Origin of the sequence: Streptomyces sp. NPDC050164 (assembly GCF_044459945.1) — a bacterium.
Lineage (GTDB): Bacteria > Actinomycetota > Actinomycetes > Streptomycetales > Streptomycetaceae > Streptomyces > Streptomyces coeruleorubidus_A.
Genome location: NZ_JBITJK010000057.1, coordinates 1 through 52464, shown reverse-complemented (window position 1 = coordinate 52464; position 52464 = coordinate 1). Strand labels below are relative to the sequence as shown.

The window sequence follows — 52464 nt, the reverse complement described above, 5'->3', positions numbered from 1 at the left end:
CACGGGGTGCACCCGCCGTGTGTCCTCGCGGGAAACACCTCGACGATTCCCATCGCCCACACCGCGGGCTGCACTGTCACGGAGACGAACACCCCTGAGCACCCCAGCGCGCTGGTCCTTCGCGAGCGGAACCCACCGCACTGGGCGCGCGACTGGCCACGTTTCCCAGTGCCGGACACCTACAACCCCGGATGGACCGTCCTCGTGCGTCCATGACGGCCGGCGGTGCGACTCAGGACCGGTAGGGCCATGCGGCTCCCGAGGTCCACTGCGGCGCCGACGACTCCCAAGGTGCCACCGCGTCACCACCGCCCACCACTTCCTCGACGACCAACACTGACAGCCCGGGAAAAACCGTGCTGACAAGGGAGTTGACATCCGTCACGAGATCATGGTCCAGGACGGCTACCCGGTGTCACCACCGATACGGGCCAGAGTCGAACGTCTTACAGCCCCTCTGGTCACGGACAACGGGAGGAGTGACGGTCCATGGCTTCGTGGACCTGCCACCGAGCCCACAGATGGCGGGCACTTCCGGTCCGTCCGTATCCGGCCTGGCCTCGACAGCGCACACGTGGTCGAGCGTCAGGTCGGCCGGTCAGCGCAGGAGTCTGCGGATGATGGTGGTGGCGGCGCTGATGTCGGTGGGCTGCCCGGTGAGGAGCTCGCGGTAATAGAAGGACTCGGCGACCCGGACGACGGCGTAGGCGAGGGTCGGGGCGTCGATGTCGTCGGGTTCGCCGATCTCGGACTGGATGAGCCGGCTGACGGTCTCGACTATGCGGTCCTGGATGACGCCGTCACGCGAGGTCATCACCCGTAGTGCGGTGTCGGGGTGGTCGGCGACGAACCGACGCATGGCCGGCAGTTGTGCGCTGGTGGTCAGCATGGAGTGAACGAGGTCGGCGACCTTGTCGGCGCCTTGCCCGCGGCTCCGGGGGTAGATCTGGGCGAACTCGGTTGTGGCGATCGCCCAGATCGCCTCGCCGATCAGGCGGTCGCGGTCGCCGTAACGCCGATACAGGGTGGCGCGGCCGATGCCGGCCTCGGCAGCCAGCGCCCGTGCGTCGATCCAGCCGTCCCGCAGGAACATCGCGACCGCAGCGCGCAGCACCGGCTCGTCCGGGGGCAGCGGAGGCGGAACCTCTTGCATTTGAGACATCACCGTCCTAGTGTCTCACTCCTATCTGGCGAGACACATGTGTATCAGTGTCTCACTTTTGGAGGGAGTCGCCGTGGCCACAGTGAGGCGGACAATGCCGTTCGCGATCTATGTCGTGATGTTCGCGGCCCTTGCACTTCAGGGCGACCTCACGGGGTTCATGGTCTGCAACCTGCTTGTGCAACTCGCCGTCTTCGTCGTGGGTGCGTGCTTGCCGGCCCACCGCACCGGGTTCATGTCCTACGTGGATGTGGCCTGGCCGTGGGGCCTGGCCCTGATCGGGGTGCAGGTCCTGGCGTTCGGCGGCCTGGACTCGCCTGTGGCTGTCGCCACTGCGGCGATCTACCTGCTGATGGGCATGCGTATGGGCGCCTGGGCGCTGCGATTCATGGTGTTCAAGCGGTTGCCTGGTGAGTTGCCGCGGTACCAGTACCAGCGGCGCCGTTGGGAGCGGGACGGGTTCCGCAACGAGAAGGTGTCGCTCCAGGTCGAGATCATGGTCCAGTGCGGCGCCAACATCGCTGTGCTCGCGGTCCCGGCCGCGCTCGCCACCGTGCGCACGGCCGGCCTCGATGTCGTGAGTGTCGCGGCGATCGCGCTGTGGGCGGTGTTCTGGGTCTTCGAATCGGTGGCGGACCTGCAGAAGGCCCGTTTCGCCGACCGCACCCGACGAGACGGTGTGCGCCGCACCTGCGACATCGGGCTGTGGCGCTACAGCCGTCACCCCAACTACTTCGGTCAGTGGATGCAGTGGAACAGTCTCATCCTGTTGTCGCTGCCCGTGCTGATCGACCGCTGGCCACACCATCACATCGTCTTCGGCCTGCTCACGGCCCTCGCCCTTGCCTGGATCTCCTGGACCACGTACCACATGCTCGTGCACTACACCGGCGCCGTTCCCGCCGAGTATTTCAGCCGGCAACGACGCCCCGACTACATGCGCTATCAGCGCGTCACCAACCGGTTCTTTCCCGGGCCCCGACGGACCACTCATCAGTGATCCCATCCGAGGGCCCCACCGGTGGCGAGGCAGAGCGGCGGGCACGGGTGCCGCCGCCCTCCCGCACCGCTGCCGGCTCGCCTCCATCAATGGCAGCGGCCAACAGCTCAACAACCGCCTCCAGGCCATCGAACGGGACACCGGCGCGGCCTGATCGGCACGGCCCGGAAAACACCCTGCTGGCATGGGAGTTGACGTTCATCACAAGATCACCGGTGTGGTGGAGTGAGGACGCCGCGCGAGAGGGCGACGGTGACGGCTGCGGTGCGGTCGTTGACACCCAGCTTGACGAACGTCCGCAGCAGGTGCGTCTTCACCGTCGCTTCGCCGATGTACAGCTGCCGACCGATCTCGCCGTTGGACAGACCCCGCGCGACGAGGCCGAGTACCTGAACCTCGCGGGGGGTCAGCTGCTCCCTGGCCGGCGCCTGCATGTGCGTCACCAGCCGGGCGGCCACCGGCGGGGCCAGGACGCTCTCACCCCGGGCCGCCGCCCGGATCGCGTCGGTCAGGATACCGATCGGGGTGTCCTTGAGCAGGTAACCGGTGGCGCCGGCCTCGATCGCCGGCAGGATGTCGGCGTCACCTTCGTAGGTGGTCAGCACGAGCACGCGAATGCCGGGGTGCTCCTGGCGGATGCGCGCCGTCGCGGTGGCGCCATCGGTACCCGGCATCCGCAGGTCCATGAGGACGACGTCCGGGCGCGTCGCGGCGGCGAGGACGATCGCCTCGTCGCCGGAGCCGGCCTCGCCGACGACCCGCAGGTCGTCGTAGGTCTCGAGCATGCCGCGGAGGCCGAAGCGTACGACGGGATGGTCATCGACAATCAGGATGTGGACAGTCATCGAGGCGGTTCCGCCCGCTCAGTGGTCGGGTGTGGAGCTGAGATCAAGTACAGGCTGCAGGCTACGCGCCGCCTGCTCGGCCGGGGGCGGCGGCAGTTCGACCCGCACCGTGGTGCCCTGGCCGGGAGCCGATCGCACCGTGCATGTTCCGCCGAGGCTGGAGGCGCGGGTGCGCATGCCGAGTAGGCCGTATCCACCCCGGACGGCGGCCGGGTCGAAGCCCTGGCCGTCATCGGTCACGACCAGCGCCATGAGGCCGGAATCGTGGCGCAACTCCATCCGCACCGCCGTGGCGGCGGCGTGCTTGCCGACGTTGGCCAGGGCCTCCTGCGCGGTGCGCAGCAGGGCGATGTCGGTGCCGGTAGATGTGCCGGACCGCTCGCCGACGATCGAGACCTCGACGCGCGTACCCGTGTCGCGAGTATGCCGGGCGGCGAGCCGGTCCAGCGCATCCGCGAGCCCGCGGCCGGTCAGGTCGACCGGGGCCGATGCGGCGATCAGCGAGCGTGCCTCCGCGAGGTTCTCGCGGGCGGTCTTCTCCAGGATGTCGAGCTGGTCGTCGGCGGCCGTCGGATCACGGAGCAGGGTCGCCCGTGCGACCTGAGCGAGCATGAGGATGCTGGTGAAGCCCTGTGCCAGGGTGTCGTGGATCTCGGCAGCCAGGCGTTCACGTTCGGCATGGACGCCTGCCTCGTGGCCCGCGCGTTCCAGTGCGGCCCGCGTCCGGGTCAGTTCCTCGATCAGCGCGGCCCGCTTGCGGTTCTGCTCGCGGATGCCGGTCAGATAGGCGCCCAGGAGGATCGTCACGGTCATGGGTACCAGAACGGTCACGCCGACCATCGCCAGCGTGTAGCGGCTGACTCCGGCCCGCGCCACCATGGCCCAGGCGAGTTCGGCGTAGAGGATCGACAACAGCGGCAGGCGTACCCGCCACCTCGCGACCATCACGAACAACTGTGGGCAGAGCGCGAACAGCAGTGCGCCACCGATCGGGGCGATGGCGAGCAGAAGCGGGAACACGACCGCCAGGACGGCGAAGTAGGCCGCACCCCAACGCTCGTCGCGGTTCTCCATGGCTCGCGGAGCGACCAGGGCATAGCAGGCGACGATGACAGCGAGCGTACCGAGGGCAAGCAGGCGTTGTCCGAGCGCCACGGTGACGTCGGCCGCTATGGCAATGGCAAGAGGTATCGCGACGGCGCCTACGAGGACGTGCCATCCGACGCGGTAGCGGTACCCGAAGTCGACGGTGCTGCGTACTGCCACGCCCTGTCCACCTTCGCCCGCAGAGATCTGGCCGCCAGTCTACGGGCGGCCACGTCCACGTTTACGGGCGCCCACGTCCACGGTGCCCGACTCGGCGCCGAGGAACGTCCACGCACCGGTGGGGGTGTGCGTACGTCGATCGGTTGACGACGGGGTCCAACCAACCGTTGTCGCCGCCTCGGCCTCAGAACCGTCACGCTCGTTGTCGAGAACTTCGGCTCCCCACCTGGAGATACCCCATGAAGAAGAACTGGTTCGTCCTCGGCCTCGGCGCACTCCTGGCCTTTGTCGGCGTGGGCTGGACCTTGCAGGGACTCGACGTCATGAAGGGCTCGGCGATGAGCGGCGTGACGCTGTGGGCGGTCGTCGGGCCGATCGTGGCGATCGTCGGTCTCGTCGTGCTGGGTGTCGGCTTCGCCCGGCTGCGCCGGGTGAGCCGGTAAGCGCCGATCAGACGTCCGGTATCGACATGGAGACTCAGAAGACAGGTCGGCCGACACCGGGAAGACCGCCCAAGCAGTGGTATGGCGAGCTTGCCGGCGTCGCGGCCACCGCACTCGCCCTGGGCGTCGGTGAGCTGGTGGCAGCCGCGACGGGCGGGCCCTCAGCGCCCCTCGTGGCGGTAGGTGGCGTCGCCGTGGACGCCGCGCCGACTCCGGTCAAGGAGTTCGCCGTCGCGGTGTTCTACACCTACGACAAACTGGCGCTGCAGGCGGGAATCGTGCTGGTGTTGGCGGTGTTCGCCGCGTTCATCGGTGTACTGACCATGCGCCGGCTCTGGTACGGGCTGGTCGGCGTCGCTGTGTTCGGGGTGATCGGCGTACTCGCGTCAGCCACCCGGCCCAGCGCCACGTGGGCGTACCCTCTGCCGACAGTGGCCGGTGCACTGGCCGCTGCCGGCCTTCTGGTGCTGCTGCGTCGCACCCTGCCACGCCGTGCTGCGGTATCGGCGCAGGACCTGGGGGACGGCACCGGCCTGGACACGGACGTGGCGGCGCAGGGAACCCACACCCCCCTGCAGGGTGCCCGTTCGCCGTCGTCGGACACCGGCATCTCGGTGGTGGACGGCGCGGGACAGCCATCGGGCCGACGACGGTTTCTGGCGCTGGCGGTCGGGGCGATCGGCGCGGCCGCGGTGGCCGTACCGGGCGGACGCCGGCTCTGGGCACAACGTGTGGCCGCGGCCCGGGCCGCGGTGGTTCTTCCGTCCCCGTCAAGTCCGGCACCGCCACTGCCTGCCAAGGTCTCCGTCGGCGTGCCCGGAGTGGAGCCGTTCGTGACCAGGACCGCGGACTTCTACCGGATCGACACCGCTTTGACGGTGCCACAGATGGAACCGAAGGACTGGCGGCTGAGGATTCATGGCCGGGTGAAACGGCCGCTGACATTGACGTACGAGCAACTGCTGGCACGGCCGATGGTGGAGCGCTACATCACGCTGGCGTGTGTGTCCAATGAGGTCGGTGGCGAGTTGGTCGGTAACGCGCGGTGGTTGGGGGTACCGATCAAGGGTCTGCTGGATGAAGTCGAGCCGGATGACAGGGCGGATCAGGTGGTGAGCCGTTCCGTGGACGGCTACACGGCAGGTACGCCGACGGCAGCGTTGCGTGACGGGCGGGACGCGTTGCTGGCGGTCGGGATGAACGGGGAGCCACTGCCGGTCGAACACGGATTTCCGGTCCGGATGGTGGTGCCCGGGCTGTACGGATACGTATCGGCGACGAAGTGGTTGACGGAGCTGGAGCTGAGTCGTTTCTCGGACTTCAGCGCCTATTGGGTACGGCGGGATTACGCGGCGCTGGCTCCGGTGAAGACACAGTCGCGGATCGACACACCGGCCGCGGGCAAGCATCTGAAGCAAGGTCTGGTGATGGTGGCCGGGGTGGCGTGGGCGCAGCATCGTGGGGTGTCCGCGGTGGAGGTCCGCGTGGATGACGGACCATGGCAGCAGGCACAGCTCGCGGCGGTGCCGTCGGTGGACACATGGCGGCAGTGGAGCTGGCCGTGGCAGGCGACGCCCGGCGAGCATCGGCTGCACGTACGCGCCATCGACAACACCGGCCAGGTGCAGACAGGACAGGTGCACAAGCCGTTGCCCGACGGGGCGACCGGGCGGCACACGATCAAGGTCACGGTTGCCTGAGCATTTCCCGCCGGGCGGGGATTCCCGCCTGAAGACATCTTCAAAGGGCTGCGGCCCAGGCCCTCAGGCCACCTGGTCGGGCAGCGGCCCGGGCTCTGCGGCACTGGCCTGTCGCCGGGCCACCAGCAGCCCGGCAGCGACGATCGCTGAAGCCAGCCCCAGAACCCCCACGGCTCCGGCCAGCGTGCCGACCGCCGATTCCAGGGCAAGGAGCACCAGCGGGCACACGAACGAGCCGCCGAAGAAGGCAGATGTCCACAGCCCCGTGCCCCGGCCGCGATCCTCGTACTGCAACCGGGACATGGCACTGGTGAGCAACGACGGCAACAGCATGCCGGTGCCCAGGCAGTTGATCACCGCACCGACGATCATCAGCGGGACGCTGCCGGCGAGGAACATCACCCCGAAACCGGCCGCGCAGACCGTGAAGACGGCGGGCAGCATCGGCCCCGGGGAGCGCTTCAGGCGGGCGAAGGCGATCGCTCCGGCCACGGTGCCGGCGCTCGCGACCGCGGTGGCCAGACCGATCATGCCCGTGTTGGCCACTCCGAGGTCGTCGAGCAGGTACGCCATCTCCACGGGGACGGTGTAGAAGACAATCGCCGCGAAGAGGGTCAGGGCGCAGATTCCCGCCATCTGCCGCCAGAGGAACGGGCGACGTGCAGTCGGGACAACCTCCGTGCGTGGGCGCACCACCGGCCTGGGCAGGGTGAAGGCCATCACCGGGACGAGCAGCAGGCTCACCGCGTAGACCCAGAACGGCACCCGCCAGCCCGCCGCGCCGGCGGTACCGCCGAGCACGAAGAACGCCGTGGCTGACGCGGAGGTGCACATGGTCTGCAGGGCGAGGTACTTCATCCGCCGTTGGCCGGTGTAGTAGTCCCCGATCAGGGTGGTGCAGCAGGTCATGATCGCCGCCTCGGTGATGCCGACCAGGGCGCGGCTCGCGATGATCGCGCCCAGTGAGTCCAGCCAGAGCGGCGCTGTGCCAAACAGCGCGTACAAGACGGTCGCCACCAGCAGCAGACGCTTGCGGCCCAGGCGGTCCAGGATTACTCCGGCGACCGGAGCCAGCAGCGCCAGTGCCAGCGCCGGAACGGTCAGAGCCAGCGGGACAAGTGCCTTGGCACCGGGGGTCGAGGCGAAGTGTTCCTGCATCCTGGGGAGCACCGGAGCGATCAGCACCGCCCCCAGGACGGGCAGACAGCTGCCCGCCATCAGCGCGGTCACCCGCAGCCGGTGCGCCGGGCCCGACACGCTCACGGGCGGCGGGGCGGACTCATCGATCGTGGTGGAGGGCAGGGGCGAGGAAGCAGGCATGGCGACTCCGTGGACTCGGGGGAGCGGGCATGCCGCACAGGCGCCGACGGCGCTCGGCATGCTGAGGATGACCTCACGCCGACGGCGAATCCGGACAGCGGCGTGTGGGTGGGACGACTATGCGGCCTTCATGGCCCGCCGCCCACCCTCCGCGCCATCCGAATCCCGTATCCGCCCATCCACGCGCTGGATGGGGCGTCGCGGTCTCCGCAGGGCGGGCTACGGTTGCTGTCGATCGTGGTTCGGGGCTCGGGCTGCTATCGCCTTGGTGACCGCTCAGTCCCCCAGGGACCCACGTCATAGCAGTTCAGAGTCAATGCTGGGCGGACTCGGACGGGCGCTGGCGCGGTGGCGGGCTGAATGCAGGATCACTGCTGGATCGTGGCCCGAAACCGGCTCTTTCGCAGGTCATAGCGTTGCCATCGATGTTTCGGTCAACGTTTAGTGGGCGACTAAGCATTGGTGTAGCGATCTGGCAAATAGGCACGCATGAGGGCTGGGGCTGTCAAGGCGCACGATGCTTCGCCCCGGCGGTTGCTGAAGTAGGGCGCCGGGTTGCGCATCGTGGACGGGAAGTCCCGGCCGTGGTCCACCGAGCCGTGGTCAGGCGGGGTTGGCCCCATCCGGGGTCGCCCCCGTCGCTGTACCCGCTGCTGGATCCGTGCTGAATATCCTGGAGTTCACGGGCCGCTACGGGGCAACTGGAGCCCACGGCGGGCAAGTTGGTGCCGTTTCCTTGGAATGTCATCCCGGCGAGTGTTACGGCTCGTCGCGGCGGGTGGCGGGTGGCGGGTGGCGGGTGGCGGGCGGCTGGCGGCCGGGAAACCGGGCACCGGCTCATGGCGGGTGTTGGCCGCGGTTCGAGTCCTGGGCGGGAGCCACAAAACATGGCTGGTCATGTCAACGGCGCTGACCTGCGTATTTACGCCACCGTGGCGGTTGAGGGGCGGGCATGGCTGGTGCCGGTCCCACCAGGGGCGGGTTCGACGGCTGCCGAGTCCGCGAGCGCGGCGAGTAGATCCACTCCCTCGGGTTGATGTCTTCCATGACGTCAGCGGTGGATCGCGCTCTGATCAGAGCGCGACGTCGAGCCGAGCCGGGCGGCGGACCATGACCAGGCCCGGAGCGGGCTCACGGCGATAGCCGGGAGCGAGCCGCAGGTCGGGGAAGCGCTCCAGCAGCTGTTCCAGGACGACGCGGGACTCCAACCGGGCCAGTGGTGCGCCGAGGCAGGTGTGGATGCCGTAGCCGAAGGTCATCGGAGTGGCCTGTCCCGCCGGGCGGTCGAGAGAGTAGTCCGCGGCGTCGGCGCCCCAGGCCCGGTCGTCCCAGTTGGCCGACTGGAGGCTGACGGCCAGGCGGTCGCCGGGTTTGACGGGGCAGCCGGAGATCTCCCGCTCCTGCGTCACGGTGCGCAGAACGTACTGCAGGGGCGCATCGTGGCGCAGGGACTCCTCGATCGCCGTGGGGATGAGGGACCGGTCGGCGAGCAGCCGTTCCCAGTGGCTGCGGTCTGCCAGTAGTTCGTGGAGGAGGTTGGTGATCAGGCTGGCAGTGGTGTCCGTGGCGGCCAGGATCAGCTGGAGGGTGTGCATGACGGCCTCGGCCGGAGTGAGCGGTGGCTCGCCGTCAGCGGGGTGCGCGAGACCGTCCAGGACGCCCTTCCCGGTGGCCGGGGCGGCAGCCCGGGCGGCGAACTGCTCTCCGAGATAGCGGGTGAGTGCCACGAACTCCGGCATGTCGACCGGCACCTGCGGGAGGACGTCGTCGATCGCGTCGGCCCACCGGTGCAGGCGGTCCCAGTCTTCCTCCGGCAGACCGAGGAAGGCATACACCACCCGGGTCGGTACCCGACGGGCCAGGTCGTGGTAGATCTCGGCCTTCTGGCCGGGCTGCCACGCGTCGAGGATGTCGGTCACGATGTCGCGGACACGTGGTTCCTGCTTGCGGAGCACGGCGGGAGCGAACCAGCGCCTGAGACGAGCCCGCAGTGCCGTGTGGTCGGGCGGGTCCAACATGGTGATTATTGCCGCTGGCAGGTCGGCTGTCGTGCCACCGCTTTCCAGGGCGAAGTTGTCGACGGACGAGTACGCCTCATGGGCGGTGAGGACGTCCCGTACGTCGTCGTGGCGGGCGAGAAAGTGCACGCCGGGGCGCGGCTGGGACACCGGGCAGCGGTCGCGGGCCTCGGCGAGCCGGGCCGCGGGATCGGCGTTGTGGGCGGGGTCGAGCGGATCGTAGGGGGCGAGGTGCGGGAGAGTCATGGGCACGTCCTCATGTAGGGGTTGTCGTACAGGCAGGGGCAGGGGCAGGGGCAGGGGCAGGGGCTGGGGTCGGCGCTCCGGCTCCGAGCCGCTTGAGTTTTATGACGGGAAGTCGGTGATTGACGGCCACGGCGGTTGCCGTACCCCCGTCGTGGCGCCATCTCAGCAGCGCTCTGCGGTCGTCCACCGATCCGGCGAGGACTTCGGGGGCTCCGGTGAGGGGGAGTTCGCCGCTGATCTTGATATCGAGTCCGCACTGCTCGGTCCAGAAATAGGGGTCGGGCCGGTAGGGTCGCGCAGACTCCCCGTGCAGCAGGCTCGCCGCGGCCGCCCTTCCCTGCTCGACCGCGCTGGTCCAGTGGGGAGTCCGGCGCCCCTGGCGTGATACGACGTCTCCGGCGGCGACGATGCCCGGAGCGACGCGGCAGCAGGCGTCGGCGACGAGGCCGCCGCCCGCGTCCAGGGCCAGGCCGGAGTCCCTGAGCCATTCGGTGTTGGGTACGTCGCCCGCCGCGCAGACGATCACGTCGGCCTCCAGGACCGACTCCCCGCAGCGCACGCGGTGTTCGTCCAGTACGTCGACGCCGTCCGGCGCGACCCGGACCCGGATGCCGAGGTCACGGGCGGCCGCGACAGCGAGATCGGCCAGCCACGGCCCGAGCAGCCTGAGCAGCGGCGGTACGAGGTCGACGACGGTGACCTCCAGGCCGAGGGCGCGGCAGGTGCTGGCGACCTCCATGCCGAGGAAGCCGCCGCCCAGCACGATCGTGCTGCGGGCCGTGGTCAGCCTGGCGGTGAGGGTCGAGGCGTCATCCAGCGTGCGCAACACCAGGTCGCTGTCGCTGTTGAGGCGGCGTGCCCGGGCGCCGGTGGCGATCACCAGCCCGTCGTACGGTATGCCGGTGCCGTCGGCCGTTGTCACCAGACGGCCGTGCATGTCGAGCCGCGCGGCCCGTGCTCCGGTGTGGAACTCGATGTCCCCGCTCGGCGGCGGCAGTTGGGCCGACTCCGCCGACTCCCGGCCTGCCAGCACGCCTTTCGAGAGTGGAACGCGCGAGTAGGGCGGATGCGGCTCCTCGGAGAGCACGGTCACCTGGCCGTCGTAGCCCTCGGTACGCAGGCTCTGCGCCGCCGTGACCGCGGCGATGGACCCACCGACCACGACGATCCGTTTCACGGCTGCACCTTCAACGCCGCGACGGGGCATACCCGAACGGCGGCCGCGACGACAGTCTCGTGCTCCGCGTCCACCTCCTCACGCGTCAGGTGCAACTCGCCCTCGTCGTCGAGCCGGAACACGTCGGGCGCGGTCTGTTCGCACAGCCCGTGGCCCTCGCAGCGGTCGAAGTCGACCACGATCCGGGTCATCTCACTGTCCTTCCATGTATACGGTGACGGAAAGCGAAGTCGCGGCGGTCGCACCGCCGGTCTGGTTCCAGGCCTGCCGGCTTCCGCTGAGCCCGTTGACCGAGCCGTCCATCACGTCGCCGTCGCGCAGCAGTCGGCCCGAGTGGATGCCGTTGCCGGCCGGGCTGCCGGTGAGGATCAGGTCGCCGGGAAGCAGTTGGGCGTTCTATATGTCCTCCCGAATGCGGTGCCACTAATTTGGCCCGTAACTTATGATCTGGGAAATCGATTCCCTGGATATCTGAATCCAAGTGAGAAATACCCGCACGCTTCCGCCCCGGCACTGGGACGCTTCGTGAATCTGGCAAGCCTCGACCTCAACCTCGTCGTCGCCCTGCGCGCCACGAGGCCGTGGTCGGCCAGGCGGCGCAACGTCCGGTAGGCGGTGGCCCGGGACACCGACGCCGAGCCGACGAGCTCGGCGATGCTCTGGGCAGGCCGGGCGTGCAGCGCGCCGATGATCATGAGGGCAGAGCTGCCGAGGCCGTGGTGGGCGAAGGCGTCGTGGCCCATCAAACGGCCGATGACGGTGGAGTCGATGTCGGCCGCCACGCCTGTCTCAGGGGTGGGCCACTCCTCAAGTGCCGGGTCGGGGGGGGGACTGAGTGGTCCGGAAACGAGACAACGGAACAGGGACGCCATGGCGGTGGGCGCTGCCGTCGCCGAGGTACCAGGTCGAGCCCTCCCGGCCATGGCCGACCCGCAGGCGGCGCAGCCAACCTTGCGGCTTGAGGACCGTCTCGTAGACCACCCGCAGCGTCGTCCGGGAGACCCCGGCCTCCTCTGCGGTCTGCCGCTCACTGGCGTGGTGCAGGGGCCCGCCCGCGACCTCGGCGAAGTTCAGATGCGCCCGCAGCACCCGCAGCGCGGTCCGCCCCCGCTCCCCGCGCCATGGCGTCGTCTCGATCCGGTCCCGCAGCGCGGCGAGAACCTCGTACGCCTGCTGGCGCGACTCCACGACCCGCGTGCCGGCGACCGCGGCCGAGGCGCTGGCCCACACCCGGCGGATGTAGTCCAGGGCACGCGCCTGCCCAGAGCGCAGAGCGATGTGCCGGGCATGCCGACCACCCTCATGGTCGGGATGAAGCAGCAGCCGGGCCAGCTCGTCGACGGTTCCGCCGGCGCGGGCGACGTGGCAGGCGATGGCCGCCGTGACCCGGTGACCGTGCTCGGCCGCGCCCTGACGGTCATCGCGCAGGACCACGGACCGGCCGTCGGAGCCTAGCCTGCTGTAGCTTCCCGCCGCGTAGCGTCCGGTGAGGTCTCCGAGCAGGACAAGGTCAGCCGCAGCCGGAGACAGCCGGTGAAGGCCCAGTCGCTCGCTCGGGTGAATTGGACGTCGGGGTGAGTCCGTCTGCTGGGTGTGGTGTGGCACTGTGGGGTCGTCTCGCAAGGACGTGGACGCCACCCAGGCCCGCTAAAACCACGGGTGGTGTCCGGAACCGACCTCCAATCGGTGCCAGGCGAAGCCTCCAGGATGGCCGTCCTGGAGGCCTTCGTATGCCTGGCTCCTCAGCGGAGGCAGACGTCCCCATCGCGGCTCGACCGAGATCGATTCCGAGCGCCGCCAGAGGAGTCCTGACCCGCTCGACACCGCCTCGACCTCGGCCGACTCGGAGCCAAACAGAGGGCGATTGCCTCTGACTGGCTCCGAGCAGCTCGGGTCGAATCGGGGTCGAATCAGAGCGGTTTCCTCTGACTGCCTCCGATCGCCTCTGCAACCCGTCCTAGCAGGTCACAGCCGGTCCGATCCCGGAAAGCCGCAGGTCAGAAAGGTGCTCCAGGAATACCCGGCGTACAGCCCGACTCGTCTGCCGCTCCCACGCCACGCCGTACCGGTTCCGCCGACAACGTGCGCAAACCCCCGCGACGGACCCACCCCCCTCCCCCGTAGAGCAGACGACAGGCAGCTCACAGGGAGGGGAGCAGGACGTGGCGGGGCACAGGGGTAAACGCGTCACAGGTACGGCGGCCGCAGTGGCGGCGATGGTGGCGCTCACCGCGTCACAGGCGCCGGGGGCGTTCCCGGCGCGGGCCTCCGCGCCGGCGCCCAGGCAGGCACCCGCCGAGGACGGGCCGAGCGTGTCCGGCGACGCGCCGTACCGCACCGAGCTTCCGCCGCTGCGGACCGGGAAGCGCGCGGGCGGCGGGGCGGGGCACCAGGTGCTGGGCGGCGCGCTGCCGGCGAGTGTGTTCGCCGCCTATCGGCGGGCCGAGGACCGGCTCGCGCGTGAGGCGCCCGGCTGCCGGCTGCGCTGGCAGCTGCTGGCGGCGATCGGGCAGGTGGAGTCGGGACAGGCGCGGGGCGGCAGGGTGACGTCGGACGGTACGACCGCGGCGCCGATCCTCGGGCCGCGGCTGGACGGCGTGGCCTTCGCGCTGATCCGGGACACCGACGGCGGCGCCCACGACGGGGACACGGCGTACGACCGCGCGGTCGGGCCGATGCAGTTCATCCCGTCGACCTGGGCCCGCTGGGGCGCGGACGGCAACGGTGACGGGCGTACGGATCCGAACAACATCTTCGACGCGGCACTCGCCGCCGGACGGTATCTGTGTGCCGGCGGCCGGGACCTGTCCGTCCCCGCCGAGCTGGACCGGGCGATCCTCGGCTACAACCACTCGACGGCTTATCTGCGCACGGTCCGGGCCTGGTACGCGTACTTCCTGGAAGGGCACCGGGTGGTGCCGGACGGCTCCGCCGGGTCCTCCTCCGCGCGCCCGGAGCCGTCGCGGTCCCCTGCGAAGCCGAAGGAGGCCTCGCCGGTCCCCTCCGCCCGGCCTAGTGCCCCGCCGTCTCGCCTCCCGGCGACTCCCGCCTCCCCGTCCCCGGCCGGCACCCGCCCGGCCACCGAACCCGAGAAGCCGGACGAGCCACGACTTCCCGCCCCCGACCCGGACTTGGAGCTCCCCGCCCCCGACCTGCTGCCCAGCGGCGCCCCACTCACCAGTAACAGCGCGGACTCGATGACCGCCTCCCCCTCCACAACCGCCGATACTGGGCGGTAATGTCGCCCCACCGCCGGACAGCACGAGACCGGTGGTGAGCGCGAAGGGGTCCTCATGGCGACGGACATGCCTGCGGACATGCCCGCAGAGGCAGAGACACCTGCGGAGATGCACGCGGCCGACGAGCGGTGGCGGCGCATGTGGAGCCACCGCGAGCACTTGCTCAAGGTGGCCCGGCGCAGGTCGATGAGTGCGGAGGACGCCGAGGACGCGGTGCACGAGGCGATGCTGCGCGCCGCCGAGCGGCCCGACCTGGACGAGGAGCGGCTCGCGGCCTGGCTGACTACGGTGACGATGCGGCTGTGCGTCGACCGCTACCGGCAGGTGAACCGCGAGGCCGAGGTGCGTACCAGCCCGACGCTCATCGCCCCCGGCCCGGTGCCCGTCGAGGAGGCGGTGTGCGACCGGGCCGAGGCGAAGTGGCTGGCCGTTCGCAGTGGTGAGCTGCCCGCGCGGCAGGCCGAGGCGCTGCGGCTGAAGTCGGAGGACCTCGACGTCGGGCAGGTCGCCGTCCGGATGGGGCTGAGCTACCGGACCGTCGAATCGCTGCTGGCCCGGGCCCGGCGGACGCTGCGGCAGTCGCTGGCGGCCACCTTCGGGGTCGCGCTGTTCCTGATCGGATGGGGACGGCCGCGCGGAGTCGGCAGGGCGCAGTCCGTGGCCGTCGCCTCGACGGCGGCGTCCCTGGCGGTGGCGGGGCTCGTGCTGCCGTACGCCCTCGACGGCAGCGGTGGCGGGGGCGGTACGGCGCCTCGGCCCGCCGTCGTCTCGCCGGGCGCGGAGACGTTGCGGCCGGACGGCGGGGGCGGGGACCGTACGCCTCGGGGGAGTGAGCCCACGGCTGCGGCAGCCGAGCGCACACCGGCCGAGTCCCCCGCCGGCGAATCGTTCCTCCCTCTGTCCGTGCCGTCGCTGCCGGAGATCCCGGATGTTCCGGACGTCCCGGTGTCGCCGCTGCCCTTGCTGCCCGCGCCGGAAGTCCCGCAGGTGCCCGATGTCCCGCAGCCCGATGTTCCCGACCTGCCGGTGGAGCCCTCCGCCGTGCCGACGGACACAGCGGTCCCGGCGGTCCCGGAAGCTCCTCAGGCTCCGGTGGATCCCGCCGCACCGTCCGCCTCGCTCCCCGGGGCCACGGCGCGCCCGCTTCCGTAGCGCCCGGAAACCCGCTCGAAAAAAATCCGACACTCGAGCGACGGACGCCCCTCCCCTCCCCGTAGAGCAGATGTCAGAGCTGCTCCATGGGCTGAAGGGTGGACCGGATGGGTGTCGAGATCTGTGTGGAAGGGCTGACCAAGTCCTTCGGTCACCAGGTCATCTGGCAGGACGTCTCGCTGACGCTGCCCGCCGGGGAGGTATCGGTCATGCTCGGGCCCTCGGGCACAGGCAAGTCGGTGTTCCTCAAGACGCTCGTCGGCCTGCTGAAGCCGGAGCGCGGCTCGATCACGATCCAGGGCCGGGACATCACGAAGCTGCGCGAGCACGACCTGTACGAGGTGCGCAAGCTCTTCGGCGTGCTGTTCCAGGACGGCGCGCTGTTCGGCTCGATGAACCTGTACGACAACATCGCCTTCCCGCTGCGCGAGCACACCCGTAAGTCCGAGAGCGACATCCGGCGCATCGTGCTGGAGAAGATGGACATGGTCGGGCTGATCGGCGCAGAAGGGAAGCTGCCCGGCGAGATCTCCGGCGGGATGCGCAAGCGCGCCGGGCTGGCCCGGGCCCTGGTGCTGGATCCCGAGATCATCCTCTTCGACGAACCCGACTCCGGCCTCGACCCGGTCCGCGTGGCCTACCTCAACCAGCTGATCGTCGACCTGAACGCCCAGATCGACGCGACCTTCCTGATCGTCACGCACGACATCGCCTCGGCCCGCCAGGTGCCGGACAACATCGGGCTGCTGTTCCGCCGCGAGCTGGTGATGTTCGGCCCGCGGGAGGAGCTGCTGACCAGCGACGAGCCGGTCGTGCGGCAGTTCCTGAACGGCCGTATGCAGGGCCCGATCGGGATGGCGGAGGAGAAGGACGCGGCACAGGTCGAGCAGGAGCTGGCGCAGATCGACGACACCGCGCGCGTTCAGGAGCTGACTCCCCGCCTGCTGCCGGGGCCGGGCATCTCCCGGCCACCCCGCTGGGAGGCGATCGCCCGGCGCGAGGCCGCGCTGCGCCAGAAGGCGGTGGCCGGCGCATGAGCCTGTCACCCATCGGAGGGCTGCGGCACTCGGGCAGCCTCTTCGCGATGGCGCTGGACGTCGTCCGGACGATCCCCCGACGGCCGTTCCAGGCACGGGAGTTCATCCAGCAGACGTGGTTCGTCGCGAGTGTGACGATCCTGCCGACGGCCCTGGTCTCCATTCCCTTCGGGGCGGTCATCGCGCTGCAGATCGGCAGCCTGACCCGGCAGCTGGGCGCCCAGTCCTTCTCGGGTGCCGCCTCCGTGCTCGCCGTCCTGCGCGAGGCGTCGCCGATCGTCACCGCGCTGCTGATCGCGGGCGCCGGCGGCACGGCGATCTGCGCCGACCTCGGGGCGCGGAAGATCCGCGACGAGATCGACGCGATGCAGGTGCTGGGCATCGACCCCATCCACCGGCTGGTCGTCCCGCGCGTGCTGGCGTCGATGCTGGTGGCGGTGCTGCTCAACGGCCTGGTGTCGGTGGTCGGCGTGGCGGGCGGCTACTTCTTCAACGTCGTTCTCCAAAACGGCACTCCGGGCGCCTATCTCGCCTCCTTCACCACGCTCGCCCAGCTGTCCGACCTGTGGGCGGCCGAGGTCAAGGCGCTGGTGTTCGGCGCGATCGCCGGGATCGTCGCCTCGTACAAGGGACTGACCGCGAAAGGCGGGCCGAAGGGTGTGGGCGACGCGGTGAACCAGTCGGTGGTGATCACCTTCATGTTGCTGTTCGTGACCAACTTCGTGATGACCGCCGTGTACTTCCAAGTCGTTCCGCAGAGGGGTTAGCCGATGAGACTCGTCGACCGCCCGCTGAAGTCCCTGGAGTCACTGGGCGCCCAACTCTCCTTCTACGGCCGCTCGCTGGCGTGGACGGGACGCACCCTGCGCCGCTACAAGAAGGAGATCCTGCGGCTGCTCGCCGAGGTGAGCTTCGGCCGCGGCGCGCTCGCCGTCGTGGGCGGCACGGTCGGCGTGATCGCCTTCCTGTCGTTCTTCACCGGCACGGAGGTCGGCCTGCAGGGCTACGCGGCCCTGAACCAGCTCGGCACCTCCAACTTCGTCGCCTTCCTCTCGGCGTACTTCAACACCCGCGAGATCGCCCCGCTGGTGGCCGGGCTCGCGCTCTCCGCGACCGTCGGCGCCGGGTTCACCGCCCAGCTCGGCGCGATGCGGATCAGCGAGGAGACCGACGCCCTGGAGGTCATGGGCGTGCCCTCACTGCCGTTCCTGGTGACGACGCGGATGATCGCCGGGTTCGTGGCCGTCATCCCGCTGTACGTGATCGGCCTGCTGTCCTCCTACCTCGCCGCCCGCACCATCACCACCGCCTACTACGGCCAGTCGGCGGGCACCTACGACCACTACTTCCACCAGTACCTGCCCCCGGTCGACGTGCTGTGGTCCTTCGGCAAGGTGCTCGTCTTCGCCGTCCTGATCATCCTGGTGCACTGCTTCTACGGCTACTACGCCAGCGGCGGCCCGGCGGGCGTCGGCGTGGCCGTGGGCCGTGCGGTGCGGACCTCGATCGTGGCCATCAACGTCCTGGACTTCTTCCTGTCGCTGGCGATCTGGGGCGCCAGCACGACCGTACGGATAGCGGGGTGAGCCGCCCTATGAGGGTATTGAGACTGCGGTTGTACGGCGTCGTCTTCATCGCCGTTCTGGCACTGCTGCTGTCCCTGTCCGTCGCCGTCTACCGGCAGGTGTTCACGCCGGTCGTACGGATCACCCTGGAGGCCGACAGCCTCGGCAACCAGCTCGATCCGCGCGCCGACGTCAAGCTGCGCGGGCTGCTGGTCGGCGAGGTGCGCGAGGTCCGGGCCGACGGGACGAAGGCGACGCTCGACATCGCGCTCAAGCCGGAGCACGTCGCCCACATCCCGTCCGACGTGCACGCCCGCCTGCTGCCCAAGACGCTGTTCGGCGAGAAGTACGTCGACCTGGTCGCGCCGCGCGGCTCGTCGGGCCGGCCCATCCGCGCCGGTGACGTCATCACCCAGGACCGCACCCGCGTCGGCATCGAACTCCAGCAGCTGATGAACGACCTGCTGCCCCTGCTGCGGACGGTCCAGCCCGGCAAGCTCAACGCCACGCTCTCCGCGTTCGCCACCGCCCTGGAGGGACGCGGCGACCGGATCGGCGACAACCTCACGCGCCTGGAGGCCTATCTGCGCCGCCTCAACCCGCACCTGCCGTCCCTGAAAGAGGACATCGCACGCTTCGCCGACGTCGCCGAGGTCTACGGCGACGCGGCGCCCGACCTGATGGAGATCCTGCGCAACACCGTCACCACCAGCCGCACGATCGTCGAGCAGAAGGACCAGCTGGCGGCGGCGCTGAAGACCACGGCCACCGTCGCGGGCACGGCGGACGACTTCCTCGACGCCAACGGCGACCGGCTGATCACCCTCGGCCAGGTCTCCCGCCCCACGCTGGAGCTGTTCGCCCGTTACTCGCCTCAGTACCCCTGCCTGCTGGCCGGCCTGGTCCGGCAGGAGAAGGTGTCCGAGGAGGCCTTCCGGGGCGGCAAGATGCACATCACGCTGGAGGTCGTACGGCCGCAGGGGGCGTACGAACCGGGTGAGGAACCGCGCTACGGCGAGCGGTCGGGCCCCAACTGCCGTGACCTGCCGCACCCTCCGGTCCCGGCGCCCGGCGCCCACCTCGACGACGGTTCCAAGAAGGGGAGTTCGACCTCGGGCGGCCCGCTCGGCGTCTCCGCCACCCGGGCCGAGCAGCGGGCCGTCGGCTCGCTCGTGGCGCCGGTGCTGGACGTGCCCGCGGACGAGGTGCCGCCGGTCGCCACGCTGCTGTTCGGACCGATGGCGCGCGGGACGGCGGTGAGCGTCGCATGAGCACCACAGGAGCCCGGCAGACCGCCGCCCCGCTGATCAAGTTCAGCCTCTTCGCGCTGGTGACGGTCCTGGCGACGGCCCTGCTCGCCGCCACCATCGTGAACATCTCCTTCACCCCCGAGCACGAGTACCGCGCGGTCTTCAGCGACGTCACCGGCCTGGAGGAGGGCGACGACATCCGGGTGGCCGGAGTGCGGGTCGGCGAGGTCGAGGGCATCCGGATCAAGGACCGGACGCTGGCCGAGGTCACCTTCACGGTCAGCCAGGACCGGCCGCTGCTCACCGGCACGGGCGCCGTCATCCGCTACCGCAACCTGGTCGGGCAGCGGTACGTCGCGCTGACCGAGGGCGCCGGCGACGGCACCCGGCTGCGCCCCGGCGGCACGATCCCGCTCGCGCGCACCCAGCCCGCCCTCGACCTGAACGCGCTGCTGAACGGCTTCAAGCCGCTGTTCGCCGCGCTCAGCCCGAAGGACGTCAACCAGCTCGCCACCGAGATCATCAAGACCCTCCAGGGCGAGGGCGGCACCGTCAACAGCCTGCTGACGCACACGGCGTCGCTCACCACGACGCTGGCCGGCCGCGACAAGCTGATCGGCTCGGTGATCGACAACCTCAACACCGTGCTGGAGACGCTCGACAAGCGCGGCGCCCGCTTCTCCGGACTGCTCAAGCAGCTGCGCCGGGTCATCTCGGGCCTGTCCGCCGACCGCAAGCCCATCGGGCAGTCGCTCGTGAGCATCGGCGATCTGACGGGGGCCACCTCGGGACTGCTGAAGGACGCGCGTCCGCCGCTCAAGGACGACATCGCGGAACTGACCGAACTCACCGGGACGCTGAACGACAACGAGAAGACCGTGGAGGGCGTGCTGAAGCGGCTGCCGAACAAGCTGAACGAGCTGACGGGGACGGCGTCCTACGGCTCGTGGTTCAACTTCTACCTGTGCGACTTCGACGGCCGGATCGTGCTGCCGAAGACGAAGCAGGTGCTCACACCCGAGATGCACGTGGCGAGGGCGAGGTGTGGGGCATGAGCCGCAGGAAGCGTCCGGAGCCGCTGTTCAAGGTGCGGGTGGAGCCGCCGAAGCTGCCTCGCGTGCGACTGCCGAAGGTACGGCTCCTGCCGCGCCGCACGCCGCGTCCGCAGCCGATGTTCAAGGTCCGTGTCGACCCGCCGAAGCTGCCGAGGATACGGCTCCGCCGCCCGCACCTCGGCCCCTTCCGCGAGCGCAACCCCATCGTCATCGGCGCGGTCGGACTCACCGTCCTCGCGCTGCTGACCGTGGCCGCGTTCAACGCCGACCGCCTGCCGGTCATCGGCGACGGCGAGACGTACAGCGCGGCCTTCGCGGAGGCGGGCGGTCTCAAGCCGGGCGACGAGGTGCGGATCGCCGGGGTCAAGGTCGGCAAGGTCGAGGAGGTCGACCTGGACGGCGACCACGTCAAGGTCACCTTCAAGATCAAGGGCGAGCCGGGGTTCGGCACCGAGACCGGCGCGTCGATCCGGGTCAAGACGATCCTCGGCGCGAAGTACCTCGCCCTGCACCCCAAGGGGCGGGGGCGGCTGGAACCCGGCAGTGAGATCCCGCTGAAGCGGACCGTCCCCGCGTACGACGTCGTGCAGGCGTTCAGCGATCTCACCACCACGACGGAGAAGGTCGACACCGACCAGCTGGCGAAGGCGCTGGACACCATCTCGACGACCTTCGAGGACTCACCGGAAGAGGTACGGGCGTCCATCAAGGGCCTGTCGAAGATCTCCCGGACGGTGGCCTCGCGCGACAAGGCCCTCAAGGAACTCCTCGACCACGCGAACGGTGTCACGGGCGTACTCGCCGACCGGTCGGGCGACTTCACCGCCCTGGTCAAGGACGGCGACAAGCTGTTCAAGGAGATCAGTAAGCGGCGTGCGGCGATCCACAAGCTGCTGAAGACCTCCGCCGCGCTCGGCATCCAGCTCTCCGGCCTGGTCCAGGACAACGAAAAGGAGATCGGGCCCGCGCTCAAGGGCCTCAACCGCGTGGTGGAGATGCTCGAACGGAACCAATCCAACCTGGACCGGAGCATCAAGCTCCTGGCCCCCTACGTGCGGGTCTTCACCAACACCCTCGGCAACGGCCGCTGGTTCGACTCCTACGTCCAGAACCTGGTCGCCGCCCCGGTGGTACCGCGAACGGGAGGCACGCAGTGAGCAACCGCCCGAAGAAGCACCTGGCCGTACTGACCGCCCTGACCCTGGTCGCCGCGCTCACCTACGTCCTGTGGCCGCGCCCCGAGCCGGTCCGTGTCACGGCGTACTTCCCGCGCACGGTCGGCATCTACCCCGGCTCGGACGTCCGTGTGCTCGGCGTCCGGATCGGCGAGGTCAGGAAGATCACGCCGGAGGGCGGTCGGGTGCGGGTCGAGCTGGAGTACGACGCGGACCGCAAGGTCCCGGCTCACGCGCAGGCCGCGATCATCAACTCCTCGGTGGTCAGCGACCGTTACCTGCAGCTGCTGCCGGTGTACCGCAGCGGTCCGGTGCTGCGGGACGGGGACGAGATCCCCGAGTCGCGCACAGCCGTACCGGTCGAGTTGGACCGCGTCTTCGACAGCCTGCACACCACGGCCGAGGCGTTCGGCCCCAAGGGCGCCAACAAGGACGGCTCCCTGTCGCGGCTGCTCGGGGTGAGCGCCGACAACCTCGACGGCCAGGGCAAGAACCTCCACCAGACGGTCGAGGACCTCTCCCAGGCGGTGACGACTCTCTCCGACGGCCGTACGGACCTGTTCGGCACGGTCCGCAACCTCCAGGTGTTCACGGCGGCGCTGGCGGCCGACGACAAGAGCGTGCGGTCGTTCAACAGCAGCCTCGCCAAGGTCGCCGAGCAACTCGCGGGCGAGCGGGGGGACCTGGCGGCGGCGCTGAAACACCTCGGGACGGCGCTCGGTGACGTGTCCGCCTTCGTGAAGAAGAACAAGAAGTCGCTGACGTCGAACGTGGAGGGCCTGAGCAAGGTGACCAAGGTGCTAGTCACCCAACGGGCGGCACTGGAGGAGCTGCTGGAGGTCGCGCCGACCGGCATGTCGAACCTGAACAACGCCTACAACCCCTCCGCGGGCACCCTCGACACCCGCAACAACCCCGACCACCCGCAGGATCCGGCCTCACTGCTGTGCTCGATCCTGAAGACAACAGGGGAGAAGACCGACTGCAAGGACCTGAGGGACCTCTTCGACTCCCTACCCGAAGTGCCCCAGGGCACCGCGGTCACCGGCACGGTCGACCGCAGCCTCGGCGGAATCCTGGGGGCGAGCGCATGAGGCCACTGCGCAAGGCCGGGGCCGTCGCCTGGGCGGCCGTCGGGACGCTGCTGATGTCCGGCTGCCAGTTCAACGGCTGGTACGACGTCCAGCTCCCCGGCGGAGCCGCCGCCGACGGCCACGCCTACCACGTCACCGTCGAGTTCCGGGACGTCCTCGACCTGGTTCCGCAGTCGGCCGTCAAGGTCAACAACGTCACTGTGGGCGCGGTGGAGAAGGTGGAGCTGGAGGGCTGGCACGCGCGGGTCCGCCTCCGGGTCGCCGACTCCGTGAAGCTGCCCGCCAACGCCATCGCCGAGCTGCGGCAGACCAGCATGCTCGGCGAGAAGTACGTGGCTCTGTCCAGGCCGGCGGAAAGCACGCCGGTCGGCCGGCTCCGCGACGGTGATGTGATCCCCCTGTCCCGCAGCGGCCGCAACCCGGAGATCGAGGAGGTGCTGTCCGCGCTGTCCGCCCTGCTCAACGGCGGTGGCGTGGCCCAGCTCAAGACGATCACCACGGAGCTGAACAAGGCCCTGGAGGGCCGGGAGAACCGGGTCAAGTCCCTGCTCAAGGAACTCGACACCTTCATCGGCGGCCTGGACGACCAGCGCCAGGACATCGTCCGCGCGCTGAAGGCCGTCGACCGGCTGGCCGAACGGCTGGGCAAGGAGAAGACGACGATCGCCGAGGCCGTCGACGCGATGCCGCCCGCCCTGAAGATCCTGGCCGACCAGCGCCGCGACCTGACGAGGATGCTCACCGCCCTGTCCAAGCTGGGCAAGACCGGCACCAAGGTGGTCAACGCCTCGCACGAGGACACGGTCGCCAACCTCAGGCAACTGCGGCCGATCCTGCAACAGCTCAACAAGGCGGGCAGCGACCTGCCCAACTCCCTGGAGCTGCTGACGACGTACCCGTTCCCGCGCAACGTGGTGGACGCCATCAAGGGCGACTACGTCAACCTGCACGTCACGGCGGACCTCGACCTGGCCGGCATCTACGGCAACCTGAAGGACGAGCCGGGCGGCGGGAACGGCGGGGACACTCCCGGGCTTCCCGAGACCCCGGACCTGCCCGACGTACCGGATCTCCCGGACGCGCCGGATCTGCCGGATGCGCCGGACGTGCCGACGCCCACCGCGCTGCCGAGCGGTCCGAGCGTGCCGTCGTCCCCGTCGGACCGCTCGGGCGGCGACGATCCGCTGTGCCCGCCGGTGTGCACCGCCGGCTACGGCTCCAGCGGCCACCGCGCCGGGGGCGACTGGCCCGAGGGGATCAACCTCGAACTCGCCGAGCTGATGCTGAAGGGGGTCCAGCCGTGATCACCCGTACGGTCAAGGCACAACTGATCGCCTTCGCCACCCTCACCGCCGTGGGTGTGTCGTACGTCGGCGCCGAGTACACGGGCCTGGTGGACGAGGTCCTGGACCGCGGCTACACCGTGCGGGCCGACTTCGCCGACTCCGGGGGCGTCTTCCCCGGCGCCGAGGTCACCTATCGCGGGGTGCCGGTGGGCAAGGTCGGCGCACTGCGCCTGACCGGCCAGGACGGGGTCTCGGTCGCGCTCGACATCGAGGACGGGGCGCCGCGCATCCCGGCGGACACGCTGGCAGTGGTGGCGAACCGTTCGGCGGTGGGCGAGCAGTACGTCGACCTCCAGCCCCGCACCTCGAACGGCCCGTACCTGCTGAACGGCAGCACGATCCCGCGCGAGAGCACGCGGGTGCCGCTGCCGGCGACGGACATGGTCCTCAGCCTGGACCGCCTGGTGAACTCGGTCGGCAAGGACGACCTGCGGGTCACGGTCGACGAGTTGGGCGAGGCCTTCGCCGGCACCGGCCCGAACCTGAGCCGCCTGGTGGACTCGGGCAACGCCCTGGTCGGGTCGGCGTCCGAGGCGCTGCCGGAGACGATCGCCCTGATCGAGGACTCACGGAAGGTCCTGAAGACGCAGGCCGACCAGGGCTCGTCGATCAAGTCGTTCGCGCGCGATCTGGCGGCGCTCTCGGCCCAGTTGAAGGCCAGCGACGGGGACCTGCGCAAGCTGATCGGCAACGCGCGGCCGGCGGCGCAGGAGCTGAACTCGCTGCTGAAGTCCACCGGGCCGCAGCTGTCGGTCCTGCTGGCCAACCTGATCAGCGGCGGCCAGGTCACGCTGGCCCGCCTGCCCGGCGTGGAGCAGGCCCTGGTCACCTTCCCGCTGATGGTCGCGGGCAGCTACACGGTCGTCCCGGGCGACGGCACCACCCACTTCGGCCTCGTGCTGAACGCCGACGACCCGCCGGCCTGCACCAAGGGGTACGGCACGGCACGCCGCGACCCCGCGGACACCCGCACACGCGAGGCGAACACCGACGCCCGCTGCACGCTCCCGCGCGGCAGCGAGTCGTCGGTACGGGGCGCGCAGAACGCCCCGGGCGCGTCGACCGCAGACGGCGGCGCGAACCAAGCGACGTACGTCACCCCGTACGACCCGGAGACCGGCACCACCACCGGCCCGGACGGAAGGAACGTCGAGATCGGCTCGACGGGCGGCCAGCAGGCCGCGTTCGGAAAGGAGTCGTGGCAATGGCTGCTCGTCGGCCCCATGGCATGAGGCCGGTGCGACCCGGAGCGCTGACGGCGGGACTCGTCGCGGCGACCGTCATCACCACCGCACTGGCACTCTGGCTGGCCTTCGGCCTCTACGCACAGCGCGAGGCGGACCAACGACGCCAGGGCATCCTGGCCGCGGCCCGTCAGTCGGCACTGAACTTCACCTCCCTGGACTACCGCCACTACGGCCGTGACAGCGCGAACGTACTGGCGGGCGCGACCGGCGAGTTCAAGAAGCAGTTCACCGCACAGACGGACCAGTTGACGAAGCTGGTGGCCCAGAACAAGTCCGTGTCGCAGGGCCAGGTCCTGGAGGCGGGCATCGTCCGCTCGGACGAGAACTCGGCCCGTGTGCTGGTGGTCGCCGACAGCAAGGTGACCAACACCGCCGTGCCCGAGGGGGAGGCGCGCACGTACCGGCTCCAGCTCGACCTCGTGCACAAGGACGGCCGCTGGCTGACGTCCGACGTCGAGTTCGTCGGCTGATCCACGGGCCGATTCGCCGACCGACAAGCACCGACGAGGAGTACCACCATGCCGAAGACGACCACAGGCCGCGCCCCCGGTCCCGGCACCCGCCGCACCATGACGGCGGCCGCCCGCGCGGCGGCGAAGCGCGCCGAGCGCGGCCACCCCGGAGCGGGCGCGGAGACGGCCGGCGACGAGGAGTCCCCGCGCCGGGCCGAGCTGCCGCCCGCCGGACGCACCGTCCTCATCGAGGCCCCGAAGGACGGCTGGGACGACCCGCCGGAGCCGTCGCCGGAGTCGTTCGAGGAGGACGGGCCGCAAAAGCGCAGCGAGCCCGGCCCCGGCGGCCGTCGAAGGCTGCTCACCCTGGTCCTGGCCGTTCTGCTCGTCGTCGGCCTGGCCGCGCTCGCCGCCCTGGGATGGCAGTACCGCGACGGCCGCCTGACGGAGACCGCCCGGACCGAGGCGCTCGCGGCCGCGCGGAAAGCGGCGCCGATCGTCCTGTCGTACGACTACCGCCGCCTGGACAAGGACTTCTCCCGGGCCCGCGCCCACCTGACCGGCGACTTCCGCGACGAGTACGGCAAGACCACGAAGACCGTGGTCGCCCCGACGGCCAGGAAGTACCACGGCGTGGTGAAGGCGACGGTCGCCGCCCCCGGCTCCGGCGCCGCCCCGGCCGCCTCCGTCGTCTCGGCCTCCCCCGACAAGGTCGTGGTCCTGCTCTTCGTCAACCAGGTCACCGAGAGCACCCAGGTCTCGGGGTCCCGCGTGGACCTGAACCGGGTGCGGATGACGATGGACCGCACGGGCGACGGGTGGAAGGTGAGCGCGGTGGACGCGCTGTGACGAGCGGTTTCCCTCAGCCGCCAGCCACCGCGGACCTCAGTGCCTCGGTGAAGGACCCGGCCCACGCCTCGACCGTCTCGTGGGTGAACAGGTCCGTCGAGTACTCGAACGTGACCGTGATCGAGTCGGTCTCGGGTGCGATCACGACGTAGAGCTCGTTGCGGGCCACGCCCTGGGCGGGGAGGGCGCGGATGGTGGTGGAGACCTCCTGGAGGTTCAGGGCCGGCGGCTCTGTGGTGATCACTGTGAACAGGACCGTGGGGAACAGGGCGTCCTTCAGCTCGGGCGAGACGAGAGACACCACGTCCGTCAGGGGCAGTTCCTGGTGATCGAGGGCCGTGAAGAGGGTGCTGCTCAGTTGGGACACCAGGTCGGGGAAGGTTTCCGCTTCGGACAGCCGGGCCCGCAGGAGTACGGCGTCGCCCAGGATGCCGACGATCTCGGCGCGGTCGTGTTGGACGCGGTTCGCGCTGGAGGCCGCCAGGACGATGTCGCCTCGTTCGCCGCACAGGTCGGCCAGCCACGTGGCGAACGTGGCCGCTAGGACCGTGTAGGCGGTGGTGCCCAGGCGGGTGGCCGTGCTGGTCAGGCGGGCGGGTGTGTCGTCGGTGACGGTCCAGGTGTGCAGGGCGCCGCGGCCGGAGAGCTTGCCCGGGTGCGGGTGGTCGTAGGGGAGGGCCGGGCGTAGGGGGATGTTGTCGAGCTCCGTGCGCCAGAAGTGCTCCAGGACTGTCCTGCGCTTGTCCGGCAGTGCGTGTTCCGATCGGGCGAAGTTCGTGAACTGGGCGACGGTGACCGGAAGTTGGGGTGCCGTACCCGATCGTCGCGCGTTGTACAGCTCCTGCAGGTCGCGTCGGATGATGCTCAGGGACCAGCCGTCGCACACCGCGTGGTGGAAGACCGTCACCATGACCCAGTGGTCCTCGGCGAGACGGGCCAGGCGGAAGCGGAAGAGCGGGGTCTGGTTCAGCGTGAACGGGGTGGCGACCTGCTCTCGGCACCAGCGGTCCATGTACTCCGCGTCCCCGGCGTGGGCGCGGAGGTCGGTGATCGGCAGCGTCACGGGGACATGGGCCAGGATTTCGACCTCGTACCGTCCGTCCTCCCGGCGGACCGGCCTGCCGCGCAGCGCGTGGTGGCGTGCCACCAGGTCCATGAGGGCCTGGTGCAGGGCCTCGGGGTCCAAGTCCCCCCTGAGATCCATGCGGTGGGCGATGTTGTAGACGCTCGGGTCGGGGAGTGCGTGGTGGCGGCGCCACAGGCGGCGCAGGGTCGAGGGCATCGGCGCGGTGTCCACGACATGGTTACGTGTCGCGATGCCTCGGATCGTCGGATCCAGGAAGAAGTCGGCCATCGTGAGATCGACGTCCGCCTCCTCCCGCATGCGGTTCAGCAGCCGGATCGCGCTCAGGGAGTGGCCGCCGAGTTCGAAGAACGAGGTAGTGACCGGGATCGGCCGGGTGCCCAGTTCCTCGCCCCACAGGTCGTGCAGCGTTTTCTCCAGGGCCGTCGTCGGCCCGGTCTGCGACGGCTCGGCGGACTCGTCCCCCGGATCCGGCAGGGCCGTGCGGTCCAGCTTGCCGGAGGCGTTCACCGGGAGGCGGTCGAGGGTCACCCAGCGGCGCGGCACCAGATGGTCGGGCAGTGCGGCGGCCAGTGCGGTGCGCGGGTCGGGCCGGGAGGCCCCATCGGCCGGCACCACGTACGCGACCAGCTCCATGTCACCGTGGCGGTCGCGGCGGGGGAGCACCGCCGCGTCCCGGACCCCGCGCAGTGCCGTCAACGCCGACTGCACCTCGCCCGGTTCGACGCGGTAGCCGCGGATCTTGACCTGGTCGTCCGCCCGGCCCCGGTACTCCAGCGTGCCGTCCGTGCGCCGGCGGCCCAGGTCGCCCGTGCGGTACAGCACCCCGCCCGCGCCGTCGTCGAGGAACGCGGCGGCGCTCTCGGCCGGGCGGTCGTGGTAGCCGTGCGCCACCGGCGTGCCGCTCACATGGATCTCGCCGACGGCGCCGACCGGGACCTGCCGGCCCGAGTCGTCCAGCAGCAGGATGCGCGCCCCCGGCACCGGGGTGCCGATCGGGGGCCACTCCTCGCCGGCCGGGTCGACGCGGTGCGACGTGACGATGATCGACGTCTCCGTGGGGCCGTACTGGTTGTAGAGCGCGCAGTGCGGGTGCGTGGCGAGGAAGCGGCGGAAGGCGGGCGTGAGCTGGAGTGCCTCGCCCGCCGAGAACAGCTCGCGCAGGGAAGGCAGGTGAGGGGCGGCCTCCATCAGGTACTTCAGCGGGGTGCAGGGCATGAACATGCGCTGCACCCGGTGATGGCGCACCGCCTGCGCCAACGCCGCCGGGTCGTGCCGTACAGCGTCGTCGACGAGGACGAGCGCGGCTCCCGAGGCCAGCGTCGTGAAGATCTCCTGCACGCTGACGTCGAACGCCGGTGACGTCCACTGGAGGGTGCGCAGCGCGGGGTGGCGGCGCAGATGGCCGTGGACCAGGTTCGCCGGGCCGCGGTGGGGCACGACGACGCCCTTCGGGCGGCCCGTCGAGCCCGAGGTGTGGATGCAGTACGCGGGGTCCTGCGGACCCGCTCCGTCCGTGAGCGGGGTGGACGGCAGTGTGTCGTCCGCCTGTTCCACACGCAGGACGGGCAGCTCCGGCGCGAGGTCCGGGTGCCCGGCGAGCGCGGTGCCGGAGGTGAGCAGGAGTACGGGTGTGCCGTCGTCGAGCAGCAGCGACAGCCGCGGGGTGGGAAGGGACGGGTCGAGAGGGAGGTATGCCGCCCCGCTCTTGAGCACCGCCAGCAGGGCCGTGATCAGCTGCGGGCCTCGTGGCAGGAGTACGGCGACCCGCTCTCCGCGCGCCGCGCCCCTGGTGCGCAACTGCCGGGCGAGGCGGCCCGCCGCCGCGTCCACGTCCGCGTAGGAGAGGTGTTGTTCCCCGCTGATCAGCGCTACGGCGTCCGGGGTGCGGCGGGCCTGCTGCTCCATCAGACCGTGCAGAGTGGCCTGGGGCCCTTCGCCGGGGTGCTCCGCGTGGGACAGGGCCGCGCGGTCCGCGGCCGTGAGTGCGGTCAGGTCCGTGAGCGGCGCGCCCGGTGTGTCCAGGGCGCGGCGCAGGACCTGTTCGACGTAGTCCACGAAGCGGCGCACCGTGGCCTCGTCGAAGAGGGCCGTGTCGTACTCGACCATGAAGCGGACGCCGCCCGCGTGATGGGTGAGGTAGACGCTGAGGTCGAACGGGGCGCGGGCGCTCGGGATGTCGAGCAGGGTGGCCGTCAGGCGGGGCGGGTCGAAGAGGGCCTCGCCCTCGTTCTCGTACTCCACCATCACCTGGAACAGCGGATTGCGGCCCGGGTCACGACGCGGGTTGAGCGCGCCCACCAATTCGTCGAAGGGGACGCCGCGGTGTTCGTACGCCGACGTGCTGCTCTCCCGGACCCGGTGCAGCAGCGTCGGGAAGTCCGGCTCGCCGGTCAGGTCCAGGCGCAGCGGCACGGTGTCGAGGAACAGGCCCACGTGGTCTTCCGCGCCCGCGGGGCGGGCCGCCACCGCGGTGCCGATCACCACGTCCCGTTGCCCGCTGAAACGGCCCAGGACCGCGCCGATCGCGCCGGTCAGTGTCATGAAGAGGGTGGCGCGGTGTCCGGCGGCGAACTTCCGCAGAGAGTCGGTCAGTTGGGCGTCGAGGGCGTGCGTGAGGCTCGCGCCCGCTCCCGTCCTGACCGGCGGGCGGGGGCGGTCGGTGGGCAGGGTCAGCTCCGGTGCGTCGCCGAGGCGCTGCCGCCAGAAGTCCACAGACGCGGGGTCTGCCTCGGGTGCCGCCGGCAGTTCGGGCAGGGGCGGCGGCTCCGAGCCCGCACTGCCGCCCCGCCGGGCGCGGTAGTACGCGGCGAGGTCCCGGGCCAGCACAGCCGTGGAGGAGGAGTCGAAGACGATGTGGTGGGCCAGGAGGAAGAGCAGGTGGCGGTCCGGGGACAGGCGGAGCAGGCGGGCCGCGACCAGAGGACCCGTGGCGAGGTCGAGTCGGTGGTCGTCCGCGAGTGCCGACCGCAGGGCCTCCTCCTCGGTCGAACCCGTGTGGTCCTCCACCGGGCAGTCGAGCGGCATACGGTCGCTTATCTCCTGGTAGGGGATCCCGTCCGTGTCGCCGAACACCGTGCGCAGCGCCGGGTGCCGGTCCGTGACCCGGTCCAGCGCCCAGCGCAGGGCCGGGACGTCCAGCGGGCCTTCCAGCCGGATCGCCTTGGGCTCGTGGTACATGGCGGTACCCGGGTGCAGTTGCTCCAGGAACCAGATACGGCGCTGGGCGGGGGTGAGCGGCGCCCGGCGGGGCGCTGAGGGTGCCGGAGGCTTCGTCCCGGGAGCCGTCCTGCGCAGCCGGTCCAGTACCGGCAGCGCCGCCAGCACCTTCTCCTTCGGTACGCCGAAGTCCACGAAGCAGGCGATCTCGTCCGCACCGGCCTCCCGCAGACGCCGTACGGTCTCCGCGGCCGTGTGCTCGTCGCCGATCAGCGCGCGGGAGTCGCAGTAGCGCTCGTAGGCGCGACCGAGAAGGAACTCCACGTCCTCCTCGGGCGTGTTCTCCAGGTCCACCTGGAAACCGAGACTGTTGGTGACCTGGTCGAAGAGGGAGAGCGAGGAGCGCAGATACGACAGGAAAGGCCGGTACGCCTCGGCCCGCGCCCGCTCCGCGTCGTCCTCCAGGTACGTGTGCACGAGCACCACGACCCGCCCGGCCGCCGGGTCGAGACCGTGCTCGGCACGGCAGCGCCGGTACAGCGCGATGTTCTCGGCCAGTTGCTCCACCGTCTGCGTCATCAGGTTGGTGACCACACCGAGATCCTCGGCGGCCGCCCGTCGGTAGCTGTCCGGGTTGCCCACGACGGCCACGTACATCGGCGGCCGTTCCTGTACGGGGCGGGGGTGCAGGCGGATCTCGACGGGGGTGCCGTCGCCCGCCGTCGTCTGCACCGGCTGTCCCGACCAGAGGTCCCGTACGGTCGCCAGGTGCTCGTACATCACTTCGCGGTGCCGGCCGAAGTGCTGCGGCGCGAGCGCGAAGTCGGTGGCGTGCCAGCCGCTCGCGAAGCACAGGCCCGTCCGGCCGCCGGAGATGTTGTCGACCACCGACCACTCCTCCGCGACCCGGGCGGGATGGTGCAGCGGCAGCACCACGGAACCGGCGTGCAGCCGGATCCGGCTGGTCCGGGCGGCGAGGGCCGCGGCCAGCACGGAGGGGTTGGGGAAGAGCGCGCCGAAGGAGTTGAAGTGCCGCTCGGGGAACCACAGGGCATGGAAGCCGTGCTGGTCGGCGAAGTCCGCGGCGGCCATGATCAGGCCGTATTTGTCGTGGTCGGTGTCCTGGGGGTAGTCGCCGAAGAAGTAGAGGCTGAAGTCGAAGGCAGCTGGGGGCGGGTTGGAGGGGGTGGGAGTGGGCGTGGGCGCGGGCCGGGGGACGAGGGGTGCCGGCGTCCGTGCCGGAGTGGGCGGTGCCGTCGTGGTGCCGGTCGCCGCGAGCACGTCCAGTTGGCGGGAGATCATCTCGCCCACCTGGTCGACGAGCTGCTCCGCCAGCCGTAGCTGCTGACCGAACAGCGCGTGCAGTCCTTCCGGTGATTCCGGCAGCCCTTCCCGTGATTCCGGCGCAGCGGCAGGCGCCGCCGGCTGCTCGACCACCGGTTCCTGGATCACCGGCAGGTCTCCGCGTAACCGCCCGACCCGTTCCGCCAGCCTCCGCGGTGTGTCGGCCGAGTCGAACACCTCCCGGACCGGGACCCGGACGCCGTACCGCTGCTCCAGCTCCGTCGTCATGCTCATCAGGGACAGCGAGTCTGCGCCCAGTTCGAAGAACGAGCTGTCCGGTGTGACGTCGGCGATCGGGCGGCCGAGCTTGTCGGCCGTCAACTGCCGGACGGCGTCGATGACTTCACCGTCCGGTACGGGCAGGTCAGGAGCGGCGGCCGACGTCACGGCCTGGTACGGCACCGTACGCCGTCGCAGCGGATGCCCCGGAAGCCGCACCCGGCCCCCGTCCCCGGTCAGCGCCTCCCAGTCCAGGTCCGCGCCCCTGCCGTACAGCGAGCCGAGCGCCGTCAGGAATCCGTGTGCCTGCTCGGCTGCCCCGTCCCCTTCGCCCTGCCCGCTCAGCCAGCGGCTGTCGGGTACGCAAGTCCGGCCGAGGCCGGTGAGGGTCCGCCCGGCGCCGATCTCCACGAAGTCCAGGCAGCCCTGCTCGACGGCCGTGCCCATGGCGAGGTCGAAGCGGACCGGCTGCCGGGCCTGACGGCAGAGGTACTCCACGTCGGCCGTCCAGCCCGCCCGGCGCAGCTCACCGTCGGCCGTGGTCACCAGCGGGGTGCGCAGCGGGCGGTACGTCACGCCGCGCGCACGGATCCGGAACTCGTCCAGGGCGCTGTCGATCTCCGCGGAGTGGAACGCCCGGTCGACCGGCAGCGCACGCCACCGCAGGCCCTCCTGGTCGAGCAGTGCCGCCGCCTCCTTCAGGGCCTGCGGCGGGCCCGAGAGCACCTGGGCGTGGGGGCCGTTGACCGCGGCGAGCTCCGCACCGGCGGCCAGTGCGATGCGCCGCGCGGTGGCCTGGTCGGTCCGGACGGCGAGCATGCCCCCGGCCGGGCAGCGGGTCTGCATCAGTCGCCCGCGCCAGGCGGTGAGCCGCAGCCCGTCCTCCAGGGTCAGGGCACCGGCCGCGTACAGGGCGGCGTACTCGCCGACGCTGTGCCCGAGCAGGAGGCCGGGGCGTATCCCGGCCGCCCGCCAGGCGTCCGCCAGTGCCGCCTGATGGGCGAACAGGGCGGCCTGCGCGGTTTCGGTGGGCCAGATCTCGTCGTCCGCGGGACGGTCGGCGAGAGCGGGGGCGGGGGCGGTCAGCAGCCGCGCGAGCAGGCTGCCGCCGAACTCCTGGGCGTAGATCTCCTCGCACCGGTCGAGCGTGGCCCGCGCGGCCGGGTGCGCGGCGTACAGGCCGTTCGCCATGCCGCGACGCGCACTGCCCTGGCCCGCGAACGCGAAGGCGACCGGGCCGAGAGGGGAGGACGTGAGGTGGTGCCGTTCCCCCAGCGCGCGGGCGAGTTCGCCTGCCGTGCGGCCGGCCACGGCGGTGCGCGCCGCGCGGTGCGGCCTGCCGAGGGCCAGGGTGGCGGCCACGTCGGCGGCCGGGAGGCCGGGCCGGGCGAGCAGCCGGTCGCGAAGCCCGGCCGTGAGCTCGTCCAGGGCCTCGGGGTCGCGGGCCGACACGGGCACGAGGACGGGCAGTTCGGGGGCGGGGCGAGGGCGTACGGGCGGGGCCTCCTCCAGTACCACGTGGGCGTTGGTGCCGCCGACGCCGAGGGCGCTGACCCCGGCCCGGCGGGGCACGTCGTCCGGCACCTGCCACGGCCGCAGTTCCGTGGCGAGTGTCAACGGGCCGCCGGACAAGGGCAGTTCGGGGTTCGGTCGGGTGAGGTGCGGTGTCGGCACCAGGGTGCGGTTGCGTAGCATCAGGACCGTCTTGATGAGCCCGGCCATTCCGGCGCAGCTGTCGAGATGCCCGATGTTCGGCTTCACGGAGCCGACCACGCAGGAGGCGGGGCGACCCGCGTGCTCGCCGAGGGCCCGTGCCAGCGCCGTGAGTTCCACCGGATCGCCGAGGCGCGTTCCGGTGCCGTGCGCCTCCACGTACGAGATCGTCTCCGCGGGCACCTCCGCCCTGCGCAGCGCCTGGCGTACGACCTCGGCCTGTCCCTCGACACCGGGAGCGCTGAAGCCGACCTTGGCGGCGCCGTCGTTGTTGACGGCGGAGCCCAGGATCACCGCGTGCACGGTGTCGCCGTCGGCCAGTGCCCGGTCGAGGCGCTTGAGCAGGACGGCGGCCACGCCGTTGCCGCCGACGGTGCCGTCGGCCTCCGCGTCGAAGGCGCGGCAGCGTCCGGTGGGGGACAGGATCGACCCGGGGTGGCTGTGGTAGCCGGTCTCCTGCGGCAGATGCACGGCCGCGGCGCCCGCCAGCGCCAGGTCCGTCTCCCCGGTGAGCAGCGCCTGGACCGCGAGGTGCACCGCGACCAGGGACGTGGAACAGGCCGTCTGCACACCGATCGCCGGGCCGGTGAGGCCGAGCCGGTAGGCGACGCGGGTGGCGAGGAAGTCCGGCTCCTGGCCGATGGCCGACTGCATGCCGGCGGCCGGGTCCGACGGGTCGTACGGTGAGCCGGTCGCGGGCTGCTGCTGGTGGTCGTAGAGGTTCATGCCCGACCCGGCGAACACCCCCACCCGGACGCCGGGCGCGGTCGCCGCGTGGCCGCCGTCCTCCAGGGCCTCGTGGCAGCACTCCAGGAACAGCCGGTGCGCGGGATGGGTCAGTCCGGCCTCCTTGGGACTCATCCCGAAGAAGTCCCCGTCGAACTCCTCCACGCCGTCGAGGATCCCGGCGGCGGGCACGAGGCCGGGCGCGCGGCGCTGCTCCGGCGACAGGCCCGCCGCCGCGAGCTCCTGCTCACCGAAGACCCGGACGCTGTCGACGCCGTCCCGCAGATTGGCCCAGAACTCCTCGGCCGAGTTCGCGCCGGGGAAGCGCAGCGACAGTCCGATGACGGCGACGCGGTGTTCGGGGGAGTTGGCGGCGGTGGTGCTCTCGCCGGTGATTTCCTCGGGCTGGATGGCAGGGTCGGGCTGGACGGCGGTGTTGGGCTGGACCGCAGGGTTGGGCTGGGTCCCAGCCTCGGGACCGACCGCGGTGTCGGGCCCGGTTTCTGCCGAGGGGTCGGCCTCCGCCTCGGGCCCGGTCCTCACAGCAACCTCAGGCTCGGCCCCTGGTGCGGGGTGGGTCTTTGCCTTGAGCCTGGGCCCTGCTGCGGGCCCTGCCGCGACCTCGGCCCTGGTCCCTGCCGCGGGTTCGGCCGCGACCTCGGGCCCGATCCCGGGTGCAGGCTCGGCCGCAACCTCAGGCTCGGCCCCTGCCGCGAACCTCGCCCCTGCCGCGGGGCCGACCCGCGCCTCAAGCCCGACCCGCGCCTCACGCCCGGCCTCCGCCCGAGGCCCGGCCTCCGCCTCAGGCCCGACCCCCGCCTCAAACCCGGCCGCAGCCGTCGGCCCGCTCGCCAGGTGTGCCGCGAGGGCCGTGGCCGTCGGGTGCTCGAAGAACGCGGTCTGGGCGATCGGCGTCCCGAGGCGTTCCGCCAGCCGGTTCCGCAGGCGCACCAGCAGTACGGACGTCAGGCCGAGCTCGTAGAACGGCATATCCGCGTCGACCGGACGGCCCAGCACGGCGCTCAGTTCCTCCCGGACGGCCCGGGTCACGGCGTCCGCCTCCGCCCGGGCATCCGGTGCCGCGGTCGGCGCGGCGCCGAACCCACCGGCGACCAGGCGGTTCTGGAGTTCCGCGCGGCGCACCTTGCCCGCCGGCGTCCGCGGGAACTCGCCCGCCGGGACGGGCAGGACGTACGCGGCGGTGAGCCTGAGGCGGGTGTACAGCGCCGCCTTCACCTCCGCGGCGATACGTATGTCCTCGGCGGCGCCGCGGCTGACGAAGAACACGGCGAGGTCCTCCGTGCCCCGCTCCGGGTGCGGGATGCCGCAGGCGGCGACCTCGCCCTGGCGGACGCCCTCGACGGCGGTGGCGGTCTCCTCCACCTCGTGGCAGTACACGTTGTGGCCGTTGAGGATGATCACGTCCTTGCGGCGGCCCGTGATGACGACCTGGCCGTCGTGGAGGAAGGCCAGATCGCCGGTGTCGAGCCAGTCGCGTCCGGCCGGGTAGGCCGCGGCGTCCGCCTCGGGGTTGTTCACGTAGCCGGGGGTGAGCCGCGCGGCCGAGTGGACCTGGAGCCGGCCGATGCGGCCCGGCGGGGCGAGGTCGCCGCGGTCGTCGACGATGCGCAGGGTGACGCCGTGCGCGGGCGAGCCGGAGGCGACGAAGGTGACACGGTCGGCGTCCGGGGTGTCCTCGCCGGCCCGGACCAGGTCGCCGCCGAGGCTGTTCCTGAGCAGGCGGTGCACGGTGCCCGGCCGGTCCAGCCGGCCGTGGGTGACGGCCGTGACCGTCTCGGCCATGCCCCACACCGGGGCGATGTGCTCCTCGCGCACGCCGTACGGGGCCGTCGCGTCGAGGAAGCGGCGCAGCACCGGCAGCACGACCCGCTCGCCCCCGCACACCAGCGACTTGAGGCCGCTCAGGTCCCAGGAGCGGTCGGCCCGCTCGGCGAGCGCGTCCGAGACCAGCCGGTAGGCGAACGTCGGTGCCCAGCCGTGTTGCGCCCGGTGTTCGTGGAGGAGGTCGAGCCAGCGCAGCGGGTCGGCGAGCACGCGTTCGGTGGGTGCGTGGACGTTGGTGCAGCCGGTGAAGACCGCGAGCAGGTGGTAGAGCAGGAAGGCGCCGCTGTGGTCGACGGGCAGCCAGTTCACCATCGTGTCGTCCGGCCGCACGTCCAGGACCCGCCGGCTGCTCGCCGCGAAGTCCGCGAGCCCGGCGTGCGTCAGCCGGGCGGCCTTCGGGACGCCGGTGCTGCCGGAGGACAGCATCAGCAGGGCCGTGTCGGACGGGTCCGGCTCGACGAGGTCGTCCGCGGGCGGCGCCGCGAGACACTCTCGCGCCAGGGCGACCCGCATGGCGGGCGTGGCGTGGGCGAGGGCAGCCGCGCCGGGTGCGTCGGTCAGGACCAGCCGCTGGTCGAGCAACGCGCAGGCCTGCCGCAGGCGTTCGAAGGCCGGGGAGCCCGGCGCGGGGTGCTCGGCGATGGCCACGGGTAAGGCACCGCCGAGCACACAGGCCCAGAAGGCGGGGAAGAACTCGGCCAGTGGCAGCCCGCACAGCACCACCGTGTCGCCGCGCCGCAGTCCGTGCGCCCGCAGGCCGGTGAGCATACGGCGGGCCGCGTCCAGCAGTTCGGGATACGACCGTGAGCTCGTCGTGCCGTCGGCGGCGAGGGTGACGACGGCTGAGCCGGGAGCGGACCGGGAAGCGCCCAGCAGCGCCCGCACGGCGTCGACCGGATCGCCCTCCGTGCGTTCGGGCTCAGGACCCCGGCAACTGGCTTGCCCCCGTGGACGTTCCATGCGCGTCTTCTCCCTTTTCTTCGCTGGCTGGCGAATGATCTGAGCGGTTCTCGCCGACGGGCGAGTGGTTCTCGCCGGCGGACGGGTGGTCGCCACCGGTGGGTAGGCGGTTGTCGCCGGTGGGTGGGTGGTTCTCAGCGGCGGGCGAGTGGGTGTCGCCGCCGGCCGGGCCCGGCCTGCCCGTGCCGCGCCGGCCCGCCGTGAGCAGCAGCAGCGCCAGCGCCCCGCACACCGCCGCCCCATGGAAGACGCCCACGACGGCCAGGGCGGGCAGGACCTCCAGGGCGGCTGCCGCGGCCATCGTGCCCAGGGCGAATCCGGACTGCTCGGCGGTGGCGGACAGGCCGAACAGGCGGCTGCGCTGCCGGTCGGGGGCCGCCTGGAGGCGCGAGGTGTAGACGATCTCGGTCCAGCCGTCCGCGAACCCCGCCGCCACGGCCGCCGCCATCAGGGCCGGGGCGGGCAGCCCGGTGAACGCGGCCACGAAACAGAACGACATCGCGCAGGTGCCCACCGCGAACGCGCGCTCGCCCCAGGACGTGCCGTGCGACCGGCGTTTGAGGACCTGGTGGGCGAGCAGGGTGCCCACGGCCCACGCCGACCAGAACCGGGTCATGAACACCGCCGGACCGGACGGTTCGGCCGCGTGCGCCGCCAGCGGCAGCGCGACGTTGTGCGACGCGGACGCCAGCGCGTCCAGACCCCGCAGCGCGATCATGCCGAGCAACGCTCCGGCGAGGCCCGCCACCCGGAGCCGCAGCCGCCCGCGACGGGCCCCCGAGGAGCCGGTGCCGCCCTGCTCCGGGAGCTCCTCGGGCGGGTCGCCCACCGGGTCGTCGTCCGTGCGCGGCCGGAGCACCAGCACGGCCGCGGCCGACACCGCGAAGCTCGCGGCGTTCACGGCGAACGCGACACCGAAACCGCCGAGGGCGATCACCGGCGCGGCCGACGCGAAACCCAGCACCGTGGCGACGGAACGGGCCGTGACCAGCACGCCGTTCGCCCGGGCGCGGCTGTCCTGCCCGACCATGACCGGCACCGCGCTGCGCAGGGCGACGTTGAAGAACGTGTTGCCCGCGCCCAGCACGACCACCGCCCCGAGCAGCACCCACAGCGGCGTGTCCGACGCCTGGAGCGCGAGCGCGACCATGGCGAGGGTCTGGGCGAGGTCCGTGACCACCATGACGGTCCGGCGCGTGACCCTTGCGGTCAGCGCCCCGGCGGCCAGGCCCGCCGTGACACCGGACAGCAGCCGTACCGCCATCACGATGCCCACGCCCAGGGCGGTGCCCGTGACCTCGTACGAGAACAGGCTGAGCGCGATGAGATTCAGATAGGTCCCGTACGCCGACACGGCATGCGCGACCACCACGGCACGAAACCGCCACTCCACCCCCGTCACCGGACTCCTCAACCTGGTTGGGCCAGGGTCGGCCGCTCGGCGCTTTTCACCGCAGCGTAACCCGACGGGGAAAAGTGAACGGGCTCTTGTGCGTTATTCGATGATCAGAGCGACGGACGCGGCACGTCCGCTTGTGCCGATCGTCCCGAGGACCGTCGCGTCACCCGCTCCAGGTGCTGTGCGAACACCTCACGCGAGTCCGGCGTGAGCGAGCGCAGGGCGACCAGGGCCGTGATGACCACGTCGCACAGCTCCGACTGCACGTCGTCCCAGGTGTGGGTGACGCCCTTGCGCGGGTTCTGGCCGGTCGCGCCGATCACCGCCTCGGCGACCTCCCCGACCTCCTCGGACAGCTTCAGGATGCGCAGCAGCACGCCCTCGCGGCCCTCGATCGGGCGGTGGGAGCCGAGCCACTCCCAGAGAGTCTCGACGGCGGCCCACAGGTCGGGAGAGGGCGGGGCCTGCGGTGTGTGATCGTTCATGGGGCGGCAGCCTGCCACGGGGGTCTGACAGCGAGGCGCCGCCGACGGCTACTCCATGAACTCCTCTTCGAACAGCGGGTCCTGCTCGCCTTCCTTGGCCTTCCGCAGCCGCCGGGCGCGCGCCCCCACCACCAGCGCCGTCCCCGCCGCCGTCGCCGCGAACGCCGCCGGAATCATCCAGCCCCGGTTCACCGCGTGCCCGAGCGCGTGGTCCAGGGAGAGCCTTCCCGGGCCGGTGACGGCCAGGCCGGCGGCCGTGAGGCCCAGCGTCGCCGCGTACTCGTAGCCGCCGCTCTGGTTGAAGAAGCCGTTCGGCGTGTGCACCGCCGCCGCGCCCGCCATCGCACCGGCCGCCGCGGCACCGGCCGCCGGTGTGGCCAGGCCCAGGGCCAGCAGCGCGCCGCCGCCGGTCTCCGCGAGGCCCGCCGCCGTCGCGCTCGCCTTGCCGGGGGCGTAGCCGACGGACTCCATGAACTGGCCGGTCCCCTCGATGCCGTGCCCGCCGAACCAGCCGAACAGCTTCTGTGTGCCGTGCGCGGCCAGCACACCGCCCGTCCCCAGCCGAAGCAGCAGCAGGCCCAGATCACGTCGGTCGTAACGCCTCACGTCGTCTCCCGGAGCAGACAGCAGGAACAGAGGAACACTCCCCGTCGCGTTTCCACCGTCGCACTCCTGACACCCCCGGACCCGCCCGGGACGCCGTTCGGGTGGCACGGGTGGCGTGGCGAGGTGGCCGGTACGAGGCTGACTGGCATGACGATTCAGACCACGCGTCTCAGCGATCCGGCCGTCCGCGCCTTCGTGACCGCCGTGAACAACCACGACCGCGAGGGTTTCATGGCGCTCCTCGCGCCGGGCGCGACCATGGCGGACGACGGCTCCGACCGCGACCTCGCCGACTGGGTCGACCGGGAGATCTTCTCCTCCCACGGCCACCTGGAGGTCGACAACGAGTCCAACGGCGGCCGCGCCCTCCTCGCCCGCTACAGCAACGACACCTGGGGCGAGATGCGCACCCGGTGGAGCTTCACCGTGGACGACGACGGCCGGATCTCCCGCTTCGAGACCGGGCAGGCCTGAAAAACCCACCCCGCCGGGAGGCTTGCGTTCGAGTGCACTCCAACTCCTAGCCTCCCGGACATGGAAACCACACGGCAGCTCGGACGCAGCGGCATCGAGGTGAGCGCCCTCGGCTTCGGCTGCTGGGCGATCGGCGGCGAATGGCAGGACACGGACGGGCAGCCGCTCGGCTGGGGCAAGGTCGACGACGAGGAGTCGGTACGGGCCGTGCGGCGCGCCCTCGACCTGGGCGTCACCTTCTTCGACACCGCCGACACCTACGGCGCCGGACACAGCGAACGCGTGCTCGGCCGGGCCCTCGGCAAGCGCAGGGACGATGTCGTCGTCGCCACCAAGTGGGGCAACGTGTTCGACGAGGACACCCGGACCCGCACCGGCGGCGACGCCTCCCCGGCCTACCTGCGCCGCGCCCTGACCGCGTCCCTGGACCGGCTCGGCACCGACTACGTCGATCTCTACCAGTTCCATCTCTCCGACGCGGACCCCGAGCAGGCCGCCCTGCTCCGGGACGCGTGCGAGGAGCTGGTCCGCGAGGGGCTGATACGGGCCTACGCGTGGAGCACCGACGACCCCGCACGCGCCGCCGTGTTCGCCGAAGGGCCGCACTGCGCCGCCGTCCAGCACACCCTCAACGTCCTCCAGGACGCCCCCGCGATGATCCGGCTGTGCGAGGAGGCGGGCCTCGCGAGCATCAACCGCAGTCCGCTGGCCATGGGGCTGCTCACCGGCAAGCGCCGGGACGGGCAGCCGTTGGAGGCCGGGGACATCCGCAGCAGGCCCCCGGCCTGGCTGCAGGGTTTCGGTGACGGGTCCGGCGCCGACCCGGAGTGGCTCGCCCGCGTCGATGCCCTCAGGGACGTCCTCACCAGCGAGGGCCGAACGCTCGGCCAGGGCGCCCTCGCCTGGTTGTGGGCGCGCAGCTCGCGCACGATTCCCATCCCGGGCTTCCGCTCGGTCGCCCAGGCGGAGGAGAACGCGGCGGCGCTGGAGAAGGGGGCACTGACCGGCGCACAGCTGGCCGAGGTGGACCGGCTGCTCGGGCGGTGACCCTTGCGGGCCGGCCCTTGAACGTATGCGGCAGTCGTTCCACGCGCATCGGTGCGCACCCCGCGGTCCCACGCGGGGTCCACCCCCACCCGGTGCCGTGGAACGACTGCCGCGGCCCCCCTGGAAATGTGGCCGGCGGAAGCTCTCAGATGGAAACTCTGCGCTCCAACTGTGAAGCTTTCGTGTAGGAGATTTGAGCATAAGTGCCCGACCGGCCGCAATGGTGCGGAAGTTCATATTCCGCTTGTGCAGGTTGACGGGTTGACGAGTGCGCGCCCCCGGGGGTCAGCCGCGCCCGACGTACGGCATCGTCGTGGCCAGGACGGTCGCGAACTGCACATTCGCCTCCAACGGGAGCTCCGCCATGTGCCGCACGGTGCGGGCCACGTCGGCGACGTCCATCACCGGTTCCGGGGCGACCTCGCCGTTCGCCTGAAGCGCTCCCGCCCGCATACCGGCCGTCATGTCCGTCGCCGCGTTGCCGATGTCGATCTGCCCGACGGCGATGCGGTACGGCCGCCCGTCCAGCGACAGCGACTTGGTCAGGCCGGTCAGCGCGTGCTTGGTCGCGGTGTAGGCCGCCGAGTGCGGACGCGGTGTGTGCGCGGAGATCGAGCCGTTGTTGATGATCCGCCCGCCCTGCGGGTCCTGCTCCTTCATCTGCCGGTACGCCGCCTGCGCGCACAGGAACGCCCCGTTGAGGTTGGTGTCCACCACGTGCCGCCACGCGTCGTAGGGCAGCTCCTCGACCGGCACGCCGCCGGGCCCGAACGTGCCCGCGTTGTTGAACAGCAGGTCGACCCGCCCGAAGCGCTCGACGGTGACGGCGAACAGGGCGGTCACGTCCTCGGGCCGTGAGACGTCCGTCCGTACGGCGAGAGCCGCGCCCTCGGGCACCAGGGCCGCCGTCTCCTCCAGGGTCCCGGCGCGCCGGCCCGCCAGCGCCACCGACCAGCCGGCGCGGAGGAGTTCCACGGCGACCGCGCGCCCGATACCGGATCCCGCCCCGGTCACCACCGCGATCGCATTTTCCTTGGCATTCATGGGCCCGCAGCGTACGGGAGGGCCCGCCATGCGGAACTCATCCGTCCGTCACGCGAGTGCTGTGTACGTGTCAACCAGGTGTCGTCCCCGGCCACTCCAATGCCCCCTGCAGCCATTCGTCAGGGGAGGACCGGATGACACCCGCAGCACACCCGTCCCAGCACGCCCCCGAACTCCGCGCGGCAGCCCGGCACATCGGCCGCCGCCGCTTCCTGACCGCCACCGGCGCCGCCGCCGCGCTGGCCTTCGCGACCAACCTGCCGTCCCCGGGAGTCGCGGCCGCCGCCGAACTCGACGCCGCGCGGATCACCGAGAACCCCTTCACGCTGGGCGTCGCCTCCGGCGACCCGCTGCCCGGCTCGGTCATCCTGTGGACCCGCCTCGCGCCCGCCCCGTTCCAGGCCGACAGCGGACTGCCCGCCGAACGCGTCACCGTCCACTGGGAGCTGGCCCACGACGAGCGGTTCCGCCGCATCGCCCGGCGCGGCACCGCCACCGCGCACCCCGAGTTCCACCACACCGTCCACGTCGAGGCCAGCCACCTGGACGCCGGCCGCGTCTACTACTACCGCTTCCGCGTGGGCCGTTGGGTCAGCCCGACCGGCCGCACCCGCACCGCCCCGGACCCCGGCAGCCGCGTCCCGGAACTCACCCTCGCCGCCGTCTCCTGCCAGGCCTACCACGACGGCTACTACACGCCGTACGCCCATCTCGCCGCCGACGACGTCGACCTCGTCTTCCACCTCGGCGACTACCTCTACGAGTACGCCGTCAACTCCGCCGGCGGCCAGCGCAACTACACCGACCGCACGCTGCCCGGCCTCTTCAACCGCGAGACGCTGACCCTGGAGGACTACCGCCTGCGGTACGCCCTGTACAAGTCCGACCCCGACCTCGTCGCCGCGCACGCCGCGCACCCCTTCGTCGTCACCTGGGACGACCACGAGACCGAGAACAACTACGCCGACGACATCCCCGAGAACAGCGTCCCGCCGGAGGAGTTCCTGCTGCGCCGCGCCTCCGCCTACCGCGCCTACTGGGAGAACCAGCCGCTGCGGCAGCCGCAGCGCCCCGCCGGACCGGACATGCGGCTCTACCGCCGCCTGCACTGGGGCCGGCTCGCCCAGTTCGACGTCCTGGACACCCGTCAGTACCGCTCCGACCAGGCCTACGGCGACAAGGCGCACGTGCCCGGCCCCGAGTCCGACGACCCGGCGCGCACCATGACCGGCGCGACGCAGGAACGGTGGCTGCTCGACGGCTGGCGCTCCTCACGGGCGCTGTGGAACGTCGTACCGCAGCAGGTCCTGTTCGCCCGGCGGCACATGGACGCCACCACCCCGTCGCGAGTGTCGATGGACGCGTGGGACGGCTACAGCGCCTCACGCCGGCGCGTCCTCGACGGGGCGAAGGCCGCCGGTGTCGAGAACCTGATGGTCCTCAGCGGCGACGTGCACTCGGCGTACGCCTTCGACATCAAGGACGACTTCGACGACCGGTCCTCCGTCACCCTCGGCACCGAGATCGTGGCGACGTCGATCTCCAGCGGCCGGGACGGCGCCGACAAGCCCGCCACCTGGGACACCTACATGGGCGCCAACCCGCACCTGAAGTTCTTCAACGGGCGGCGCGGCTACGTCACCGTCGCCCTGGGACAGCAGTCGGCGCGGGCGGACTTCAAGACCGTGCCGTACGTCACCCGGCAGGGGGCGCCGGTCACGACGGCCGCGTCCTTCGTGACTCAGGTGGGGGAGCAGGGGCTCAAGCCGGCGTGAGCTCGGCCGTGAGGTCCTCGTCCGGGGTCTCGCCCGGGTAGCGGACGCCGACGCGGTCCCGGATCGCGTCGAGCGTCCGCATCACGGCGAGCGTGCCGTCGAGCGGGACGAGCGGGGACTGGGTCTCACCGGCGCGCACGGCGCGCATCACCTCGGCCGCCTCGTGACGGAGGCTGTTGCGGGGCCCGTCCGCCGGGTCGGCCGTGAACTCCTCGGGGTCACGGCCGTCCCGGTGGAGCACGAAGCGGTCCGGGAAGAAGAAGCCGTGCGGGATGTCGATACGGCCCTGCGAGCCGGTGACCGAGGCGGAGGTCGCCGTGCCACCGACGATGGAGCAGTGCACCGAGGCGAGAGCGCCGCTCTCCCAGGAGAGCAGTGCTCCCGTCTGGAGATCGACGCCCTCCTCGGAGAGCACCGCTCTCGCCGCGATGTCCGACGGCTCCCCGAGCAGCAGCTGCGCGAACGACACCGGGTACACGCCGAGATCGAGCAGCGCGCCCCCGCCCAGCTCCGGGTTCCGCAGCCGGTGCGAGGGCGGGAAGGGCCCGGCCAGCCCGAAGTCAGCCTGGATCGTGCGCACTTCACCGATCGCCCCGTCGTCGACCAGCGACTTCAGCCGCCGCACCAGCGGATTGCAGTACATCCACATCGCCTCCATCAGGAAGCGCCCGTGCTCCCGCGCCAGCGCGACGAGTTCCGCCGCCTCACGCACGTTCAGCGTGAACGGCTTCTCGCACAGCACGTTGCGCCCGGCCGCCAGACACAGACCGGCGGCGGTCCGGTGCGCCGTGTGCGGCGTGGCGACGTAGACGACATCGATGTCCTCGTCCCGCGCGAGCGCGTTCCAGTCGCCGTACGCCCGCGGGATCCCGAACCGTTCGGCGAACGTCTTCGCGGACGCCTCCGACCGGGACGCCACCGCCACGACCTCCGCGTCCGGCAGGTCGATCAGATCCGCGGTGAACGCGCCCGCTATCCCGCCGGTCGCCAGGATCCCCCACCGCACCGTGTCCGCCGTCATCGCGCCCCGCCTTCACCTCGTGACCCCGAGCAGTCCGTACGAGCTGAGAGCATAGGTGGCGATCGACTCGAAAAGGGAGGGACTCATGCCCGAGGGTGGGGCGTCCATATCGAACACCACGCCGGGGGCCGCAGCCGGGACGGAGCGGCCCGACCTCACACCGCACCGCCGCACCGGGCTCCTCGTCACCTTCCTCCTCGGAAGCCTGACCGCCGTACCTCCGCTGGCGATGGACATGTACCTCCCGGCCCTGCCGGAGGTCACGCGTTCCCTGCGGTCGCCCGCCGCGACCGTTCAGCTCACCCTCACCACCTGCCTGGCCGGCATGGCGCTCGGCCAGCTCGTGGTCGGGCCGATGAGCGACCGGTGGGGCCGCCGTCGCCCGCTGCTCGCCGGGCTCGGCGTCTTCGTCGTCGCCACCGTCCTGTGCGCGCTCGCGCCCACCGTCGAACTCCTCGTCGCCTTCCGGCTGGCGCAGGGCCTCGCGGGCGCGGCCGCGATCGTCATCGCCCGGGCCGTCGTCCGCGACCTGTACGACGGCATGGCCATGGCCCGCTTCTTCTCCACCCTCATGCTGATCTCCGGGGTCGCCCCGGTCGTGGCGCCGCTCATCGGCGGGCAGGTCCTGCGCGTGACGGACTGGCGGGGCGTGTTCGTCGTCCTCACGGTCATCGGCATCCTGATCGGGGTCCTGGTCTGGACGAGGCTGCCCGAGACCCTGCCGCCCGCGCAGCGCCACAGCGGCGGCGTCGGGGAGGCCCTGCGCGCGATGCGCGGCCTGCTCGCCGACCGCTCCTTCGCCGGCTACACCCTCACCGGCGGCTTCGCCTTCGCCGCCCTGTTCGCCTACATCTCGGCGTCCCCGTTCGTCATCCAGGAGATCTACGGCGCCTCCCCGCAGACGTTCAGCCTGCTGTTCGGCGTCAACTCGGTCGGGCTGGTCCTCGTCGGCCAGATCAACGGCAAGGTGCTCGTCGGCCGGGTCAGCCTGGACCGCGTCCTGGGGATCGGCCTGTCGATCGTCCTCACCGCCGCGACCGCGCTGCTGTTGATGTCCCTCGGCGTGTTCGGCGAGGTCCCTCTCGCGCCCGTCGCCGTCGCGCTGTTCGTCCTGATGTCCGCGATGGGCATCACCCTGCCCAACACCCAGGCCCTCGCCCTGATGCGCACCAAGCACGCCGCCGGCTCGGCGTCCGCCCTGCTCGGCACGTCGTCCTTCCTCATCGGCGCGATCGCCTCCCCGCTCGTCGGCGTCGCCGGGGAGGACACGGCCGTCCCGATGGCCGTCGTCCAACTGGCCGCCGCCCTGGTGGCACTGGCCTGCTTCGTGGGAATGTGCCGACCCTGGAAGACGGACGGGAAGACGGACAGCAGGCGCGTGAACGCGGAGGGAGCAGACAGCTGAGCGCACCAAGACTGCGCGACGGCACGCCGGAACGGGCCGGACTCGACCCCGGGGAACTGCGTCACCTGGTCCGGGAGGTCCACGTCCTCACCACCGGGCAGCGCCCCTGGGCGTCGGGCGCGGTCGTGGTCGTCGGACGCGGCCCGGTGATCGCGGTGGAGGAGGCGGCGGGCTGGGCCGTGCGGTACTCGGCCTACGACGAGGACACCGACGCCGGTGTGGAACTGCCTGCCGAGGACCGCGTCCCGATGACCGTCGGCACTCCCTTCGACCTGGCGTCCCTGACCAAACTGTTCACAGCCGTGGCCGCCGTGCAGCAGATCGAGCGCGGCACCCTGGGCATCGACGCGCGGGTGGGGGCGTACCTGCCCGACTTCACGGCCGCCGCCCGGCACGGCATCACCGTACGGCAGCTGCTCACCCACACCTCCGGGCTGCGGCCCGAACTCCCGCTGTACGACTGCGCCGACGACGCCGGGCGGCTGGCGGCACTGCGGGCGGAGGCGCCGGTCGCGGTGCCGGGCACGTACCGCTACTCCGACCTGAACATGCTGCTCCTCCAGCACGTCCTGGAACGCATCACCGGCCGCACGCTCGACGTCCTCTTCCACGACGGCATCACCCGGCCGCTGGGCATGACGGCGACGGAGTTCGGGCCGTGCCCCGGGGCGGCGGCGACGGAGGACCAGCGGCGGCCGTGGGCCAAGGCGGACCGGGGGATGCTGCGGGGCGAGGTGCACGACGAGAACGCCTGGGCGCTGGGCGGTGTGGCGGGCCACGCGGGCCTGTTCTCCACCGGCCGGGACCTCGCGGTGTTCTGCCGCGCCCTCCTCGCCGGCGGCTCCTACGGCCCCGCCCGCATCCTCGGCCCCGACTTCGTCGACCTCCTCTTCACCCCGCCGGGCCTGGGCTTCTCCCTCGACCAGCCGTGGTTCATGGGCGACCTGGCGGGTCGCGGCGCGGCGGGCCACACGGGCTTCACGGGCACGTCCCTCGTCCTCGACCCGGCGACGGACACCTTCCTCATCCTCCTCACCAACGCGGTCCACCCACGCCGCCGCCGTCCGGACAGCGCGCCGAGGGCGGCGGCGGGGTCGCGGGTGGCTCGGGCGGTGCGGGGGATGTGAGAGGGGGAGCGATGATGTGCGGGGTGGTCATGAGGGGCCGGGCGCGAGCGCCGCTCTCCTGAAGCGGGTGTCGCAGGTTGGAATTCTGCCGGGGGCACCAGCGCACAGGCCGTCTGCGGATATCCGTAGACGGTCAGGGAGCAGCGGAGTCGCGCCGCGCCTGCCGGAATTCCTCGTAGAGCCGTTCACCGGTCGCACATACGCCGACGGCCTTGCCCTCTTCGTTCACGGCCCGGCACGCTGGGCATGCCGGGCAATGCTGCAGCATGCGCAGGTACGCGGCACGCTCGGGACCGCTCGGGCACTGATGGTCCCCGTTCTCGTAGTGGTCGCAGAGGACGCGGACGGATCGGGCGAGGCGTTGCGCGTGTGCGATGTGGGCGGACAGGTGGCGGCCAGGTTCGGAACTCAGCCGCAGGCGGGCTTCCCCAACGCAGAAGAGCGCACAGGCCCGGGGCACTGTGTCCTCGGGCAGGGCCAGCGCGGCCGTCTCGACCTCGGGGACAGCCACCATGATGTGACCACGCAGTTGGAGCGTGAGCGTCTCCAGCTCCTCGGACGAGAGCGACCCGGCGTTCCGTGCAAGGAGACGGTCCGCACAAGAGCGCATCGTTTCCAGGTCCAGCGGTACAGCCTTTGTGGCGGTCGCCCTCACGACTCGTCCTCCTCGTCCGCGCAGCCGCCCACCATCACGAGCGCCAGCACGTCGGCCGGCCTGCACAGGTGACCTGGCCGGGTCATGGGCAGCGCCCAGTACGAGGCCTGCGTGTGCACGTCCGACTCGGTTTGGTCGGCGCGCGGCACCCCCGGGTAGGTGCCCTCGCCCAGGCACTCCGCAGCCGGCGTGCCCCAGGTCTTGGCGGTGCCGTGCGGTACGAGAGCGTAGTAACGGCGGAATCCAGGGTCGTGGATGACCGGGCCATCGCCGAGAAGCAGTGCGAGCTGATCGCTCATCGTGGAGGAGTCGTAGCCGCTGAAGGCTCGATGCACGATCCGGTCAGAAAGACGGACGGCCTCGAAAATCTTCCCCAGCGGGATGAGCGCGAGCCTCGCGGCACTGCTCCACTCTCGGCGGACTGTGTCCGGTGAAGGGTGGGCGGATGCCAGCCACCTTTCAACCGTCCCGCACAGGGGCGGACTCACCACGGAAGTCCGGCGCGCTACGCGGGCCGTACTCTCTGCCATGTCGACCTGCTCTCTCAGGTTGGCCACGCCCGGAGCCGTATCAACAGCCGCCGGGGCCTCGAGTCCACACCAGGATCTTGTGACTCTTCGTGTCGGCTCGATACCGCTCAGGTAATCTCACGGTGGGATGACTTTCCATCCCGTTGTGGATACCGGGGGCCGTGCATGGGGATCACGCTGGAGCCGATCGAGCTGCCTGACTGGGCCTGGGAACGCGCCGAGGTGCGTCAGGCCCTGCGCAAGCGAGACATCGGCGCGGTGTTCCGCCACGTACAGCAGTACGCCGGAGCCAGCCAGGCCCGCATCGCCACCGCAGTAGGAATGACACAGGCACGCGTCAACGAGATCATCAACGGCCACCGCGAAGTCTCAACACTGGACGTCTACGAACGGATCGCTGACGGCCTTCACATGCCCGACGACGCCCGTCACCTGCTCGGGCTGGCCGCTGGCAGCGAAAAGCGGTCAAGTGGTGCGGCGTTCGACCTCGCGGCGTTCCCCGAAGTCGTCCGCGTATACGCGACCCAGAACTCTGCAGCCGAGGAGATCCGACAGCAAGCGCGCGAGGCACAGGAGCTGGACGTCCTCGCCGTGCGCGGACTCGGCCTGATCGGTCTCAACGAGAGCCTCCTGCGCACCAGCCTGCTGCGCGAGCAGGGCGGAAACAGCCTCCGCGTCCGGGTGGCCCTCGTGGATCCGGACAGTCCTGCCCTCACTCGTCGTGCGGCCGAGATCGGTGAGTCCGCTGAGTCCCTCGCCGGAGGCGTGCGACTCGCAGAGGCACGGCTGCGCGAGCTGGCGGACACATGCGACATCGCGGTATGGCGCTACCGCATGCTGCCCACCTGGCGGCTCATCCGCACAGACTCCACCCTCTTCGTCGGCGCCTTCGACGCAGGCTGGGAAGGCCACGAGTCGGCAACGTACAAGGTGATGGAAACTCCGCACGGCCCACTGTTCCGGGGCTTTCGCAGGATGTTCGAGGCCGTCATCGAAGGCGCACAACGCACGGTCTGAAGAAAGGGAAACCGCTCATGATCGAGGCGGAGCTGAAGGCCCGCGTGCACGCACCCGAGTCAGTCGCGCAGCAGCTCGACAAACTGGCGACGGCGCGCGTCGAGGTGTACCGAGACACCTACTACGACCGCCCCGATGGCTCCCTGGACAAGACCGGCGAAGAACTACGCGTACGCACGGTGCACGGCACGGACGGAACCCGCACAGTCCTCACGTACAAGAGTGCCGCAGTCGACGAGGCCTCCGGATCCAAACCCGAGTACGAGACCCACGTCGAGGACGCCGAGGCTACACACGCCATCCTGCGAGGCCTCGGGTACGTTCCGTTCATCGCCTTCGAAAAGCACTGCCGGAACTACGACTTCGAAGCCCACGGTCGCAAGATGCTCGCAACCCTCGTCCGCGTCCCCGAGATCGACGGCACATTCCTCGAAGTCGAAACACTCGTCGACGATGACGACTTGACCTCCGCGCTGGACGACATCCGCTTCGTCCTCACTGATCTCGGCATCAGCCCCGAGGACCTGACACGCGAGACATACACCGGAGCCGTCGCAGCGCAACGCCGCTGACGGCACTCCAGGCCGGTTGCCAAGGAACCTTGGACCAAATTATGAGCGTGACACCGCTGCTCGACCACGCTCAGCCCCACTGGCACCGTCCCCGCCCCATCCATGACAGCAGTCGCAGACAGAGGCCCGAGGGCCGAACTGTCAACCATCACCCGTGACCGGATAAGCCCCACACCACAGTGTCTAGTCCCAGGTGATGTTTGACGTTCTGGTCCCAGCTGATGCTTGACGGTGGGCCTAGACAACATCGGAAATCTTGTAGGGCTTGTCCGCCTTCACATGGCGGACGGGAATGTCGGTGGTGCGCTGGATGACGCGGACCTGGCCGTCCAGCTCCACCGTGAGGGTCGCCTCCGCCACGTGCACGGTGATGGTCCGGCCTGCGTACGGGCGGCCGAGGGAAACTCTCTGCCGGCAGACCATGACGGTGCCCACCGCGCTGACTCGCCGCTGCACCCGCACCGGCTCCACCCGGGGCCGGGGCGGCGGGCCCGCGGGCCGCAGGCCCTGCAACCGCTGCACCTCCTCGCTGGTGAGCGGGTTGGGCCGCACCCGCAGCTCCAGCCCAAAGCCGCTCCGCCGACCTAAGTAACCGAGGTGATGGACTACTAACAGGCCACTTCATTCCGAGATTTCACAACAACAGATGACCGTGGCCGCGATCGTGGTTAAGGGCATCTGATCCTGTCTCACCCTGACGCCACCCTCAACCGTGGTAGCGAGGCTGGACGGACAAGTACCTACCTTCCCGAGCTTCAGGCCCTGATCGACGTGGTTACCACCGAGCACGGGCTTGATCTCTACTGCCGGGATTTAACGACGGTAGTTGTAGGAGGTTCAACGAGGTTGTGGAGTTGCGAGATTTGAGCTACCGCGCTTACCTGGATGTGGGTGGTTAACCTCGACCCTACAGAGGGGCTCACACCGCCCACGGGGCCTGCGCCATCTAATCGGGCGCTCGCCCGTAGCCGCCATTTACGCTGCTCCGTCAGCACATCGGCGCTGCCGTCACCCATCAAACGAAGCGGGAATCGGCCCTGGCGTCATCCGACACTCACTAAGACCGAGCAAGAGGGAGGCGTGGACGATGGCTTTTAGGAAAGTCCGCGTGACGCTGCACAGTATCTTCAATGACAACACAGGAGACGACCCAGGGAGCGAGCTGGAGATCTTCGGGCGCTGGGATGTCAACCGCCTCAAGTTCGACCCTGACATCGCCGAGGTTGTTTCCCTCGAGCACCATAACCTCTGGAACAGGACGGGCGATAATTCTAAGCCCATCGAAGAGGGAGATGCGCACATAATCGAGTCTTCCGTCGACGTAGATCTTTTCGACGGGGAATTCCTGCAAATCGTCGGGCACGTGAGCGAGCAGGATGATTTCGGACCGAACGACGTCCTCGGCAGCTTCGAGAAAAGGCTGAATCTCAACGAGGTTACGACCGGGCTGGTGCAAATCCCGCAATTCAATGAGAGCAACCAGAGAGTCAACGTAAAGATGTCGACGCGAGTACTGGAGTCAGCCTAGCCTCGACCTTTCATGACGGTCCGCCAGCTCCGTCGGCGGACCGTTTTCGTGCCGTGGACGAAGGCTGTGCAGGCCCAGGGCCCGAATGTCG

General features: G+C 70.9%; 42 protein-coding genes and 1 pseudogene. 24 read left to right on the top strand and 19 right to left on the bottom strand.

Annotation, left to right across the window (positions count from 1 at the left end; genetic code table 11):
• Positions 1 to 598: 598 nt before the first annotated feature.
• Positions 599 to 1153, bottom strand: a complete 555-nt coding sequence (locus tag ACIBNA_RS41835) for a QsdR family transcriptional regulator (protein WP_399170579.1) — start codon at positions 1151 to 1153, stop codon at positions 599 to 601.
• A 103-nt stretch (positions 1154 to 1256) separates the two neighbouring features.
• Between ACIBNA_RS41835 and ACIBNA_RS41830 the strand changes: the two genes are divergently transcribed.
• Entirely contained in the window at positions 1257 to 2162 is a 906-nt protein-coding gene (locus tag ACIBNA_RS41830) for a DUF1295 domain-containing protein (RefSeq protein ID WP_399170578.1), read from the top strand.
• Positions 2163 to 2371: 209 nt separating this feature from the next.
• Here the strand turns inward: ACIBNA_RS41830 and ACIBNA_RS41825 are convergent, their stop codons facing one another.
• Together ACIBNA_RS41825 and ACIBNA_RS41820 are read right to left on the bottom strand one after the other, a co-directional pair.
• The gene (locus ACIBNA_RS41825; RefSeq protein WP_399170577.1) at positions 2372 to 3007 is read right to left on the bottom strand and encodes a response regulator; all 636 of its coding nucleotides are present in this window, start codon (positions 3005 to 3007) and stop codon (positions 2372 to 2374) included.
• A gap of 18 nt (positions 3008 to 3025) precedes the next feature.
• On the bottom strand, positions 3026 to 4273 hold the full coding sequence (locus tag ACIBNA_RS41820) for a sensor histidine kinase (RefSeq protein WP_399170576.1): 1248 nt from the start codon (positions 4271 to 4273) through the stop codon (positions 3026 to 3028).
• 239 nt (positions 4274 to 4512) lie between these two features.
• Here ACIBNA_RS41820 and ACIBNA_RS41815 point away from each other — a divergent pair, with 239 nt between their 5' ends.
• Together ACIBNA_RS41815 and ACIBNA_RS41810 are read left to right on the top strand one after the other, a co-directional pair.
• Positions 4513 to 4716 carry a hypothetical protein gene (locus ACIBNA_RS41815; protein ID WP_062705398.1) on the top strand — a complete coding sequence of 68 codons (204 nt, stop codon included), beginning with the start codon at positions 4513 to 4515 and terminating at the stop codon, positions 4714 to 4716.
• Positions 4717 to 4742: 26 nt separating this feature from the next.
• Positions 4743 to 6416 carry a molybdopterin-dependent oxidoreductase gene (locus tag ACIBNA_RS41810; protein WP_399170574.1) on the top strand — a complete coding sequence of 558 codons (1674 nt, stop codon included), beginning with the start codon at positions 4743 to 4745 and terminating at the stop codon, positions 6414 to 6416.
• A 63-nt stretch (positions 6417 to 6479) separates the two neighbouring features.
• On the opposite strand, the gene ACIBNA_RS41805 is transcribed toward ACIBNA_RS41810, so the two are convergent.
• From ACIBNA_RS41805 to ACIBNA_RS41775, 7 genes and pseudogenes are all read right to left on the bottom strand, one after another.
• Positions 6480 to 7736 carry an MFS transporter gene (locus ACIBNA_RS41805; RefSeq protein WP_062705400.1) on the bottom strand — a complete coding sequence of 419 codons (1257 nt, stop codon included), beginning with the start codon at positions 7734 to 7736 and terminating at the stop codon, positions 6480 to 6482.
• 1073 nt (positions 7737 to 8809) lie between these two features.
• Positions 8810 to 10000 (bottom strand): cytochrome P450, encoded by a 1191-nt coding sequence (locus ACIBNA_RS41800; protein ID WP_399170573.1) that lies wholly within the window; start codon positions 9998 to 10000, stop codon positions 8810 to 8812.
• Positions 10001 to 10010: 10 nt separating this feature from the next.
• The gene (locus ACIBNA_RS41795) at positions 10011 to 11177 is read right to left on the bottom strand and encodes an NAD(P)/FAD-dependent oxidoreductase (RefSeq protein ID WP_399170571.1); all 1167 of its coding nucleotides are present in this window, start codon (positions 11175 to 11177) and stop codon (positions 10011 to 10013) included.
• On the bottom strand, positions 11174 to 11368 hold the full coding sequence (locus tag ACIBNA_RS41790) for a ferredoxin (protein ID WP_399170569.1): 195 nt from the start codon (positions 11366 to 11368) through the stop codon (positions 11174 to 11176). The genes ACIBNA_RS41795 and ACIBNA_RS41790 overlap by 4 nt, the downstream gene beginning before the upstream one ends.
• 1 nt (position 11369) lies before the next feature.
• Positions 11370 to 11570 (bottom strand): annotated as a pseudogene (locus tag ACIBNA_RS41785) (fumarylacetoacetate hydrolase family protein); the annotation flags it as partial.
• Positions 11571 to 11617: 47 nt separating this feature from the next.
• The gene (locus ACIBNA_RS41780) at positions 11618 to 11959 is read right to left on the bottom strand and encodes a MarR family transcriptional regulator (protein WP_399170568.1); all 342 of its coding nucleotides are present in this window, start codon (positions 11957 to 11959) and stop codon (positions 11618 to 11620) included.
• 25 nt (positions 11960 to 11984) lie between these two features.
• Positions 11985 to 12611: a hypothetical protein gene (locus ACIBNA_RS41775; protein WP_399170567.1), complete on the bottom strand. Its 627-nt coding sequence runs from the start codon at positions 12609 to 12611 to the stop codon at positions 11985 to 11987.
• 782 nt (positions 12612 to 13393) lie between these two features.
• Here ACIBNA_RS41775 and ACIBNA_RS41770 point away from each other — a divergent pair.
• The 13 genes from ACIBNA_RS41770 (at position 13394) to ACIBNA_RS41710 (ending at position 26638) form a co-directional block, all read left to right on the top strand.
• A complete protein-coding gene (locus ACIBNA_RS41770) occupies positions 13394 to 14416 on the top strand; it encodes a lytic murein transglycosylase (protein WP_399170580.1) in 1023 nt (340 codons plus the stop codon).
• Between the two features lie 54 nt (positions 14417 to 14470).
• Positions 14471 to 15568 (top strand): sigma-70 family RNA polymerase sigma factor, encoded by a 1098-nt coding sequence (locus tag ACIBNA_RS41765; protein WP_399170566.1) that lies wholly within the window; start codon positions 14471 to 14473, stop codon positions 15566 to 15568.
• Positions 15569 to 15675: 107 nt separating this feature from the next.
• Entirely contained in the window at positions 15676 to 16605 is a 930-nt protein-coding gene (locus ACIBNA_RS41760) for an ABC transporter ATP-binding protein (protein WP_274815876.1), read from the top strand.
• Positions 16602 to 17372, top strand: coding sequence for an MlaE family ABC transporter permease (locus ACIBNA_RS41755; protein ID WP_399170565.1), 771 nt, complete (start codon positions 16602 to 16604; stop codon positions 17370 to 17372). The genes ACIBNA_RS41760 and ACIBNA_RS41755 overlap by 4 nt, the downstream gene beginning before the upstream one ends.
• 3 nt (positions 17373 to 17375) lie before the next feature.
• Entirely contained in the window at positions 17376 to 18191 is an 816-nt protein-coding gene (locus ACIBNA_RS41750) for an MlaE family ABC transporter permease (RefSeq protein ID WP_399170564.1), read from the top strand.
• An 8-nt stretch (positions 18192 to 18199) separates the two neighbouring features.
• On the top strand, positions 18200 to 19441 hold the full coding sequence (locus tag ACIBNA_RS41745; protein WP_399170563.1) for an MCE family protein: 1242 nt from the start codon (positions 18200 to 18202) through the stop codon (positions 19439 to 19441).
• Positions 19438 to 20475, top strand: coding sequence for an MCE family protein (locus tag ACIBNA_RS41740; protein WP_399170562.1), 1038 nt, complete (start codon positions 19438 to 19440; stop codon positions 20473 to 20475). Before ACIBNA_RS41745 ends, ACIBNA_RS41740 begins: the two co-directional genes overlap by 4 nt.
• Positions 20472 to 21632, top strand: a complete 1161-nt coding sequence (locus ACIBNA_RS41735) for an MCE family protein (protein ID WP_399170560.1) — start codon at positions 20472 to 20474, stop codon at positions 21630 to 21632. The genes ACIBNA_RS41740 and ACIBNA_RS41735 overlap by 4 nt, the downstream gene beginning before the upstream one ends.
• Positions 21629 to 22744, top strand: coding sequence for an MCE family protein (locus tag ACIBNA_RS41730; protein ID WP_399170559.1), 1116 nt, complete (start codon positions 21629 to 21631; stop codon positions 22742 to 22744). The genes ACIBNA_RS41735 and ACIBNA_RS41730 overlap by 4 nt, the downstream gene beginning before the upstream one ends.
• Positions 22741 to 24048 (top strand): MCE family protein, encoded by a 1308-nt coding sequence (locus tag ACIBNA_RS41725; RefSeq protein ID WP_399170558.1) that lies wholly within the window; start codon positions 22741 to 22743, stop codon positions 24046 to 24048. The genes ACIBNA_RS41730 and ACIBNA_RS41725 overlap by 4 nt, the downstream gene beginning before the upstream one ends.
• Complete coding sequence (locus ACIBNA_RS41720; RefSeq protein ID WP_399170557.1) at positions 24045 to 25322, top strand: MCE family protein; 1278 nt, start codon at positions 24045 to 24047, stop codon at positions 25320 to 25322. The genes ACIBNA_RS41725 and ACIBNA_RS41720 overlap by 4 nt, the downstream gene beginning before the upstream one ends.
• A complete protein-coding gene (locus ACIBNA_RS41715) occupies positions 25319 to 25807 on the top strand; it encodes a hypothetical protein (protein ID WP_399170556.1) in 489 nt (162 codons plus the stop codon). The genes ACIBNA_RS41720 and ACIBNA_RS41715 overlap by 4 nt, the downstream gene beginning before the upstream one ends.
• A 48-nt stretch (positions 25808 to 25855) precedes the next feature.
• Positions 25856 to 26638, top strand: a complete 783-nt coding sequence (locus ACIBNA_RS41710; RefSeq protein WP_399170555.1) for a hypothetical protein — start codon at positions 25856 to 25858, stop codon at positions 26636 to 26638.
• 13 nt (positions 26639 to 26651) lie between these two features.
• Here ACIBNA_RS41710 and ACIBNA_RS41705 read toward each other — a convergent pair whose 3' ends face one another.
• The 4 genes from ACIBNA_RS41705 to ACIBNA_RS41690 all read right to left on the bottom strand — a co-directional run bounded on the left by ACIBNA_RS41705 (position 26652) and on the right by ACIBNA_RS41690 (position 40178).
• Complete coding sequence (locus tag ACIBNA_RS41705) at positions 26652 to 37688, bottom strand: amino acid adenylation domain-containing protein (protein WP_399170554.1); 11037 nt, start codon at positions 37686 to 37688, stop codon at positions 26652 to 26654.
• Complete coding sequence (locus ACIBNA_RS41700) at positions 37648 to 39090, bottom strand: MFS transporter (RefSeq protein WP_399170553.1); 1443 nt, start codon at positions 39088 to 39090, stop codon at positions 37648 to 37650. Before ACIBNA_RS41700 ends, ACIBNA_RS41705 begins: the two co-directional genes overlap by 41 nt.
• 104 nt (positions 39091 to 39194) lie before the next feature.
• Positions 39195 to 39572, bottom strand: a complete 378-nt coding sequence (locus ACIBNA_RS41695) for a MazG-like family protein (protein ID WP_399170550.1) — start codon at positions 39570 to 39572, stop codon at positions 39195 to 39197.
• A 48-nt stretch (positions 39573 to 39620) separates the two neighbouring features.
• Positions 39621 to 40178, bottom strand: a complete 558-nt coding sequence (locus ACIBNA_RS41690; protein WP_399170548.1) for a DoxX family protein — start codon at positions 40176 to 40178, stop codon at positions 39621 to 39623.
• Positions 40179 to 40325: 147 nt separating this feature from the next.
• Here ACIBNA_RS41690 and ACIBNA_RS41685 point away from each other — a divergent pair, with 147 nt between their 5' ends.
• Positions 40326 to 40652 (top strand): nuclear transport factor 2 family protein, encoded by a 327-nt coding sequence (locus tag ACIBNA_RS41685; RefSeq protein ID WP_399170547.1) that lies wholly within the window; start codon positions 40326 to 40328, stop codon positions 40650 to 40652.
• Positions 40653 to 40712: 60 nt separating this feature from the next.
• Complete coding sequence (locus ACIBNA_RS41680; RefSeq protein ID WP_399170546.1) at positions 40713 to 41699, top strand: aldo/keto reductase; 987 nt, start codon at positions 40713 to 40715, stop codon at positions 41697 to 41699.
• A gap of 285 nt (positions 41700 to 41984) precedes the next feature.
• On the opposite strand, the gene ACIBNA_RS41675 is transcribed toward ACIBNA_RS41680, so the two are convergent.
• On the bottom strand, positions 41985 to 42743 hold the full coding sequence (locus ACIBNA_RS41675; protein ID WP_399170545.1) for an SDR family oxidoreductase: 759 nt from the start codon (positions 42741 to 42743) through the stop codon (positions 41985 to 41987).
• A 134-nt stretch (positions 42744 to 42877) separates the two neighbouring features.
• Here ACIBNA_RS41675 and ACIBNA_RS41670 point away from each other — a divergent pair, with 134 nt between their 5' ends.
• A complete protein-coding gene (locus tag ACIBNA_RS41670; RefSeq protein ID WP_399170544.1) occupies positions 42878 to 44518 on the top strand; it encodes an alkaline phosphatase D family protein in 1641 nt (546 codons plus the stop codon).
• On the opposite strand, the gene ACIBNA_RS41665 is transcribed toward ACIBNA_RS41670, so the two are convergent.
• The gene (locus tag ACIBNA_RS41665; protein WP_399170543.1) at positions 44505 to 45539 is read right to left on the bottom strand and encodes a Gfo/Idh/MocA family protein; all 1035 of its coding nucleotides are present in this window, start codon (positions 45537 to 45539) and stop codon (positions 44505 to 44507) included. The two genes, ACIBNA_RS41670 and ACIBNA_RS41665, sit on opposite strands and share 14 nt — an antisense overlap.
• 85 nt (positions 45540 to 45624) lie before the next feature.
• Here ACIBNA_RS41665 and ACIBNA_RS41660 point away from each other — a divergent pair, with 85 nt between their 5' ends.
• Together ACIBNA_RS41660 and ACIBNA_RS41655 are read left to right on the top strand one after the other, a co-directional pair.
• Positions 45625 to 46944: a multidrug effflux MFS transporter gene (locus ACIBNA_RS41660; RefSeq protein ID WP_399170542.1), complete on the top strand. Its 1320-nt coding sequence runs from the start codon at positions 45625 to 45627 to the stop codon at positions 46942 to 46944.
• On the top strand, positions 46875 to 48071 hold the full coding sequence (locus ACIBNA_RS41655) for a serine hydrolase domain-containing protein (protein WP_399170541.1): 1197 nt from the start codon (positions 46875 to 46877) through the stop codon (positions 48069 to 48071). Before ACIBNA_RS41660 ends, ACIBNA_RS41655 begins: the two co-directional genes overlap by 70 nt.
• A gap of 133 nt (positions 48072 to 48204) precedes the next feature.
• On the opposite strand, the gene ACIBNA_RS41650 is transcribed toward ACIBNA_RS41655, so the two are convergent.
• Entirely contained in the window at positions 48205 to 48726 is a 522-nt protein-coding gene (locus ACIBNA_RS41650) for a DUF6415 family natural product biosynthesis protein (protein ID WP_399170539.1), read from the bottom strand.
• Complete coding sequence (locus ACIBNA_RS41645; protein ID WP_399170538.1) at positions 48723 to 49061, bottom strand: hypothetical protein; 339 nt, start codon at positions 49059 to 49061, stop codon at positions 48723 to 48725. Before ACIBNA_RS41645 ends, ACIBNA_RS41650 begins: the two co-directional genes overlap by 4 nt.
• Positions 49062 to 49478: 417 nt before the next feature.
• On the opposite strand from ACIBNA_RS41645, the gene ACIBNA_RS41640 reads away from it, so the two are divergent.
• Together ACIBNA_RS41640 and cyaB are read left to right on the top strand one after the other, a co-directional pair.
• A complete protein-coding gene (locus ACIBNA_RS41640; RefSeq protein ID WP_399170537.1) occupies positions 49479 to 50273 on the top strand; it encodes a helix-turn-helix domain-containing protein in 795 nt (264 codons plus the stop codon).
• A 17-nt stretch (positions 50274 to 50290) separates the two neighbouring features.
• The gene (gene cyaB, locus ACIBNA_RS41635) at positions 50291 to 50845 is read left to right on the top strand and encodes a class IV adenylate cyclase (protein ID WP_399170536.1); all 555 of its coding nucleotides are present in this window, start codon (positions 50291 to 50293) and stop codon (positions 50843 to 50845) included.
• A 237-nt stretch (positions 50846 to 51082) separates the two neighbouring features.
• Here the strand turns inward: cyaB and ACIBNA_RS41630 are convergent, their stop codons facing one another.
• Complete coding sequence (locus tag ACIBNA_RS41630; protein WP_399170535.1) at positions 51083 to 51397, bottom strand: hypothetical protein; 315 nt, start codon at positions 51395 to 51397, stop codon at positions 51083 to 51085.
• Positions 51398 to 51953: 556 nt separating this feature from the next.
• Between ACIBNA_RS41630 and ACIBNA_RS41625 the strand changes: the two genes are divergently transcribed.
• Positions 51954 to 52373, top strand: a complete 420-nt coding sequence (locus ACIBNA_RS41625; RefSeq protein ID WP_399170534.1) for a hypothetical protein — start codon at positions 51954 to 51956, stop codon at positions 52371 to 52373.
• Positions 52374 to 52464 lie beyond the last annotated feature (91 nt).

Excerpts from the sequence above, each read along its gene's own strand:
- ACIBNA_RS41835 (WP_399170579.1), bottom strand. The coding sequence starts at position 1,153 with ATGCAAGAGGTTCCGCCTCCGCTGCCCCCGGACGAGCCGGTGCTGCGC.
- ACIBNA_RS41830 (WP_399170578.1), top strand. The coding sequence starts at position 1,257 with ATGCCGTTCGCGATCTATGTCGTGATGTTCGCGGCCCTTGCACTTCAG.
- ACIBNA_RS41825 (WP_399170577.1), bottom strand. The coding sequence starts at position 3,007 with ATGACTGTCCACATCCTGATTGTCGATGACCATCCCGTCGTACGCTTC.
- ACIBNA_RS41815 (WP_062705398.1), top strand. The coding sequence starts at position 4,513 with ATGAAGAAGAACTGGTTCGTCCTCGGCCTCGGCGCACTCCTGGCCTTT.
- ACIBNA_RS41810 (WP_399170574.1), top strand. The coding sequence starts at position 4,743 with ATGGAGACTCAGAAGACAGGTCGGCCGACACCGGGAAGACCGCCCAAG.
- ACIBNA_RS41805 (WP_062705400.1), bottom strand. The coding sequence starts at position 7,736 with ATGCCTGCTTCCTCGCCCCTGCCCTCCACCACGATCGATGAGTCCGCC.
- ACIBNA_RS41800 (WP_399170573.1), bottom strand. The coding sequence starts at position 10,000 with ATGACTCTCCCGCACCTCGCCCCCTACGATCCGCTCGACCCCGCCCAC.
- ACIBNA_RS41790 (WP_399170569.1), bottom strand. The coding sequence starts at position 11,368 with ATGACCCGGATCGTGGTCGACTTCGACCGCTGCGAGGGCCACGGGCTG.
- ACIBNA_RS41770 (WP_399170580.1), top strand. The coding sequence starts at position 13,394 with ATGGTGGCGCTCACCGCGTCACAGGCGCCGGGGGCGTTCCCGGCGCGG.
- ACIBNA_RS41765 (WP_399170566.1), top strand. The coding sequence starts at position 14,471 with ATGGCGACGGACATGCCTGCGGACATGCCCGCAGAGGCAGAGACACCT.
- ACIBNA_RS41760 (WP_274815876.1), top strand. The coding sequence starts at position 15,676 with ATGGGTGTCGAGATCTGTGTGGAAGGGCTGACCAAGTCCTTCGGTCAC.
- ACIBNA_RS41755 (WP_399170565.1), top strand. The coding sequence starts at position 16,602 with ATGAGCCTGTCACCCATCGGAGGGCTGCGGCACTCGGGCAGCCTCTTC.
- ACIBNA_RS41750 (WP_399170564.1), top strand. The coding sequence starts at position 17,376 with ATGAGACTCGTCGACCGCCCGCTGAAGTCCCTGGAGTCACTGGGCGCC.
- ACIBNA_RS41745 (WP_399170563.1), top strand. The coding sequence starts at position 18,200 with ATGAGGGTATTGAGACTGCGGTTGTACGGCGTCGTCTTCATCGCCGTT.
- ACIBNA_RS41740 (WP_399170562.1), top strand. The coding sequence starts at position 19,438 with ATGAGCACCACAGGAGCCCGGCAGACCGCCGCCCCGCTGATCAAGTTC.
- ACIBNA_RS41735 (WP_399170560.1), top strand. The coding sequence starts at position 20,472 with ATGAGCCGCAGGAAGCGTCCGGAGCCGCTGTTCAAGGTGCGGGTGGAG.
- ACIBNA_RS41725 (WP_399170558.1), top strand. The coding sequence starts at position 22,741 with ATGAGGCCACTGCGCAAGGCCGGGGCCGTCGCCTGGGCGGCCGTCGGG.
- ACIBNA_RS41715 (WP_399170556.1), top strand. The coding sequence starts at position 25,319 with ATGAGGCCGGTGCGACCCGGAGCGCTGACGGCGGGACTCGTCGCGGCG.
- ACIBNA_RS41710 (WP_399170555.1), top strand. The coding sequence starts at position 25,856 with ATGCCGAAGACGACCACAGGCCGCGCCCCCGGTCCCGGCACCCGCCGC.
- ACIBNA_RS41705 (WP_399170554.1), bottom strand. The coding sequence starts at position 37,688 with ATGGAACGTCCACGGGGGCAAGCCAGTTGCCGGGGTCCTGAGCCCGAA.
- ACIBNA_RS41695 (WP_399170550.1), bottom strand. The coding sequence starts at position 39,572 with ATGAACGATCACACACCGCAGGCCCCGCCCTCTCCCGACCTGTGGGCC.
- ACIBNA_RS41685 (WP_399170547.1), top strand. The coding sequence starts at position 40,326 with ATGACGATTCAGACCACGCGTCTCAGCGATCCGGCCGTCCGCGCCTTC.
- ACIBNA_RS41680 (WP_399170546.1), top strand. The coding sequence starts at position 40,713 with ATGGAAACCACACGGCAGCTCGGACGCAGCGGCATCGAGGTGAGCGCC.
- ACIBNA_RS41675 (WP_399170545.1), bottom strand. The coding sequence starts at position 42,743 with ATGAATGCCAAGGAAAATGCGATCGCGGTGGTGACCGGGGCGGGATCC.
- ACIBNA_RS41670 (WP_399170544.1), top strand. The coding sequence starts at position 42,878 with ATGACACCCGCAGCACACCCGTCCCAGCACGCCCCCGAACTCCGCGCG.
- ACIBNA_RS41665 (WP_399170543.1), bottom strand. The coding sequence starts at position 45,539 with ATGACGGCGGACACGGTGCGGTGGGGGATCCTGGCGACCGGCGGGATA.
- ACIBNA_RS41660 (WP_399170542.1), top strand. The coding sequence starts at position 45,625 with ATGCCCGAGGGTGGGGCGTCCATATCGAACACCACGCCGGGGGCCGCA.
- cyaB (WP_399170536.1), top strand. The coding sequence starts at position 50,291 with ATGATCGAGGCGGAGCTGAAGGCCCGCGTGCACGCACCCGAGTCAGTC.